The organism is Streptomyces sp. NPDC093586 (genome assembly GCF_044764905.1).
GTDB lineage: Bacteria > Actinomycetota > Actinomycetes > Streptomycetales > Streptomycetaceae > Streptomyces.
On the sequence record NZ_JBIWJA010000010.1, the window covers coordinates 54284 to 109254 of the forward strand.

The following is a 54971-nucleotide window of genomic DNA, read 5'->3' on the forward strand; positions in this document are numbered from 1 at the left end:
TCACCGGGAGCGGCGGCGTTCCAGGTGGGGCGGCGCCCCTTGCGGGCGTCGCCGTACAGGGTGAACTGGCTGATCACCAGGAGGGGGGCGTCGATGTCGCTGCACGACCTCTCCTCGTGCAGCATCCGCACCGACCACAGCTTGCGGGCCAGCTGCGCCGCCTTCTCCTTGGTGTCCCCGTGGGTCACGCCGACCAGGACGCACAGTCCCTCGCCGTCGATCGCGCCCACCGTCTCGCCGTCCACGACGACGCTCGCGCCGTCCACTCTCTGCACCACCGCACGCATGCCGCCATGATGCCGTGCCGCCCGAGGAGCCCGGCGGGCGGGCCGTACGGGGGCTTCTTTTCGCTCCGTAACCGCCCATCTGGGGCTGATCGGGGGCACTCGGTCACATAGTGGCCACTTGGGGTGGCACGATGCTCTCCAGACGCCGGTCGAGGGGACGGTTGAGGGATATGAGCACACCGAGTACGGGGCAGCCGCCCGGGACTGTCGCGGCGGCCCATCCGGGGAGCCTGGAGCCGCCCCGGCCGCCCGTGCAGCGCACGGACAGCCCGGAGCTGCCCACGGGTCCGCCGGAGCACGACCTGCCCGTGCTGAGCCTGCCCGAGCTGCGCACCCTGCGCCGGGACGCCCAGCGCGAGGAGGCCGACCTCAGCTACGTACGGCGGCTGCTGCAGGGGCGGATCGACATCCTGCGGGCCGAGCTGGCGCGGCGGGGGTCGGCGCCCGCGGTGGAACCGGACGTGGCGACCGCGGCGTCCGCGGCGTCCGTCGTGGAGCGGCTGTCGGAGATCCTGGCCGACGCGCCGGCCCGGCAGCGGTCCTCCGCGCGCCACGTGACACTGGGCACACCGCGCAGCGAGGAGGGCCGGAGGCTGGCCGCGGAGATGCTCGGCGAGGTGGAGCTGTCCGACCTGACGGCCCGCACCGACCCGGAGCTGAACGCGGCGATGGGCCGCCTCGTGTGCTACGAGCAGCAGGTCTCCCGGCGGCGGCAGCGGCTGCAGCGGACGGCCGACGACTGCAGCGCGGAGATCGCACGCCGGTACCGTGAGGGGGAAGCACAAGTCGACGACCTGCTCGTGTGACGCCAGGAGCGGCCTTCTCCAGCCGCTCCCCGCAGGGCCCGGTGACCCCGGGCCGTCACGGCGGCGGGTCACCCGTCCGGAAGGCCACCGCCGATGCCCGCGTCCCCGTCCGCGCCCACGTCCGCCCTCTCGCCCGCCGCACCGCCCGTCCTCGCCGAGGTCGTCCGGTCCGGCTTCGTCGAGGGGCGCCACCGGGGCAGCCTGGTCGTCCTGGCCGCCGACGGGGCGGTGGAGCTGGCGCTCGGCGACGTGACGGCGCCGGTCTTCCCGCGCTCCTCCAACAAGCCGATGCAGGCGGCGGGCGTGCTGCGGGCCGGCCTCGACCTCGCGGGGGAGCGGCTGGCGCTGGCCGCCGCGAGCCACTCCGGAGAGCCCTTCCACCGCGACCTGGTCCGCAAGATGCTCGACGAGCACGGCCTCGACCCGGCCCTGCTCCAGTGCCCTCCCGACCTGCCGCTGGACCCCGAGGAGCGGGACACCTACCTGGCGTCGGGCGCGGTGCCCGACCGGATCACCATGAACTGCTCCGGCAAGCACACCGCGATGCTCGCCGTCTGCGCCCAGCGGGGCTGGCCGCTGGAGACGTACCTCGACGCGGACCACCCGCTGCAGCGGATCGTCCACCGGGTGGTGGAGGACGCGGCGGGCGAGCCCGTCGCCGCCGTCGGCACGGACGGGTGCGGAGCGCCGCTGATGGCGATCAGCCTGGTCGGGCTCGCCCGCGCCTTCCGCACCTTCGTGGGCGCCGAGCCCGGCACCGCGGAGCGCCGGGTGGCCGACGCGATGCGCGCCCACCCCGAGTACGTCGCCGGCACCCGCCGCCCCGACACCTGGCTGATGCGCGAGGTGCCCGGCACGCTCTCCAAGATGGGCGCGGAGGCCGTCCAGGCGGTGGCCCTGCCCGACGGCCGCGCGCTGGCCTTCAAGGTGGAGGACGGGGCGAGCAGGGCGCTGGGTCCGGTGCTGGCCCGCGCGCTGACCCTGCTGGGCGTGGACGCGCCGGTCGTGGAGCGCATCGGCCGCGCCCCCCTGCTGGGCGGCGGCCACGAGGTGGGGGAGATCCGGGCGGCGTTCTGACGCCGGGGCCGCGTGAGGCGTCGGGCGTGCGGGCCGCGGGCTGCGGGCCGCGGCGGTGCACGGGGGACGCCGCGGCGCGTGGCGCGGTGACCTCGGGCGATCCGGTGCCGTCCCCCAACGGCCCGCAGACCGTGGCGGTGCCGGCCACGCCGTCGGGCACGCTCGCCTCCGCCCGGCGGCGCCCCGCCGGGGGCGGGGACGCCGGGGCGTGCGAGACGCGGTGGCGGGCCGGGGCGCGGTGCCGGCGGGCGGGCAAATCCGCGCGACGGCGGCGCGGTCACCGACCTACCGTGGGCGCATGACCCGCCGCACCGACATCGACGTACGTCCCGTCACCGAGGCCGAGTTCCCCGACTGGAGCCGCGCCCTGAACACCGGTTTCCTGCAGCCGCCCGCCGTCGCCGCGGAGCAACTGGAGGCCCGCCGCCACCAGTTCGTCCCCGGCCGGCTCCTCGGCGCCTTCGACGGCGACCGGTGCGTGGCGACCTTCCGTTCCTTCGACCAGGAGATCACCGCCGTCGGCGGGGCGCCCGTGCGGGCCGACGCCGTCTCCAACGTCACCGTCAGCCCGACCCACCGCCGCCGCGGCCTGCTCACCCGCATGATGGCGCGGGACCTGGCGGCGGCGAAGGAACGCGGGGACGTCGTCGCGACCCTGATCGCGGCGGAGTACCCGATCTACGGCCGTTACGGTTTCGGCCCCGCCACCACCATGACCGAGTGGACGGTCGACGTGCCCCGGGCCGGTCTCGACCCGCGCGGGCCGGTCCCGGAGGACGGCGGCCGGATCGACCTCGTGGACGGCGGGGACGTCCGCAAGCTGGGCCCCGAGCTGCACGAGCGGCTGCGCCGCGCGCAGCCCGGCGCGGTGAGCCGGACCGACCTGTGGTGGCAGTCGCGCACCGGGGTCCTGAACATGACCGGCGCCCCGTGGACCGAGCCCTTCTACGCCGTGTACCGCTCGGCGGACGGCGAGGTCGAGGGCATGGTCTCCTACCGGGCGGACGAGCGGTGGGGCGACGGCAAGCAGCCGCTGAACACGGCGACCGTCGACTGGCTGATCGGCGTGACCCCGGCCGCCGAGCGCGCGCTGTGGCGGTACCTGTGCTCGATCGACTGGATCGCCACCGTGAAGAGCGGCTGGCGGGCCCCCGACGACCTGCTCCCGCACCTGCTGCCGGACCCGCGCGCCGCCAGGATCGTCACGCAGGCGGACTGGCTGTGGGTGCGGATCCTGGACGTCGTACGGGCGCTGGAGGCGCGCACGTACGGTGCCGAGGGGACGCTGGTGCTGGAGGTCGTGGACGAGGCCGGGCCGGCCGGCGGGCGGTGGCGGCTGGAGGCCTCCGGGTCGGGGGCGTCCTGCACGCCGACCACCGAGAGTGCCGCGCTGGTGCTCGACGTGGCCGAACTGGCGACGCTGTGGCTGGGTGACGAGTCGGCCGTGCGGCTGGCGGCGCTCGGCCGGATCCGGGAAGAGCGAGCGGGCGCCGCCCGGCTGGCCGACGCCCTGCTGCGTACGTCCAGGCGTCCTTGGTGCCCGGACATGTTCTGAATCCGCTCCCTTCCGCCGGTGACGGGTGGACACGCGCCGTCCGTAGTCGGCGCTCTTCGGTTGTGGTGGTCGTGCGGTGGTGCGACCGGCCGTCCGGGCTCCGGCTCCCCTCCGGAGGAGAGCCCGGCCGGCGGTACGTCGACTCAGCCGGACTGGGCGAGCAGCATCACGAGGATCACCGCACCGACACCGCCGATCGCGGTGTTCTTCGCCTTGATGCCGATGGACAGGGCGACGAACGCGATGATTCCCATCGGCCCGTACCTCCACTGCACCAGCTGCTCGAACCCGATGGCCAGAGCGGCGATGACGATGGCGACGATCGGCATGGCGGTCCCCCTTCGGGCCGTCCCGGACGGGACGCGTCCCCTTCTGCTGTCACCGTGGTGGCCAACCCCGAGAGGCTTCGACCACGTTGCCCAAGTTGGCAGCCAACTTCTCTGTAGTTATCTCCGCTTGGGAGCGACTCATAACCACCTTTCTGTGAACTGCCCAAAGATGGCGGGAAGTTGTACTGTTCGGTCGTGGAGCGGGAACATGCCTCCGTCAACGGGCGGAAGAAGTCGCAGGAGCGTGCGAGGACCCACCGCGAGGTGGCCGACGAACTGCGCGCCCGGATCAGGTCCGGGACGTTGCGGTCGGGCCAGCGCATGCCCACGCAGGCCCAGTTGGCCGACGAGTTCGGCGTGGAGCGCGGCACGGTCCGCCAGGCCCTGCGCATCCTGCAGTCGGAGCGACTGCTCACCAACGTGTCCAAGGGGAGCCCGGCGACCGTCGCGCCCGACACCGACAAGGCCCTGACCGGGCCCGACGCGCCGCCGCAGCCGACCATGGTGGCCCTCGCCCCGCGGATCGCGGACGCCTTCGCCGCCCCGCACGTCAGGATCGACGCGCTGTGCCTGACCGCCGTCTCCCTCACGCTCGCCATCGGCGAACCGCTGCGCCAGATCCACACCGGGCGACGGAAACCGGCCAAGGTCGACGTCCGCGTCCTGCTGCCGGCCCGGGACATCGACCTGGCCTTCCCGGTGCCGGTGACGGACCGCGGCCGCGCCGGCCCGGTGCACGAGCGGTGGCTGGCCATGCGCAACGCCCAGGGGCAGGTGCTCCGGCACAACCTGCTGGCGCTGCGTGCCACGCACGGCATCGACGTGAGCGTCTCCTTCCGCGCGCTGCCCTTCACGCCGCCGGTGAAGCTGTACCTGCTCAACGGCGCGGAGGCGCTCTTCGCCTACTACACGCTCACCCGGCGCGAGGAGCAGGTCGGCGAGGAGCGGTTGGAGATGTACGACGCCGAGGGCACCCGCTCGACGCTGTTCGCCTTCGAGGACGGGACCGGCCCGCGCGACACGGCGTTCGTACGGCAGTCGCAGCTGTGGTTCGACGCACTGTGGGAGACGATCAGTTCGGAGCTGGTGCTCACGGACTGACCGCCTCCCGCGTCCGGTGCCCCCCGTTCGGATCGGGGGGCCGGCCCCTCACAGGGCGGGCCCCGCGACCAGCAGGGCCAGCACCACCGCGCCGGCGGAGCTGACGGACGGGCTCTTGGCCTTGACGCCGATGGTGAGCAGGAGCAGGCCGACGACTCCGGTGGCGCCGTACTTCCACTGGACGACCTGCTCGAAGGCGACGACGAAGACCGCGGAGAGGAGGGCGAGGACGGGCATGGTCTTTCCTCCTTCGGAGGCTGTGGGAAGTGAAACTTCCGCCAACCCTGAACAAGTCAGAGAAGTTGGCAACCAACTCTGCCTATGTTGTCCCCACTTGGCTACTAGTTATAAACAAGTTTCAAACAACTCCCTTCAGGTAGGTCGGAGTTGTAGCGTCTGGTTGTGACTCAGGAGAACGTGCCCGTGAACGACGGCAGAAGGCTCTCGTCCCAGGAGATCGCCGACATCCTGCGGGAACGGATCCGTGGGGGCGACCTCAAGGCGGGCGACCGCCTGCCCACCCAGGCCGAACTGGCCGACGAGTTCGGCGTGGAGCGCGGCACGGTCCGCCAGGCGCTGCGGGCCCTCCAGGAGGACGGCCTGCTTACCAACGTCAGCAAGGGCAGCCCGCCCCGCATCGCCGAGCCCGCCGCGGTCCGGGGCGAACCGCAGCCGACGATGGTGGCGCTCGGTCCCCGGCTGGCGGAGGCGTTCTCCGTGCCGCACGTGAAGGTGGACGTCGTCTGCCACACCTCGGAGACCCTGATGCTGGCGCTCGGCGAGCCGCTCCGGCTCATCCACGAGGGCCGGATCCGCCCGGAGTCGATCGACTTCCGCGTCCTGATGCCGTCGCGCCACATCGAGCTGGCCTTCCCCGTCCTGGTCGAGGACGAGGAGGACGACCCGGTCCACCAGCGCTGGCTGCAGATGCGCAACGCCCAGGCCCGCGTCCTCCAGCACAACCTGTACGCCATGCGGTCCACCCACCGCGTCGACGTGCGCATCGCCTTCCGCGCGCTGCCCTTCACCCCGCCGATGAAGCTGTACCTGCTCAACGGCGAGGAGGCGCTCCTCGGCTACTACATGCTCACCCGGCGCGAGGAGGAGTACGAGAGCCGGACGCTGGAGATGTACGACGCCCTCGGCTCCCAGTCGCTGCTGTTCTCCTTCCTGAAGCGCACGGGACAGCGGGACGAGGTGTTCGTGAAGGAATCCCAGAAGTGGTTCGACGCCCTCTGGGAAACCATCACCACGGACATGACACTCTCCTAGTGACTTCCGACACGGATCAGACGGAACCGGCGACCGAGCGGACCACCGGCCTCAGGGACCTGATCGCGGGCGCCCGGGTCGTCCTGTGGGACTTCGACGGTCCCATCTGCCGGCTTTTCGCGGGCTACCCGGCGGACCGGGTCGCCGGCCGACTGGTGGGCTGGCTCGAGGGGGTGGGCCTCAAGGAGCTGCTCACCGAGGAGGAACAGGTCCACCCCGACCCGCACGTCCTGCTGCGCGCGGTCGACCGCAGGCACCACCGCAGCGACCTGGTCGCCGAGTTCGAGGAGCGACTCACCCATGAGGAGCTGCGCGCCGTGCCCGGCGCGTACCCGACCGCGTACGCGGACCCCTTGATCCGCACGTGGGCCGCGCTGGGAGTGGGACTGGCCGTGACCACCAACAACTCGCCGCGCGTGGTCGGCGAGTACCTCACGACGCGCGGCCTGCTGGGCTGCTTCGCCCCGCACATCTACGGCCGCACCCGGGACCTGCGCCTGCTCAAACCCGACCCGTACTGCCTCAACCGCGCCCTCGGCGCGCTGGACGCCGTGCCCGCGCACGCCCTGATGGTCGGCGACACCGACTCCGACCTGGCGGCCGCCCGAGGGGCCGGCGTGCCGTTCCTCGGGTACGCCCGCAACGAGGAGAAGGAGGAGCTCCTGAAAGCGGCCGGCGCGGAAACGGTCGTGCGGTCACTGGAGCCGGTGCTGAGGCTGGTGCGGGAGAGCGGCGGGGACCGGGCTCACGCCTGAGTCATCAACAGCACGAAGAGCACCGCCGCCGGCGTCGCCAGCGGCAGGCTGCGCGCGCGTACCCCCAGGGCGACCAGGGCCAGGAGGGCGACGCAGGCCGCCCCGAGGGGCCTCAGGAGCATCTCCGACACCACCGTCTGCACCAGGACCGGCATCAGTTGTTTGAAGAGCATGTGCCCTCCTGAGGTGCGGGCCAATTGGCCTGGTTGGATACCTTCATTCGTCCCCTTGCTGGCTGATCGACTAACGGTTTCCGTCAAGTGACCAGCCCAACTGGCCGGTGTATGACTGCTCGTGGCGGAAAGTGGTTTGCCTGTCGGTCGCCGGCGGTACGGTCGCAGCATGAGCGGGGAACGTGTCGAGAGCGGTGGCGGCAAGGAGTTCGAGCGTGTCCTGCAGGCACTGCGTGAGCAGTTGGCCGACGGAACCTACGGACTGCACGCGGTCCTCCCCGCGCAGCGGGAACTGGCGGTGGAGTTCGGAGTGTCGCGCGACACCGTCCAGCGGGTGCTCAACGAACTCAAGTCGGAGGGCTGGATCGAGTCGCGCCAGGGCAGTGGGACGCGGGTGCTCAAGGTTCCCCTCCACGCCGCGACCCGCCCCCAAGCGGACCCGGCGCCGGTGCGGGCGGCCCTGGGCCCCTTCGTCGCCCGGGCCTTCGGGCAGCCGGACGTACGCCTCGACGTCTTCACCCTGACCTCGGAAAGCCTCGACGCGCACATCCGTCTGCAGGCCGAACGCATCCGGGTGGGAGAGATCGGGCCCACCGGCATCGAGATGCGGATACTGCTGCCCTCCGAAGAAGTCGACCTGCCCTATCCCCGGCCCCTGGCGCGCCCCCGCCCGCCCCGTGACGCTCCGGAAGGGGACGCGGTGGACGAGTCACTGCAGAAGCGCCTGCGCGGCATCACCCGTCGGCACACCAGCTCGCTGCTCGCGGCCCTGCGCGACCTGCGGACCGAAGGCATCGTCCCGTCCGTCCACGTCGAGGTCCGGCACGTGCCCCTGGTGCCGGCGTTCAAGCTGTACCTGCGCCCGGAGACCGAGGCGCTCTTCGGACCGTACGAGGTGGTCGAGCGGACCATCCTGCTGGACGACGGAACGGAGGTGGAGGCCCTGGACGTGCTGGGGCTGGGCTCCACGCTGACCCGGCACGTCAACGACGAGGGAGACCCGAGCTCGGCGGGTTCCGTCTTCGTGCAGAGCATGCAGAGCTGGTTCGACTCCTGCTGGGGGCTGCTGTCCGAGCCGGCGTGACCGGCGGGCACCGCCGAACGACGGGGCCCCGTTCGCCCGTTCGGGTCATCCGGGTTGCCGCCGAGCGGTCCGGATACTGGAGTACGTCCAACGGGCAACCAGGCACAGCTGTACTGTGTGCCCACTTTCTTCGTCACCGTACGAGGACCTGGCGCGTCGCACGTCCCTTCTGGAGCCTTCCGTGAGCCGTCCGTCCCCGCTTGGCAAACCGGCACCGGAGCGGGCGGCGGACGAGGCGTTCGACCGGTTCCTGGCCCATGCGACGGCGCTGGGGCCGTTCGGCCGCGGGCACCACAACCTGAACTACATGGTGCGTTCCCTCACCGAGGAGGAAGCGCGGCTGGTCGCCGCCGAGAACGGCGCGTCGGTCACCGTGCGCAAGCGCATTCCCTCCGCGCTGCCGGTGGTCGTCCGGACCTGGCAGGACGAGGCCGACCTCCTGAACCGGATCTGGGGGGTGCTGCACAACGTCCCCCGGTGCCTGGCCAAGCACCGTGACGTCGTGGTCCTCAGCTATGTGGAAGGCGTGCCCCTGGCGACCGTCTGCCCCAACGACACACCCGTCGACCACGACCTGATCATCGCGCTGGCCGGGCTGCTCGCCGACATGACGCAGGTGCGCCGGCACCACCTGCCCCCGCTGCCCGCTTCCTGGCCCCGCTCCAGCCGGGACGGCAGCGCATTCCTGCGGGCCCTGGCTTTCGCGGCCGAGGAGCAGATCAGACAGCGGAACTGGGCCGAGTTCGGCGGCCTGTTCGCCATGCTGGGCATTCCGGAGGACGCCCTGGTCCGTTTCGCCGAACGTGTTCCCACGCTCATCAGCCGCCCGTTCAGCCTCCTCCATACGGACCTGCACCGGGACAACGTCATCGTGTCCTACGGCGGGGACCCGCCGCTGATCTGCGTGGACTGGGAGCTGGCCGGTTACGGCGACCCCCTCCACGACCTCGCCACGCACCTGGTGCGCATGCGCTATCCCGACCACCAGTGGCCGGAGGTCGTCGAGGCGTGGCGCAAGGTGATGGGGCAGCGGCGCAGCAAGGCCGTCAACGGTCTGGACCGGGATCTGAAGCACTACGTCGCCTTCGAGCGGGCCCAGTCGGTCTACCCGGACGTGATGCGGGCCGCCAAGTCGCTCGGCGACTCCTTCGACCAGCGGGACCTGGACTCCGCGACCCGGGCGGTGCGCCGGGCGCTGGTGGCGGCGGAGGAACCGCTGCGCCTGAAGAGCGTGCCGGACGAGCGGGCCATCGAGCGCATCCTGTTCCGGTGGAACGAGTCCCACGGAGGCAGGCCGAACCGGGAGCGGACCCTGTTGCAGATCGTGTGGCAGCGGGACCCACGGGTCCGTCTCCCGCGCGAATTCCCCGCGTGGGCGGTCAGCCGTGCCCTGCTGGAGGAGGGCGCCGCTTCGGCGGACCGGGTGTTCAAGGGCACGACCCACCTGAACACGGCCGTGGAAGTCCCGGGCATCGGTTTCCCCGTCATGGTCCGCCGGAAGGCGGGTACCACCGACGTCCGGGAGCGCCGCTTCCTGAGCGAGCACGCCGTCCTGACGGCGATCGAACGGGCCGATGTACGCGTACGCGCCCCGCGGATACTGGCCCTGGGCACCAGTGGACTGGGCGAACAGTTCACGGTCCACTCCTACGAGGGACCGGGAGGCGGGTTCCGTCCCCCGGAGCACCCCACGCACGGACTGCGCCCCCACGAGGCGGACGACCTCGTGGACCAGTTGGCCGAGCTGGCCAAGGTCGAGTGCGTGGGGCTGGATCCGCTGGGTGGAGCCCCTTTCTCCCCCTGGCTGCGGGGTGACCTGGTCCGCCTGGTGAGCGAGCTGCCCAAGCCCACCATGACCCTCGCCCGGGAGCTGGGACTGCCGGACAGTGTCCGGCTGGCCGAGATCCTCACCCGGCACACCCTGACCCCGCGCCGCTCCGTCCTCCTGCACGGCGACCTGAACCCGTGGAACCTCGTGCGCCGGCGGGACGGCGGCCTGACACTGATCGACTGGGAGATGGCCATAGTCGGCGACCCGCTGTACGACCTCGTCCGCCACATGCACCTCACGCCGACGCGGCCGGAGATCCGCGATCGCATGTTCCGCCGCTGGGAACGCTCGCTGCCGCCCGACTGCACCAGGGACTGGCAGGAGGACTGGCGTGTGTACCGGTGGATCGAGACCGTCCGCTCCGCCTACATCGACCTCGACCGCCTGGTGACCGGCGCCGGCCTGGACGCCCCCAACGTCAAACGCGCCGTCCAGACCTACGCGATGACCCTGGCCGCGGCCACGGCCGCGCTGGGTCTGCCGGACAAGTCCATGGCCAACCCGTATCTTGCCCGTGCGCTGCCGCAGGGCGACCATGGGAGACCACGGGCGGCCCGTCTCCCGGCAGACGTCTGAGCCGCCGCGGGGGCGACTGCGGGGGGCTGCGTATGACGGGCGGGTCGGGCAGGACCGGGGCCGAGGGCATGGCGCAGCGTTTCCGCCGACTGCAGGCTCGTTACGAGCCAGTGCTGACCCGCACTCTGCTCCTCGGCCTCTTCGCCGTCGGGGTGAGTGCCCAACTGGTCGAACCGATCGGCGACGCCCTCCAGGACAAGGCCTTCCTCGGAGGCGCCCTGCTCAGTCTCGTGGGCTACGTGCTCTACGAGTCGGTGAAGGACCTGGCGTCGTCGCTGCGGCTCCCGGCACGGGCACAGGTGGAGTCCCGGGAACTCGGCACGTTCGTCAGTGAGGCCTTTCGCGCCCGCACGGTGGAGATCAGTTTCCTCGGCTACACCGGCGAGACCCTGTACAACGAGCTGTACCACCGTCTGGAAGGCCTGATCGACGACCCCGGGCCGATCCGGCACGTCGACGTGCGGTTCCTCATCCCCGACTTCGGCCGCCCCATGACCGTGCCCTCCCGGGTCGGCCCGGACGGCAGGCCCGAGGACGACCAGGACTTCCGCAGGCGGCTCGAGGAGAAGTGCCGGGAGTACGACCAGACGCTCTCCGGCCTCGCCGAGCGGCTGACCCGCCTCGGCAGGGTGACGGCCCGGTGCGAGTACCGCCTGTATCCCGGCATCCCCACGGACAAGGTCTGCGTCTTCAACCGCGAGCTCGTGCTGCACGGGCTCTACGACGTCACCGCCCGAACCGTCCTGCGCAGTTCGGACCCGGAGTTCTACGACCCCAAGGGCTACCGCACCGCCCTCACGGTGTGGTCGCGGGAAGGCGGCGACGACGCCAAGGCGGTGCTCGCCACCTGGAACAAGCACTTCGACAGCCTCTGGGACCTGGCGTCGGTTCCTCCCTGGCGCACGATGCCCGCGGCCTGAGGCACCGGCCCGCACCGCGCCGCGCACCTTCCCCCGCGGCGCATCAGGCGGACTGCATGCCGGCCCCCGGCCCGACTCCCTCTCCTCCATCGCCGAGGTGCTGCCCGTCCTCGGCGGGACCGGCGCCCGGCGGTCCACGCTCGTCCGGAAGCCACCGGCGCGACCCGGACGGGATTCGCTAACATGTCCGAACTTGCGATGAACGCCCGGCACCCGTTCGGGCTTCCTCAACCGCCTATTCCTCACAAATCGGCCAAAAATTGATACCTGCAGCATCGCGCCCGTTGTCGCGAACAAGTGTCAGAAGAACGTTCGCCGCGTGGCGCCGACCACGGGCGATGCTGTGGACCGCGGCGGGTGTGGTGGTCCTCGGGTTCCTCGTCGCGCTGGAGATCGCCGCGCGCCACTACGGATCGCCGGGACCGATCACCAACCAGGCGCGCGAGGTGGTCTTCGCCCCCGCTTCCGGGCCCCTGCTCTACGCCAGCCTGGCACTGATGATGGTGGTGCTCACCTGGCGGGAACGTCTCGTCGCGGCCGGTGCCGCGGTCGGTATCGACGTCGTCTTCGCCCTGGTGCGGTGGCTGGCGGGCGCCGAGACGGGCTTCGGCAACGGCGCGCTGTGGGTGCTCCTGGGCCACGCGGTCGTCGCCCTCACGCGCCGGAGGGGACCGGAACGCGTCCTGCTGCTGAAGGGCGTCGGACTGGGGCTGCTGCTGGTGGCCGGCCGCAAGACCGGCGACGCCTGGCTGCTCATCACGTCGAAGACCCGGCCGACGGTGCTCGACCAGTACCTGGCGAGCGCCGACCATGCGCTGGGCAACCCGTCGTGGGTGGCCGGCCGGCTCGTCGAGGCCACCGGCCCGGTCGGCCACCACGTCCTCGACTTCGTCTACACCATGCTCCCCGTGGCCGCGGTCGTCATCGCCGTCTGGCAACTGCGCGCGGTGGCGGCCGAGCGCCGCTTCCCGCGCCATCACCTGGTGCGCACCTTCCTGGCCGTCGGCCTGCTCGGACCGGCCGTCTACATGATCTTCCCGGTGGTCGGACCGATCTTCACCTACGGCGACGGCGCCTGGGGCACCGGCGGCGGGCAGTGGGCGGTGGCCCACCTGTGGCCGCACACGCTGCCGCCGGCCGGCGCCCCGCAGCACATGCCGTACGACGAGTTCACCCCGCGCAACTGCATGCCCAGCCTGCACACGGCATGGTCCGTCGTGATCTTCATCCACTCCCGCACCGGCCCGCGCGTCCTGCGGTGGGCGGGAACGGCCTGGCTGGTCGCCACGCTCACCGCGACGCTGGGATTCGGCTACCACTACGGCGTGGACCTGGTGGCCGGCGTGGTGTTCGCGTGCACGGTCGAGGCGGCGCTGCGCACGTTCGACCGCGGTCTGGACCGGCCGGGCATCCGGCTGGTCGCCTACGGCACGACGGTCTTCGCCGCGCTCCTGGTCGCGTACCGCTTCCTGCCCGTGCAGATGGCCGCGCACCCGTGGGTGGCCGGTCCGCTCCTCCTGCTGGCGATGGCCTCGGTCGTGTACGGGTACGTGCGGACCACCAGGCTCTGGGCCCCCGGGTCCGCCCCGGCACCCGCGTCCTCGGCGCGGCCCCGGCCGGAACTGGCGTGAGCCCGGCGGTGTGCCGGGGCGCGGCCAGCCCGGAACGGTGAGGCGGTAGCGGAGTTTCGCCCCGGACTCCGCGCCGAGACGGTCGTAGAAGCGGGCGGCTCCCTCGTTCCGGACGGGGGATCTGCCACTGGATCCCGGTGAGGCCGAGGCCGCGTGCCTCGGCCGTCACGGCGTCGACGAGCGGGGCACCGAGACCCGAGCCCCGGCTGCCGGCGCTCAGGAAGAGGCCGTCCATGGGGAGGAATTCGCGGCCCTCCCAGGCGGAGAGTCCGGGCGCGCAGGTGGCGTAGCCGACGACCTCCCCGCCGGGCAGCTCCGCCATCAGGCAGCGCGGCCGTGGTGCCGGGGTGGCGAAGAGCAGGGCTTCGAGTCGTCGCGCGAGGCCGGGGGCGGATGCGGGGTCTGTCCGTAGGCGGCGTGCTCGGCGGCCGGTTCGGCGATCCGCGGCAGGTCCCCGGGGCGGCGGGTTCCGGAACGACCGGGACCTGGCCCGGTGCGCCCGTCGGCACGGGGCGTACGAGCGGGATCTCGAAGCGATCGGGGTGGGCTTCCGCCCGGCGGCACCGGCCGCGCAGCACCGGACACGCCATGCCGGGCGGCGTCACCTCGAGGCGGTGAGGCCGGCGTCCGCGTCTTCTCCGTGCTCGGCGGCGAGGACCGTTCGGTTCTGGGCCGGTTCGACCATCCCTCTGACGCCTCCGCGCGCAGGGCGTGCGTCCCGGCACGCGGATGCTCGTCAGATCTTGGCGGTGATGCCGTTCAGGAGCAGCTCGAAGGCCCGCAGAAGCTCTTGTTCGAGCCTGCCGTTGGGTTCGGTGTCCGCTTCACGGAACCAGCGGTACAAGGCGCCCAGGTAGATGTCGCGCAGGACATTGCCCACCTGCCGCGGAAGAAGGTCCTCGCGGAATTCGCCGTTCTCCCGGCCGTCCTCGATGATCTCCGCGAACAGTTCGGCGACGTACGGTTCTTCCATGAGCGGCCGGCCGGCCTTCACCCAGGCGATGAGCATCGCGGCGGCGCGCTCGTGCTCTTCCTCGTTGATACGGCCCAGGATCGTGATGCAGCGGCGCAGGCGGTCCGCGGCGCCTATCCGCTCGGGGAAGGCGTCCGCCATGACGGCGACCAGCCGTTCCCTGCGCCGTTCACCCCAGGTGCTGATGAGGTCCTCTTTGCGCTGAAAATGGTTGAAGAAGGTTCCACGGGCCACATCGGCGCGTTCGGCGATCTCATCGACGGAGGTCTGCTCGTATCCCCGCTCGGCGAAGAGTTCCAGCGCCGCGGTGTACAGGCGCTCCTTCATCTTGGTCTTGTTCCGCTCGCGGCGTCCCAAGGGCTGGGTCTTTCCCTCGGGTGGGGACGTTTCCATCTCTTCCTCCTGTACGCGCGATATCAGTAACAGGACAGAGACGTGCGTCGCGGCCGAGTGCAGCAGATGGGCGCCTGCGTCTGCAGTCGTAAGTCGGGTGGACTCTTCTGGGTTCTCGCACTCACCGGTTGCCGACCGCTCGGGCCCCGGCCCTACGGATTTTTATACCACAGTTCATCGATGGTTTGCAGTCGCCCTTTCCGGGAGGGGCAGGGCGGCCGACAGGCCGCGCGGCGTGTCAGCCGCCCTGCCGACGGACCTACGCCGCGGCGAGGTCGGCCAGGAGGTCCGCGACCGGCACCTGCGCCAGGAGCCGCCCCACGGGGACGTCGATTCCGTGATCGGCGAGAAGCCGCTGCCGCAGTTGCGCGGCCATCAGGGAATCCAGCCCGAGAGCGGACAGCGGGCGGCGGACGTCCACCTGGGACGGGGGCATGCCGAGCAGGTCGGCGGCGCGTTCGACCAGTGCCTGCCGGGGACTCGGCGCGGTACGGCTCCGGGAGCGATCCGTGTTCCTTGGCCGCGGCGGCTCGGCAACGGTGCGGGGGGCGCGCGTCGGCGTGGTTCGTTCCTCGTTCCGTGTCGGGGCGTCGCCCTCCGCTGTCACGGCACCCACGAGCGTGGAGCCGATCCCTTGCAGGACCTGGGAGACGACGGGTGGCAGGAGCCGTTCGGCGAGCCAGCCCGCCACCGCCCCGACGGAGGGGACAGTGGGTGCCGGGGCCCGTTCCCCGGACAGCCGCCGCAGCCGGATGCCGGCGAAGACCGCCAGCACGCGCCCGTCCGGCGCGTACATCCGGACATCGGCGAGGGCGGAATCCGGACCGGTCGGCGCACACGTACCGACGCTCCAGAAGCTCTCGGACAACCCGTCGAGCACCATGACCTCGCTGAACTCCTCAGGGACGTAGAGGCTCTCGTCGGCGGCCCGGGTGCCCCCCGGAACGATCCGGTGCGCGGACGCGGAGCCGGACACCCCGGGCCATACGGAGAGCAGCGGCAGCAGCCCCGCCTCCCAGGCCGCTGGACCCGGCAGGGCGGGGCGTCGCACCCGCGCCACGAACTCGCCGTCGCCGCACCAGAGGTGTTCCGTCGATGCCAGGCCGGGTCCGATCGTGATGCCGTGCCGGTGGGCCAGCGCCTCGAAGCGGTGGCGCGGCAGATACGTGGTGCACCGGGACAGCGCCGCGTCCAGCAGGGCCCGCACGTCGGCCGGGTCGGCGCTCTCCCGGTCGTCGGCCACCGCGATCTCGCCCTCGGCGTGCGGGACGGCCGCGCCGGCGCGGCCGGAGGTGACGGACACCGGGCGGAGCCCGGCGCGGCCGGGCGCGCCGATCTCCACCGTGAGCGGGGTGGAGACGGCATCGCGCGCGTCCAGCACATGCGGGGAGAGGCGGACGTCACGCAGGACCGGAGCCGCGTGCCCGCAGACGTCCCGCGCCGCGTCGATCGCGGCCAGGAGATGGACGACGGCCGGAACCGGGGCGCTTCCCCGCACGGTCAGGGCGTCGTGCCAGTCGTCGGCGGCAGCCCAGTCGGCGAGCGGGACCGTGCGCGTGTGGACATCCGGTGTGTGGCGTTGCGGGGTCGGCACGGCGGGGAGGTAGTCGCGGGTGTCCCAGGTGTAGGTGGGCAGTCGTACGCCCGGGGTCGTCTCCCGGTCGAACCAGCGGGTCCAGTCCACCGTTCCGCCCGCGGCGTAGACCTGTCCGACGGTCCGGGCCAGCGCGTCCGGCTCGTCCTGGCCGCGGCGCAGGGTCGCCACGACGGCGCCGCTCGCACCGGAGGCGGAGAGCGTTTCCCTGATGCCGCCGGACAACAGCGGGTGTGGGCTGACTTCGACGAAGACGGTGTCGGCCGCCTTCGCCGCCGCCCTGACGGCGCGCGTGAAGTGCACGGGACCGCACAGGTTCTCCGCCCAGTACGCGGCGTCGAGGCCGGCGCCGACCCGGTCGTGTCCGCCCACGGTGGAGATCATGGCCAACTCGGCTTGTCGCGGGGTGAGGTCGGCGAGGGAGTCGAGCAGGTCCTGGCGGATTTCCTCCATGACCGGCGAGTGGGAGGGCACGTCGACGCGGACCGGATGGCAGACGACGCCCTGCCGTTCCAGCGCGCGGGTCAGTCGGCCCAGTTCGTCCCCGGGCCCCGCCAGCACGGTCGCTCGCGGCGCGTTCTCCGCCGCCACACTGATGCCGGGGTGTGCGTGGGCGATGATCTGCCGGGCCTCGTCCGCGGACAGGCCGACGAGCAGCATGCCCCCGCGTCCGGCGGCCCGGCTCATGAGCCGGCTGCGGCGGCAGATCACCGCTGCCGCGTCGCGCAGGGTGAGCGCGCCGCTGACCTGGGCCGCTGCCGCTTCTCCCATGCTGTGGCCGACGCACAGGTCGGGCCGCAGCCCCGCCTCCCGCAGCGCGGCGGCGAGGGCCACCTCCACGGCCCACAGCAAGGGCTGCACCGTCTGTACGTCGTCGGGGAGTTCGGCGTGGTCGCCGGTCAGCAACTCCAGGGGCGACCAGCCCAGTTCCGCGCGCACGGCGTCCGCGCATCGCGACAGCGTCGTACGGAAGGCGGGTGACGCGGCCATGAGGCCGCGCCCCATCCCCAACCACTGCGAACCCTGGCCGGGAAAGACCAGAGCGGTACGCCGGTCCGCGCCGAAGCCCGCTTCCCCGGTGCCGCCGTCGGTGATGTCGTCACCGCGTGCCAGAGCCAGCAACCGCTCCGCCATGTCGTCATGCGTCGCAGCCGTCACCCACAGGCGGAAGGGGTGGTGGTCCCGGCGCAGTGCGGCGGCCGCGCACAACTCGGCAAGAGGGGTGTCGCGCCCCGGGCCGCGCAGGTGGGAGGCGTAGGCACGGGCCAGGCCACGCAGGGACACGGGCGTACGGGCGGACAGGACGAGCAGCGGCCGTCGCTCCGCGCGGGACCCCGCCTCGGTGTCCTGTGACGCGCCCGCGCCCGCGCCCGCGCCGGCCCGGCCGGTGAACTCGCCCACGATCGCGTGGGCGTTGGTGCCGGACAGGCCGAGGGAGCTGACGCCGATGTAGGCGCGGTCGCCCTGCTTGGCCAGGGGCTCGTTCTCGGTGACCAGCCGGAGGGGAAGGGTTCCCGCGGCGAGCATGGGGTGGGGTTCGGCGCAGTGCAGGGACGCGGGGATGACACCGTGCTCGGCTATCAGCACCGCTTTGATCAGACCGGCGATCCCGGCCGCGGCCTCCGGGTGGCCGATGTTCGTCTTCACCGACCCCACCCGCAACGGGCGACCGGCGTCCCGGACGTCGCGGTTGACCGAGGCGAGAGCGGTCAGCTCGACACCGTCACCGACCGGCGTTCCCGTGCCGTGCGCCTCCACGTAGTCGACGTGCCCCGGTGAGATGCCCGCCGCCGCGCAGGCCCCCTCGATCGCGGCGACCTGGCCCGACTCGGCGGGTTTCAGCAGCAGTCCGCTGCCTCTGCCGTCGTTGCAGACCGCGGTGCCCAGCAGGAGGGCGCGCACCGGGTCGCCGTCACGCAGCGCGTCGGGGAGCCGCTTGAGCACCACCATGCCGACCCCCTCACCGCGGACGAAGCCGTCTCCCGAGGCGTCGGCGAACTTGCACCGCCCGTCCGCGGAGAGCATGCCGCTCTGCGAGTACACGATGGCGTCCTGCGGCGACAGGACGAGATTGACGCCGCCCGCGAGGGCCAGGTCGCTCTCGCCGGTGAGCAGGCTCTGCCGTGCGGCGTGGACGGCGACGAGGGACGACGAGCAGGCGGTGTCCAGGACGATGCTCGGGCCACGGAGGTCCATGGCGTAGGAGACGCGGCCGGCGGTGACGGCCCGCAGCCTGCGGCCCGCTGCTCCTCGTACGGTGGTCCGTCCGTCGAGGGGCCGGTGGACCTCGTCGTAGTCGGCCGTGGCCTGGCCCACGAAGACACCGGTGCGCGAGCCGGCGAGGGCCGACGGTCTCAGGCCCGCGTCCTCGAGCGACTCCCAGGCGACCTGGAGCAGGAGGCGCTGCTGGGGGTCCATCTCCGCCGCCTCCGCGGGCGAGATGCCGAAGAAGCCGGCGTCGAACGCGTAGGCGTCGGTGAGGAATCCGCCGTGCCGGGAGACGGTCTTGCCCGGCTCCTGCGGGTCGGAGGAGTAGTGCTCGGCGATGTCGAACCGGTCCTCCGGTACGACGGAGACGCTGTCGGTCCCGGACAGGAGCCGTTCCCAGAACTCCTGCGGGTTGCTCGCGCCCGGAAATGCGCATCCGATCCCCACCACGGCCACTGCGGTCCGTTCGGTGGCACGCGAAGCGCGCATGGCTGTCCCCCTTCTTGTCGGGCATGGAGGAGCCCAGCCCGCCTCCCCCGTTTCGGCGCAGCGGTCGGTGTGGGCCACACCCTGCAGTCCGATACAAACATACACTCGGGAGCAAGTTTGTTCTCCAGGTTAAAGAAAACCTTTACCCATGCCCCATTGACCGAGCATTCTTAAACCTGAGTACATGTATGGCGTCTGATCTAATATTGACTCAAGGTCCTCGTTTCGAGGTGGACGGGTCGGCGAAGCGCCCCCCGGGGGACCGACCGGAAGGAGACCGCAACGTGGACGTCCAGAGGCTGGAAACGTTCGTGGCCGTGGCCCGGAGCACCACACTGGCCGAGGCCGCGGACCGGCTCGGCTACGCGCGTTCGACCGTCACCAGCCACGTACAGACGCTCGAACGCACCCTGGGAGCACCGCTGTTGGAGCGAGGTGCGTCGATGAACCGCCTCACCGAGGCGGGAGCCCGATTCCTCGAATACGCCACCGACATCCTGGACAAGCTGGCACAGGCGCAGGCGGCGGTGGCGGCCGCCGCGCAGGACCGCCCGAGCGGCCTGAGCATCGGCGCGACGGCATCGCTGTGCACCTACCGCCTGCCGAGCTTCCTGCGGACACTGCGCCGGCTCATGCCGCACCTGGAGACCCAGGTCTTCGTCGGCTCGGTGGCCGAGCTGCGGGACCAGGTCGGCCGCGGCGAACTGTCCGCCGCGCTGGTCAACTCGGCGACCGTGCCGACGGCACACCGGCCGGCCGGCGAGGGGGACCGCCGGCACCTGTGGACCGACCAGGTCGTCCTGGTCGGCGCTCCCGAGCAGGTGGCCCGCCCCCAGCGGCTCCTGGTCACCGCGCCGGGCTGCGTATACCGCGACATCGCCGAGAAACAGGCGCTGCCCCTCCTCGGACGCGTCCAGATCCAGCAGGTGGGCAGCGTGGACGGGGTCAAGTCCTCCGTGCTGGGTGGCATGGGCGTGGGAGTGGTGCCGGCCATCGCGGTCGGACCGCAGCTGCGGTCGGGCCAGTTGGCGGAGCTGCCACTGCCGGCCCTGTCCCCGGTGATGACCGAACTCGTCTGGAACCCCGAGGCCACTCCCGCCCACGTGATCCCGCACCTGCGACGGCTGCGCCCGCCCCAGCCCCTTCCGCCCACCCGGCCGCGGGACGTCGCGCCCGCCCGGCCGCGTTCCTCGTACGTCACGACCGGTACCGCGAGTTGAGCCCGCGACCGGACCGGGCGGGCGGTGGTGCGACGCCGGGCCGCCACCCCGGGTGCCCCGAGCCCGCGGAATCGGTCCCTCAAGGTCCCCCACGCCCCCAAGAGCCCCACGAGCACCGCCGGGCCGGGACTTCCGGCTGCCTCATGGTCGTCACCGCCTGCGTGCTCTTCGGCCTGAGCGGCACCGCCTCGCGCGAACTCATCGACCGGGGGATCAGCGCGCTGACCGTCACCGAGTTCCGTATGCTCTTCGGCTTCCTGAGCCTGTTCGCCGGCCTGTGCGTCGCCCGCCGCGACCTGCTGCGCCTGCCGTGGCGGAGCCTGCCGCGGGTCACGGTCTTCGGCCTGGCCCTGGCCGCGGTCATCTACTGCTACTCGATGGCGATAGCCCGGCTGCCCCTGGCCGTCGCACTGGTACTGCAGTACAGCGCCGCCGCCTGGCTGACCGCCGCCGACGCCGTACGACAGCGCGGGCGCCCGGCCACGAGCATCCTGGTGGCCCTGCCCCTCACCCTCGGCGGTGTCGTCCTGATGGCCGGCACCGGGGGTGCGCGACTGGGCCACCTCGACCCCCTCGGTCTCGTCTTCGGTCTGGCCACCGCCGCCTCCTACCTCCTGTATCTCGTGTGCGGGCGCGGCATCGGCAGTGCCGTACCCGCCGCCACCTCCACCCTGTACGGCGCGCTCGTCGCCGCCCTCGCGTGGTGCTGTGTCCAGCCTCCGTGGCGCATCGAGAGCGGCGCCTGGGAGCCCCGTACGCTCGTGCCGCTCACGCTGATCGGCGTCCTCGGGATGGCCGCTCCCTTCGCTCTCGTGCTCAGCGCCGTACGTGTCCTCGGGCCGACGCGCGTCAGCATGCTGGGCACCTTCGAGATCGTCGCCACCAGCGTCGTCGCCTATCTGTGGCTCGGCCAGGCGCTGACGCTCCCGCAATGCCTCGGCGCCCTTCTGGTGATCACCGGTGTCACCGTCTGCGGACGCCACTCCCCCGACGGGGCGGCCCGCCGGCCCCGACGGGGCGCGATCCGAGCCTAGTTCGCCGACCGGCCGGACGGCCGAGTCGGTACGGCATCCGCGAACCGCGGTTCACGACTCCCGAATCGGTCTGGGCCGGGACATCGGAAACAGAGATCTTCGATGTGCCGCGGCAGACCGCGGCACATCGACAGGAGGTCTTCCCCGTGCGTCCCATCCGATCCAGAGCGAAACGCGTCCTGCTCTCGACGGTCTCCTCCGACTCCCACACCTGGAACCTGGTCTTCCTCCACCTGCTGCTCGAAGAGCGCGGCTACGAGGTGATCAATCTCGGGCCGTGCGTGCCCGACGCCGAACTCGTCGAGCAGGTACGCGTTCAGCGGCCCGACGCCGTCGTCATCTCCTCCGTGAACGGACACGGGCACATCGACGGCCGCCGGCTCATCAGGACGCTGCGCGCGGACAGCGACCCGGCCCTGGCCATGGTCCCCGTCATGATCGGCGGAAAGCTGGGCATCCGGGGAGCGGCCCAGCCCCACCTGGCCGACGAACTGGTCGCGGAGGGCTTCGACGCGGTCTTCACGGACGACGCGGATCCGGCCGAGTTCGGCGCCATGCTGCAGCGGATGACGGGGCACCGCCCCGGGATCGCGGGAGTCGCCGCATGAGCGGCATACGCCCCCAGGGCACACCCGAACGCCCCCAGGGCACACCCGAACGCCCCCAGGGCACACCCGAACGCCCCCAAGGCACCCCCGAACGTCCCCAGGGCGACTCCGGACACCCCGAGCACACCCCCGACATGCAGACCTACGTGGAACAGGCCGCGCACGACGGCCAGTTGGTCGTACAGCCCCGCATGGGCATGTCCGACCCGCGGAGCATGGCCGACGGCCTGGCGGCCGTCGCGGTCGCCCGCGCCAGGACGCTCACCACCCTCACCATCGACTCCTACACCCGGGTCGAGGACATCGCCGGCGCCCGGGCGGCCCTCGCGGCCGGCCGCGCGCTGAACGGATTCCCGCTCGTCAACCATGGGCCGCACCTCACCGCGGAGGTCGTCCGCGCCGCCGGCGGCGTCCCCGTCCAGGTCCGGCACGGCTCGGCACGGCCCGCCCACATCTTCGAGGCGATGGTCGCGGCGGGCCTGTCCGCCTCCGAGGGCGGTCCCGTCTCGTACTGCCTGCCCTACTCCCGGCTCCCGCTCGCCGAGGCGGTACCCGCCTGGACCGACGCGACCCAGCAGCTCGCCGAAGCGGCGGCCGAGCACGGCATGCGGGCCCACCTGGAGACCTTCGGCGGCTGCATGCTCGGCCAGATGTGCCCGCCGTCGCTGCTCGTGGCGATCAGCGTCCTGGAAGCGATGTTCTTCGCCCGCAACGGGATCACCTCCGTCTCCCTTTCCTACGCCCAGCAGACCAACGCGGTGCAGGACATCGAGGCGCTGGCCGCCCTGCACCACCTCGCCGAACTCTTCCTGCCGGCCCAGGTCGCGCGGCACGTGGTGCTCTACACCTACATGGGTGTCTACCCCGCCACCGAGGCCGGGGCGGAACTGCTCCTGGACTCCTCGGCCCAGCTCGCCGTACGCGGCGGCGCCCAGCGGCTGATCGTCAAGACGGTCGCCGAAGCGCACCGCATTCCCACCGTCGCCGAGAACGTCGCGGCCCTGGAACGGGCGGCCCGGGTGTCCCGCGAGGCGCTGCGGGACGACTGCCCCCTGCCGTGGGCCCGCCAGGTCGACTACGAGACGATCTACACCGAGGCACTGCGGCTCGTCACCGCCGTCCTGGAGCACGGCTCCGACATCGGCTCGGGCCTGCGCGCCGCCTTCGCGTCCGGCACGCTCGACGTGCCCTTCTGCCTGCACCGCGACAACGCCGGCGCGGCACGGGGAGCGATCGGTGACGACGGCCGGCTCGTCTGGGCCGACACCGGCGCCATGCCCCTGCCCGCACCCGGCGGCACTCACCACGCCGTCACCTCCAGCCGGCTGCTGAGCATGCTGCGCTACACCGCGGACACCCACGACCGGTCGGCAGCGCTCCTGACCCGCGCCCGCGCGCAGGTCACCGCCCCGCACCGCATCGCCGTCGTCGGCTCCGGCCCGCGCGGTCTCGCCGTCGTCGAACGGCTGGTGGCCCGTCTGCGTGACGAGACACCGGACAGGGCCGTGGAGATCGTCCTGATCGACAAGGACGAGGTCGGCGCCGGCCGTGTCTGGCGCACCGACCAGAACCCCGTCTTCCTGATGAACACCGCCTGCGGCGAGGTGACCATGTTCTCCGGCCCCGCCGACGACGGCCCCGCCCGGGCCGGAGCGGGCCCGACGCTGGCCCAGTGGTGGGCGGCCACCGAAGACCCCGGCTACCCGGGCCCCAACGCCTACGCTCCCCGCGTCCTGTACGGCGCGTACCTGCGGTTCTTCCTCCAGGCGGTGCAGGACTCCCTGCCGGCCCGTGCGACGCTCCGCCGGCACACCGGACACGTCACCGCCATGCGACGCAGCGGTGCCGCATGGCAGTTGCGCTGCGCCGACGGCCAACTGATCGACGCCGACCGGGTCGTCCTGGCCACCGGCCACCCCCTGACCGAACTCTCGGCGGACCAGGCCCGCCTCGCGGACTTCGCCACGCGTGACTCGCGGCTCCAGTACCTCCGCGGGGACAGCGCGGCCGACATGCCCTTGGAGCGCATCGCACCGAGGGCCCGCGTGGCGGTGCTCGGCATGGGCCTGACGTTCTATGACATCGTCGCCGCCCTGACCACCGGCCGCGGCGGCGAGTTCCGGGAGGGCCCGGACAAGACCCTGCGGTATGTGCCCTGCGGCCTCGAACCCGTCCTGGTGGCGGGCTCACGGTCCGGAGTGCCGCTGCCGGCGCGCGGTCTCAACCAGAAGGGCCCGCTGTGGCGTTACACGGCACGGCTGTTCACCCCGCAGCGGGTCGCCGCCCTGCGCGCCGCCGGCCGGCCGCTGGACTTCCGTACGCAGGTCTGGCCCTGGCTCCACGCGGAGATGCAACTCGTCTACTACGCGACCGAGGTGCGCGCCCGGCTCGGCGACCGCGCCGAACAGGAGTTCCTGGCGCGCGCCACCGACCTGGTCGAGAGCGCGGCGGCCGACGCGGCGGACGAGATCATCCGCACCGCGGCCGCACAGTCCGGCGTCGACGGTGTGCCGCCCCTGGACGTCGACGGCCTGGCACGCCCCTTCGCCGGCCGCGACTTCCGGAGTCCCGCCGCGTTCCACACCGCTCTGCGGCACCTGATCGACGACGACCTCGGACACGCCGCGCGGGGCAACTTCCACGGCCCCCGCAAGGCGGCCCTGGACGTCCTGCGCGACGTACGGGGCAGCATCAGACGCGCGGTCGACTTCGACGGCCTGACCGCCGCGTCGCACCGTGAGGACTTCCTGGGCTGGTTCGCGCCGCTCAGCTCCTTCCTGGCCGCGGGACCTCCCGCGCAGCGGCTGCGCCAGACGCGCGCCCTGCTCGACGCGGGCGTACTGCGGGTCGCCGGTCCCTCGGCCGAGTTCGCCGCCGACGAGACCGGCGGGTGCTTCACCGTCCGTTCCCCGCAGGTCGACGGTTCGCTGGAACACTGCGAGGCCCTCATCGACGCCCGCATTCCCGCACCGGACCTCGACCGCGACGCCGCGCCGCTCACCCGGCACCTGCGCGACACCGGCCTGTGGACACCCTGGACCAACCGCCAGGGCGACGGCGTCCCGGTCACCGGCGGTGTGGCCACGACGGCCAGCCCCTACCGGCCCGTGACCGCGGCGGGAACAGCCGCCGAGGGCGTGTACGTCCTGGGCATCCCCTCCGAAGGACAGCGCTGGTTCATGCAGGTCGGATCCGCGCGGCCCGGACCCTGGACCGACTTCACCGGCGACGCCGACGCCATCGCGCGGGACGCGCTCGCGGCGCTCCCCCGGCCGGCGGCCCACCGGACGCTGGAAGGAACCCGAGCATGACGACGACCCACTCCGCCCCTCGCACCCCTGACCACTGGACCCACCGCCGTACCCCTGCCCACGCCGCCTTCCGGCGCGGCCGAGACCTCCTCCTGGACCTGCGCGCCGACCACGAGGCCGCCCGCCGGGCCTTCTCCTGGCCCCGGATGACCCACTTCAACTGGGCCCTGGAGTGGTTCGACGTCATCGCCCGGGACAACCGCCGCACCGCCCTGGAACTGATCGGGCCAGGCGGCCGGGACCAGCGCATCTCCTACCAGGACCTCGCCACACGCTCCGACCAGCTCGCCAACTGGCTCACCCGCACCGGCGTACGGCGCGGTGACCGTGTGCTCATCGTCCTCGGCCCCCAGGTGGAGCTGTGGGAGACGCTCCTCGCCTGCCTGAAGACCGGAGCCGTGGCCATCCCCACGTACACCTCCCTGACCCGTCGGGAAGCCGCCGACCGGATCAGGCGGGGCCGGGTCCGCCATGTCATCTGCCGCAGCGAACTCGCACCCCTCTTCGCCTCCTGCGCCCCCGGCCCGCACACCCCGCTGACGCGCATCGCGGTCGGCGCGCACGTCGACGGCTGGCACCCTTACGACGGCTCCTACCAGGTCTCCACCTCCTACCTGCCGACCGGCCCGACCCCCGCCTCGGACACGGCCTTCGCCTACTTCACCTCCGGCACCACCTCGGCGCCGAAGCTCGTCGTCCACACCCACGCGTCGTACCCCGTGGGACACCTGTCCTCGATGTACTTCAACGGCCTGATCCCCGGCGACCGGCACGTGAACATCTCCGAGCCCGGCTGGGCCAAGCACTCCTGGTCCAGCTTCTTCGTCCCCTTCACCGCCGAGGCGACCCTCGTCGTCCCGCCCACCGCGTACGTCGACTCCGGGCACCTGCCGCGGCTCCTGCGGGAGCGGGGCATCACCAGTCTGTGCGCTCCCCCCGCCCAGTGGACCCGCCTCGCCGCACACGCCTCGACGGCCCAGCCCCGGCTGCGGGAAGCCACCACCGCCGGCGAACCACTCGCCCAGCACGTCACCGAGGTCATCGAAGCCGAATGGGGCGTGACCATCCGCGAGGGCTACGGCCAGACGGAGACGACCGCCCTCGTCGGCACCACTCCAGGACTTCCCCACAAGCCCGGCTGGCTCGGCAAGCCACTGCCCGGCTGGCGACTCAGCGTCCGCGAGGAGCAGTTGTACGTCGAACTCGCCGACGCGCCCGTGGGCGTGATGGCCGGTTACGACGGCGACCCCGAACGCACCCGGCAGGTCCTCACCACCGACCGGTACGCGACCGGCGACTCCGCCGTCCTGGCGTCCGACGGGTACGTACGGCTCCTGGGACGCAGCGACGACGTCTTCAAGTCGGGCGGCCACCGGGTCTCCCCGTACGAACTCGAAGCGATCCTGCGCACCCACCCCGCCGTCCGCGCCGCCGCCGTGGTGCCCGTGCCGCACCCCGCGCTGACGCTCGCCGCGCACGCCGTGGTCGAACCCGAGCCCGGCACCGACGTCACGGAAGCAGAACTCCTCGACCACGTCGACCTCCACGTCACCCGCGCCCTGCGCGTCCACGGCGTCTCCTTCACCGACGCGCTGCCCCGCACGACGTCGGGCAAGATCCGCCGCTCCGAAGTCGCCGCCCGACTGCGCGCCACCGCACCCGGCCTCCCCCGCACCGAGCCGAAAGGCAGTCCCATGACCATGACCGCCCCCGCGCCCCGACGCCGCGACGTCCTCGTCGTCCGCGACCTCCTGAACGGCACGGACCTCGACCGGCTCACCTGGCAGGCGTACGTCCAGCCCGGACGCCAGGCGGTCGACGTGCACTGGCTCTACACCGCCGAGGACACCGGCCCGGACGGCGCCGAGGCCTACCTCGCGCGGTTCGGCGCCGGCGCGCACGGAGACCTCCACCGCCACCTCGGCTACGAACTGATCGTGGTCGTCGACGGCGAACTGCGCAACGACAACGGTGACGTCTACGGCCCCGGCTGCCTCGTCCTGGAGAAGCCCGGCAGCGTGCACCGGGTCAGCAGCCTCAACGGCTGCACCCTGCTGGTGATCCGGGAGAAGCGCACCGAGGCCCTGCTCCCCGGCGAACTCCCGGACGACGGGCTCGCCCTGGACGGCGCACCGCTCACCGCCTCCTGACCGGCCTCCTCGACGGCCCCCCGCTTCCCCCTGAGCACCCTGAGCTTCCTTGAGTAGAAAGCGCTCCAAGACCATGTCCCAACAGATCACGACGGCACCCGTCGCCCCCACGGCGGTCCCGCTCCCCGTCGGCAGGTCGGGCAAGACCCACTCCCCCCGGTACAAGTGGGGAATCCTCGGCATCGGCATCATCGCGCAGGCGGCGTTCAGCGCGGCCTTCCAGGGCATCCCCATGGCCAGCGCGGTCCTCCAGTCCGACTACCACTACTCCACCGGGCAACTCGGCCTGGTCCTGGCCGCCTTGACCTGCGGAGCGGCCGTCACCGAAATCGTCTGGGGAGTGCTCACCGACCGGTTCGGCGAGCGGGCCGTACTCATCACCGGGCTGGCCGGCATGACCGTGTGCCTCGCCGCCGCCACCGCGTTCCTCGTCCCCACCGGGGGGTACACCCCGCCGTCCTGGCTGCTGTCCACCGTTCTGCTGCTCGCCGGTGCTCTCGGCGGCTGCGTCAACAGCGCCTCGGGCCGAGCGGTCCTGGGCTGGTTCCCGCCCGGCAACCACGGCTTCGCCATCAGCCTGCGCGTCGCGGCCGTCCCCCTCGGCGGCGCCATCGGTGCGCTCGCGCTGCCCGCCCTCGCCATGGGTGTCGGCTTCCGGGGCGTCTTCGGCTTCCTGACCGCCTTCGCCCTGGTCGCCACCGTCGCCATCGTCTGCTGGCTGGACGAGCCGCCGCTGCCCCCCGCGGGACACAAGGACACCAGCGTCAGCCCGCTGCGCCGCTGGAAGATCTGGCGGATCTCCCTGAGCGCCTTCCTGCTGGACTTCCCGCAGTTCACCGTCCTGTCGTTCGCCGCGATCTACCTGCACGCGGTGCACGGCATCGGCCTCACCGCCATTTCCGGTCTGCTCTTCGCCGTCCAGGCGCTGGGCGCGGTCTCCCGGGTCTGGAGCGGCCGCTGGACGGACAGCCGGGGCGGCCGGCACCGTCGTAGCATCGTCATCGTCTACAGCTGGATCATCGCCGCCTGCTTCGTCGGACTCGCGCTGTGCCAGTCCGGGCCGGCGTGGATCGCGGCCGCGCTGATGGTGGTGGCCGGCCTGCTCTCCTGCGGCTGGCACGGTGTGCACTACGCCGAGATCGCCATCATGGCGGGCAAGGAACGTTCCGGGACGGCCCTGGGTCTGGAGAACACGATGGTGTTCGCCGGTGCCTTCCTCACACCGCTCATCATCCCCGGTATCCTCTCGGCCACGTCCTGGCCCGTCGTCATGCTCCTCGTCGGAGCCGTGCCCGCCGTGCTGTCCGCGGTGGTCATGCCCCGCGAGGGAAGGTAGACGGCCCCCGGGCTCGCAAGGCTCGGCCCCGGCGCGACGACGCGGCTCCGGTCGATCACATCGGCTGGGGCCACGGCCGCGGCGGGGCCGCTCGCGCGCCCCGGTCGATCACCGGTGAGATCACTCGGCCGGTGCTCGGCAGCGAGGATCCCTTACGGCCTTCTCGCTCCCGGAGACAGGACAGCGGGGGACGGGCGGTGGGCCCGGCGGCGCGTCGGAGCGGGCGCACTCCTGCAAGCGGCTGCTTGCAATAGTTAGCACGCTGGTGCATGGTGGAGACATGGCTTCGCTCAACGTCGGCAGTCTCGGTGAGTACCTGCGCGAGCAGCGGCGCAACGCGCAGCTGTCGTTGCGGCAGCTCGCCGATGCCGCGGGGGTGTCGAACCCGTACCTGAGCCAGATCGAGCGCGGGCTGCGCAAGCCGAGCGCGGAGGTGCTCCAGCAGGTCGCCAAGGCGCTGCGGATCTCCGCCGAGACGCTGTACGTGCGTGCCGGGATCCTCGACGCGGAACGGGACGGGGAGGAGCGCCGGCGGGAGGACGCGACGCGCGCGGCCCTCCTCGCCGATCCCACGCTGAACGAGCGGCAGAAGCAGGTGCTGCTCCAGATCTACGAATCCTTCCGCAAGGAGAACGGGTTCGGGACGCACGACGTCCGGAGCGAAGCCGTCGACGACGCCGCCGGGAGCGGCCCCGGCGGTGGCGGTTCCATACCCGGCCGCCGCCCCCGTACGAGTGGCGGCGGCGACGCCGACCCGCGGCAGACGGCCGGATGAGCAGGAGCGAGCAGCCGGCCGGCCGGGCGCGGGACCGACAACCGACCCTCAGCCGAACGCATTCCGGGAGGACCAGCACCATGGCCATCACCGACGACCTGCGCAAGACCTTCAGCGACCCCACCCCGCTCTACTTCGCCGCCGGCACCGCCGACCTGGCCTTCCAGCAGGCCAAGAAGGTGCCGGTGCTGGTGGAGCAGCTGCGCACCGAGGCTCCGGCGCGCATCGAGGCCGTCCGCAACACCGACCCGAAGGCCGTCCAGGAGAAGGCGACGGCCCGCGTCAAGGAGACGCAGGGCACCCTGCAGAGCAAGGTCAACGAACTCCTCGGATCCCTCGACGCCGACTTCAAGAAGCTCGGCGAGACCGCCCAGGACCTCGCGCTGCGCGGTGTCGGCGTCGCCGCCGAGTACGCCGTCAAGGCCCGGGAGACCTACGAGAAGGTCGCCGAGCACGGCGAGCAGGCCGTGCGCACCTGGCGCGGCCAGGCCGCCGACGGCATCGAGGAGATCGCCGAGGGCGTGGAGGAGGTGGCCGTGGCCGTCGAGCCGAAGCCCGAGCCCGTCGCGGTCGCGGACGACAAGTCGGCCGCGGCGAAGAAGGCCCCGGCCGCCCGCAAGGCTCCGGTGAAGAAGAACGGCACCGCCGCCACCCCCGCCACCGCCAGGAAGACGACGCCGCCCGCCAAGTGAGGGGGAGCGGAAGCACACGCGGGCCGGGCACCCTCGGGGTGCCCGGCCCGTTCTCCGGGTACGGTGACCGCGTAATGACGACCCGAGTCTGGTGGTGGACGTTGTGCTGATGCAGGGGTTCATGAACTTCATGGGGCTTCTGAGCATCGCCCTGACCGTTTTCAACGGCTTCGCGCTGATCGACGCCGCCACCCGCCGGGAGGACGCCTACCGCGCGGCGGACAAGAAGACCAAGCCGTTCTGGCTGATCGTCCTCGCACTCGCCTTCGTGGTGAGCCTGATCTTCCCCCTGCTGTCGTTCCTGCCGATCATCGGTCTCGTCGCGACGATCGTGTACATGGTCGACGTACGGCCCGCGCTGCGCGGTCTGCCGGGCGGCGGCCGCAACAGCCGCCGCGGCTCCAGCAGCGACGGTCCGTACGGGCCGTACAACGGCGGACGCTGACCCCCGCGCCGCCCTCGGGGGCGGTCAGGGGATCCGGTCCAGCAGCAGGACCGCCACGTCGTCCGCCAGCTCGCCGCCGTTGAGTGCGCGGACCTCGTTCACCGCCGTCTCCAGCAGTTCCTCGCCGCGCAGGCCGTCGGCGAAGCGGCGGCGGATCATCTCCACCATGCCGTCCTGGCCGAGCCGCTCGCGGCCCTCGCCGATGTGGCCCTCGATGAGGCCGTCGGTGTAGAGCATCAGGCTCCACTCGGCGCCCAGCTCCACCTGCATGCGCGGCCAGCGGGCATGCGGCAGCAGCCCGAGCGCCGGGCCGTTGTTGTCGTACGGCAGCAGCCGGGCGGGTCTGCCGGGGCCGGCGATCAACGGCGCCGGGTGCCCGGCCAGGCACAGGCCGGCGCGGCGGCCGTCCGGCGTGATGTCCACGGTGCACAGGGTCGCGAAGATCTCGTCGTCCGGGCGCTCGTGCTCCAGCACCTGCTGGAGGGTGCCGAGCAGCTGGTCCCCGCACAGTCCCGCCAGCGTCAGCGCACGCCAGGCGATCCGCAGCTCCACGCCGAGCGCCGCCTCGTCCGGGCCGTGCCCGCAGACGTCACCGATCATGGCGTGCACGGTGCCGTCCGGGGTGCGGACCACGTCGTAGAAGTCGCCGCCGAGCAGGGCGCGCGAACGGCCCGGACGGTAGCGGGCGGCGAACCGCAGCGGGGAGCCGGCCAGCAGCGGGGTCGGCAGCAGGCCGCGCTCCAGGCGGCGGTTCTCCTGGGCGCGCAGCCTGCCCTCCGCCAGGCGCCGCTCGGCCGAGTCGGAGCGCTTGCGCTCGACGGCGTAGCGGATCGCGCGGCTCAGCAGCCGGCCGTCCAGCTCGTCGCGGAACAGGTAGTCCTGGGCGCCGACCGCCACCGCCTCGGCGCCGCGCTCGGCGTCGCTGGAGGAGGTGAGCGCGAGCACGGCGTGCCGGGGCGCGAGCTCCAGCACGTGCTTGAGCACCGCCAGCTCGTCGTCCTGCTCGCCCTCGCCCCTGCGGGCCGGTGCCGACGCCGGCAGGGCGAGGTCCAGCAGGATGCAGTGGACGTCGTCGGTCAGCAGCCGCTCGGCCTCGGTGAGGTTGCGGGCCGTGCGGACGCGGATCGGCTTGCCGGCCTGGTCGAGCAGGTCCGGCACGATCGGCGAGCCGCCCGGATCGTCCTCGATCAGCAGCAGCGTCAGGTTCGTGGGAGTGGTGCTCTCTCGCTGGTCCGTGGCCTTCTCGCGCTTCTCCGTCGGGTTCTCCCGCCGACCGGTGGGGTTCCCGGCCGGGTTCGTCCCGTGCGGGGCCTGTTCCCGGGAACGGCCGCTCGGCGGGGACGCGGCGGGCGCCTGACCGCACTCCGCGGCCGGGATCGCCCTCCGCAGCGGTACGGGTACGGGCATCGTCTGGGTTCCTTCCCTCCCCCCGAGGGCATGGCGGGGCGAGGGACCTCGACCCACCGACGGGGACCATAGCGGGTGACGGTGCCGCTGCGGAATGGTCCGCGACACGTCGCGCCGCCGACGGGCACTGTCATTTGCCGCGTTCCGTACCGCAGTTGGACACGTCGTCGCCGCTGCGGGGATGACGAACGTCACGCGGGGCGGGGGTGCGGCGTGGACCGGGTCACGTGGGCGGCGTCACGCCCCGGGCCGCGCGGCCCGCGTCACCGGGCGGGCGCGGTCGCCGTGTCCGGCCGCACCACGCCGAGGATCGGCATCGAGCCCGCCCCCGCGATCGTCACCGTGCGCCCGGGACGCGGGGCGTGGACGACCTTGCCGTCGCCGACGTACATCCCGACGTGGCTGGCGTCGTCGAAGTAGATGATCAGGTCGCCGGGGCGCATGTCCTTGACGTCGACGTGCCGCAGCTGCTGCCACTGCTGCTGCGAAGTGCGCGGGACCGCCCGCCCGGCCGCCACCCACGCCTGCGAGGTCAGGCCGGAGCAGTCGTACGCGTCCGGGCCCTCGGCGCCCCACTGGTACGGCTTGCCGATCTGGGCGGTGGCGTACGCCACGGCCTTCCTGCCCTGGTCGGTCGTGGCGGCGTCGAGGTCCTTGACGGCGTTGGAGCCGAGCCACGCGGTCTGGGCCTTCTCCTGGGCCTGTCGTTCCAGCCGGGCGAGGCGCTCCTTCTCCTCCTGCTCCAGCTCGGACTCGAGCTCCTTGGCCGCCGCGATCTGCTTCTCGATCTCCTTCTGGGCCTTGGCCTTGGCCTTGCGGTTGGCCTCCAGCTTCTTCCACTGGGCGGCGGCGTCCGCCTGATAGGTCTCCAGGTCCTCCTGGGCGCGGGTCATCTCGCCGAGCAGGCCCTTGGTGGCGCGCTGGCCCCGCATCACCCGGCCGGTGTTGTCGAGGAACTCCTCGGGGTCCTCGCTCAGCACCAGCTTGGCCTCGTCGGACAGCCCGCCGGTGCGGTACTGGGCGCGGGCCGCGGCCCCCGCGCGGTCCTTGAGGCGGTCCAGCTCCTGCCGGCCCTCGGTGATCTTCTTGGCCAGTGCGGCGATCTCGGCGGACTGCTGCCGCGCCTTCTCCTCGGCGGCGTTGTACTGGTCCGTGGCCGAGGCCGCCGCGTGGTAGAGCTTGTCGAGCTTCTCGCGTACGGCCTCCAGGTCCTTGCCCGGGGTCGCGGCGGGTGGTGCCGTCCGGGAGGCCGAGGCCGAGGCCGAGGGAGTGGGGCCGGGATCGGCGAACGCCGTGCCCGGGGCGGCCAGCACCGTGACCGCGCAGACCACGGTCACGGCGGCAGTCGTCAAGCCACGCTTCCCCGTACGCATACCTCGACCCCCATACCTGATTTACCGTCAGTAACTTAGATCGCCCGAGGGATCGTGCCACGCCGGCGCGCAAAGCGACAGAGGGGGTGTTTCCGGGGGACGCGGAGGGCTCGCCCCCGTTTGCGGCGGCCTCGCCGCCGCTTCACCCCCTGTCGTCTCCCGTCCCCTGCCTCTCCGGCTCCCCCTTCCTTCCCTCCGTCGTCTCCCGGTACGGCGCTTCCCGCGGTGTGTGACGAACGCCGCACGGAGATCGTTCCCGCAGTGCGGCGCGTCGCGGCGTGTCGCTCAGCCGCGCGGGGCCAGCGCCTCCCAGCGCACCGTCACTTCGCCCTGCCGCCACCGCGCCGGTCCGTCCGTCACCGGCCAGTCGGCGCTCAGGTCCCGCACCGCCCGCATCCAGCGCTGGCGGGCGCCGTAGGAGGCGTAGGGCGCGGCGGCGGCCCAGGCGCGGTCGAAGTCGCGCAGGAAGGCGTGCACCGGCTCGCCGGGGACGTTGCGGTGGATGAGCGCCTTGGGCAGCCGTTCGGCCAGGTCGGAGGGGCGCTCGAGGGAGCCGAGCCGGGTCGCGAAGGTGACCGTGCGCGGTCCTTCCGGGCCGAGCGCGACCCACACGTGCCGCCGCCCGATCTCGTCGCAGGTGCCCTCGACCAGGAGCCCGCCGCGGGAGTGCGGCGACGCCGGCGCGAGCCGCGCGCACAGCCGCCGCCAGACCGCGGCGACCTCGCCCTCGTCGTACTGGCGCAGCACGTTCGCCGCGCGGATCAGCAGCGGCGGCCGGGGGACCGGGACCTCGAAGCCGCCGTGCCGGAAGACGAGCCCCTCGCGCGCGTACGGCTCGGCCGCCGCCACCCGCGCCGGGTCGATCTCGACGCCCACCACGCGCGCGTGCGGCGCGACCGTGCGCAGGCGGTGCAGCAGCTCGACGGCGGTCCAGGGGGCCGCGCCGTACCCCAGGTCGACGGCCACGGGGTCGGCGGCGCGACGCAGTTCGGCGCCGTGCGCGGCCGCGATCCAGCGGTCCATGCGGCGCAGCCGGTTCGGGTTCGTCGTCCCGCGCGTGACCGTGCCCACAGGGCGGGTGGTGGCGCGGGGTGTCATGCCTACGAGGGTATGCGGCCGGTCGCCCGCGCTTGACGGCTAACGCCGTTAGCCTTACGGTGAGGCTAACGGCGTTAGCTCACGGCGTCGCCCCGCCCGGCAGGAGGGAAACCGCATCATGAGCACGGTCACCGTCACCCCCCGGCCTCTCCGCCCGCTCGCCCGCGTCCGGCGCGCCGCCTGGCTGCTGGGCGCGCTGTTCTGGTCCGCGTTCGCCGTCCTGGAGGCGGTGCACCACGGCCGGACGGCGGGACTCCTGGCGTTCGCCTTCCTCGTGGCCCCGGACCTCACCTTCCTCGTGGGCCTGTCCGACGCGCCCCGCATGGAGAAGGGGCGGCTGCCGCCCCGCGCGGTGCCGTACCACAACGCCGCCCACCGCGCCCCGGTCCCGCTCGCGCTCCTCGCGCTCTACGTCGCCGTGCCGCTGACCTGGGCACCGGCGTTCGCGGCGCTGTGCGGGTGGCTCGCCCACATCTCGTACGATCGCGCCTTCGGCTATGGACTGCGTACGAAGGAGGGCTTCCAGCGTGGCTGACCGCCTGTCCCCCCGGGCCCGTGAGATCGCCGCGGCGGCACGCGCCCTCCTGGAGGAATCCGGACCCGCCGCGCTCACCCTGCGGGCGCTCGCCGACCGCCTGGGCATCAAGGCCCCCTCCCTCTACAAGCACTTCCCGGACAAGAAGGCCGTCGAGGTCGAGCTGGTCGCCCAGTTCCTCACCGAGACGGCCGAGGCGCTGGAGGCCGCCGAAGCGCGCGAGCCCGGCTCGCCGGAGGCGCTGGCGCGGGCGTACCGGGCCTACGCGCTCGCCCACCCTCACCTGTACTGCCTGGCCAACGAGCGCCCCCTGCCCCGCGCCTTCCTCCCGGCCGGTCTGGAGGACCGGGCCGCCGCACCGCTGCTGCGGGCCTGCGCCGGGGACGGGGACCTGGCGCGCTCGGTCTGGGCGTTCGCGCACGGGATGGTGGTCCTCGAGATCCACGGCCGGTTTCCCTCCGGGGCGGACCTGACGGCGGCGTGGGAGAAGGGCGTGCGGGCGCTGCGGCCCTGACCCCGGGGTCCGCGTACGCCTCGCGCCCACCCGGTCCTCGAACGGTTGAGCGATCATCGGTAATGATTCGGCAAAGGCCGGGAAACCGGAAATGGAGTGCCGACGTCCGGTGTTTCCCTCCGTGGAGGGCGGTCCCTGTCCTCCGACCGGCATGCCCGCAGCGAGGAGGACGGCTCGTGAGCCAGTACGTCAGCAGGCTCGGGCGTCGCTCACCGGCGGCCTCCCCGCGGCTGCGGCTGCACCGCAGGCCCCGCCGCGTCGCCATGCTCTCCGTGCACACCTCACCGCTCCACCAGCCCGGCACCGGCGACGCCGGCGGCATGAACGTCTACATCGTGGAACTCGCCCAGCGCCTCGCCGCGATCAACATCGAGGTCGAGATCTTCACGCGCGCGACGACCGCCGCCCTCCCGCCCACCGTCGAACTGGCCCCCGGCGTCCTCGTCCGGCACGTCGACGCCGGCCCCTACGAGGGCCTCGCCAAGGAGGAGCTGCCCGCCCAGCTGTGCGCCTTCACCCACGGGGTGATGCAGGCATGGGCCGGACACCGCCCCGGCTACTACGACCTCGTGCACTCCCACTACTGGCTCTCCGGCCACGTCGGCTGGCTCGCCGCCCAGCGCTGGGGCGCCCCCCTGGTGCACGCCATGCACACCATGGCCAAGGTCAAGAACGCCAACCTGGCCGACGGCGACACCCCCGAACCGGCCGCCCGCGTCATCGGCGAGACCCAGATCGTCGCCGCCTCCGACCGGCTGATCGCCAACACCGACGAGGAGGCCGGCGAACTCGTCCGGCACTACGCCGCCGACCCCGCCAAGGTCGCCGTCGTCCACCCCGGCGTCAACCTCGACCGGTTCCGCCCCGCCGACGGCCGCGCCGCCGCCCGCGCCCGCCTCGGACTGCCCGAGGACGCGCTGATCCCGCTCTTCGCCGGCCGCATACAGCCCCTGAAGGCCCCCGACATCCTGCTGCGCGCCGTCGCCGTCCTCCTCGACGAACGCCCCGACCTGCGCTCCCGCATCGTCGTCCCCGTCGTCGGCGGCCCCAGCGGCAGCGGCCTCGCCAAGCCCGAGGGCCTGCAGAAGCTCGCCGCGCGGCTCGGCATCGCCGACGTCGTACGCTTCCGCCCGCCGGTCGGCCAGGAGCAGCTCGCCGACTGGTTCCGGGCCGCGTCCGTGCTGGTCATGCCGTCCTACAGCGAGTCCTTCGGACTGGTCGCCATCGAGGCCCAGGCGGCCGGTACGCCCGTGCTCGCCGCCGCGGTCGGCGGCCTCCCCGTCGCCGTGCGCGACGGGCACACCGGCCGCCTCGTCCAGGGGCACGACCCCGCCGCCTACGCGCGCGTACTGCGCGATTTCGCCGACCACCCGGAGCTGACGTCCCGCATGGGCGACGCCGCCGCCCGGCACGCCCGGTCCTTCGGCTGGGACAGCGCCGCCGCCGCGACGGCCGACGTCTACGCGGCCGCGGCCCAGTCCCACCGCCGTCGCGTACGCTCCCACCATGGCTGAGGCACAGAAGGCGGCGCAGACCCTCGAGAGCGCCCTGAAGGACGCCGGGCTGGAGTGGGAGAGCCCCGAACCCGGCGCCTACGTCGTGAAGCTCCCCGGCACCCGCAAACTGTCGACCACGGTCTCCCTCCTCCTCGGCCGGCACTCCCTCTCCCTCAACGCCTTCGTCATCCGCCACCCCGACGAGAACGAACCCGCCGTCCACCGCTGGCTGCTGGAACGCAACCTCAAGCTGTACGGGGTGAGTTACGCCGTCGACCGCCTCGGCGACGTCTACGTCACCGCCAAGCTCCCGCTGTCCGCCGTCACCGCCGACGAGATCGACCGCCTCCTCGGACAGGTCCTGGAGGCCGCCGACGGTGCCTTCAACACCCTGCTGGAACTGGGCTTCGCCTCCGCCATCCGCAAGGAGTACGCGTGGCGGACCTCGCGCGGGGAGTCGACGCGGAACCTGGAGGCGTTCCAGCACCTGATCGAGCGCCGCTCCGGGGAATGACGCCCCGTCAACTCCGCTGCGACCCGGCGCGGTAGCGCCCCGGCGTCACCCCCACCAGCCTCTTGAAGTGCCGGGTCAGGTGGGCCTGGTCGTAGAACCCGGTCGCGCCCGCCACGTCGGCCGGTGCCCGCCCCGCGAGCAGCAGCCGCCGGGCCAGGTCCACGCGACGGGACATCAGGTACTGGTGCGGGGCGATCCCGTACGCCGCGCTGAACGCCCGCACCAGGTGGGCGGGATGGGCGGACACGAGCCCGCCGGCCTTCTCCAGCCCGATGCCCTCGACGACCCGCTCGTCCAGCAACTCGCGCAGCCGCCGGGCGAGTACGGGGTCGGGGCGCGGCGCACGGGGCGCGTCCCGGGGCCGCAGATGAGCCCGCAGCCGCTCCCCGATCAGCGTCAGCCTGCTCTCCGCCTCCAGCTCGTCACCGGGCCGGGCCAGCGCGGCGTGCACCTGCCCGACCCGCCGCCGCAGCACCGGATCGCGCAGGTCGGGGGCGTCGACCGCGCGCCCGATCAGCTCCTCGCCGAGCCGGGAAATGTCCAGGTACAGGACGCGCTTGCGGAAGCCGTCCGGGCCGGCGGGGGAGCCGTTGTGCGGCACGTGCGGAGGCAGCAGCGTGACCGTGCCGTGCGGCGTGCCGTGCTCGTGCCGGTCCAGGTCGTAGCGCACCGCCCCGTCGTCCACGATGAGCAGCGTCCAGGCGTCGTGGACGTGCATCGGATAGCTGTACGCGGTGTAGTGCGCGTGGAAGACCTCGACGACCCCGGGGACACGGGGGCGCCAGGCGGAGACGTTCCGCTGGTCGGCCATGCAAAAAACGTACAAGACCGCGCCGTGCGCCGACCGGCAGTCTCACCGTATGAGCACGCACGACGACGCACAGACCCCCGTCCGCTTCGACACCAAGATCGCCGTCCTGCTGCGCGAGGACCTGGAGACCTGGCAGCGCCTCAACGTCACCGCCTTCCTGGTCAGCGGCCTGGGCACCCAGTTCCCCGAGGTGATCGGCGAGCCCTACGAGGACGCCGACGACGTCGCCTACCTGCCGATGTTCCGGCAGCCGGTGCTGGTCTTCGAGGGCACGAAGGAGACGCTGACCAACGCCCACGCGCGCGTGCTGTCCCGCGCCCTGCCCCGCGCGCTGTTCACCTCCGACCTCTTCACCACCGGCAACGACCGCGACAACCGGGCGGCGGTCCGGGCCGTGCCGACCGCGGAGCTGGACCTGGTCGGACTGGCGGTGTACGGGCCGAAGAACGCGGTGGACAAGGTGCTGAAGGGGGCGCGGATGCATCCGTGACCGACGCCGGACGGGACGCCGGGGGCGTCAGGCCGCGCCGACCTCGGTCTTCGCGGCCACAGGCCCCCCGGCGGGCGCCGTCGCCGTCTCCTCTTCCTCCTCCTCGGGCAGTCGCCGCATCAGCGCCCCGTACCCGGCGGCGGCCACCGTGCCGACGACCGCGCACATGCCCCACAGCCACTCGGCGCCCCAGTGGTCGATGACGAAGCCCGACAGCAGCGGGGCGACGAGCGAGGCGACGGCCCAGGACAGGGAGTACATGCCCTGGTAGCGCCCGCGCCCGTGCACGGGGGAGAGGCGCACGACCAGCCCCGTCTGCGTCGGCGCGTTGACGATCTCGGCCAGCGTCCACACGCACACGGTGAGCGCGAACACCCCGACCGACCCGGCGAAGGCGGTGAGCCCGAAGCCGTACCCGGCGAGCAGCGACGAGGCGACGAGCAGCCGCCGGGGGTCCCGGTGCTCGATGAACCGGGTGACGGGGATCTGCAGGACGACGATCAGCACGCCGTTGACGGCGATGGCCAGGCCGAAGTCCGCGGGCGTGAACCCGGCCTCGCCCATGGCGACCGGCAGGCCCAGATAGCCCTGCTGGAAGATGAGGGCGACGAGGAAGGACAGCCCGACCACGCTCATGTAGCGCCCGTCGCGCAGGACGGTCATCAGGGAGACCGGGGGCTCGCCCGCCGAGGCGGCGTCCGGCGACGTCTTCCCGGGCCGCGACTCGGGCAGCTTCACGAAGACGAGGACCGCGCAGACCAGGGTCATGCCCGCCTCGATCAGGAAGCCGGCGAGGTAGCTGAACTCGGCGATGAACCCGGCGGCCATGGAGGAGATCGCGAAGCCGAGGTTGATGGCCCAGTAGTTCAGCGAGAAGGCCCGGATGCGGTCCTCGGGCCGCACGATGTCCGCCATCATCGCCTGCACGGCCGGCCGCGAGGCGTTGCTCGCCATGCCGACCAGGAAGGCGACGGCCGCGATGGCGACCGGGTCCCGCATGAACCCGAGCAGTGCGACGGACACCGCGGTGGAGACCTGCGCGACGAGCAGCGTGGGCCGCCGCCCGAGCCGGTCCGTCATCACCCCGGCCACCAGCGAGGACACGACCCCGCCGAGCCCGTGCAGGGCGGCTACCAGACCGGCGTACGAGGCGGAGTAGCCGCGGTCGAGGGTCAGGTACAGCGCCATGAAGGTGGCGACGAAGGCACCGAGCCGGTTGACCAGGGTGCTGGTCCACAGCCACCAGAACTCGCGGGGAAGCCCGGAGACGGACTCGCGCGCGGCACGTCTCAGCCCGGCGACGGACATGGGGACCCCCGATGGCATGTAAGCGGCTCAAGTGATGAACACAACTTACGAGCGAGCGGTTGTCGCAGGCCAGTCAATTAACACTTCCCGTCAACCGTCCGGCCACCGGGCGCGGCGCGCGGCCGGTCAGCGGGTTCGATTACGCTCGGAACCATGGCCGACGCACCGTACAAGCTGATCCTCCTCCGCCACGGCGAGAGCGAGTGGAACGAGAAGAACCTGTTCACCGGCTGGGTGGACGTCAACCTCACCCCGAAGGGCGAGAAGGAGGCGACGCGCGGCGGCGAGCTGCTCAAGGACGCCGGCCTGCTGCCCGACGTGGTCCACACGTCCGTCCAGAAGCGCGCGATCCGCACGGCCCAGCTCGCCCTGGAGGCCGCGGACCGCCACTGGATCCCCGTCCACCGCCACTGGCGCCTCAACGAGCGCCACTACGGCGCCCTCCAGGGCAAGGACAAGGCCCAGACCCTCGCGGAGTTCGGCGAGGAGCAGTTCATGCTGTGGCGCCGCTCCTACGACACCCCGCCGCCGCCGCTGGACCGCGACGCCGAGTACTCCCAGTTCTCCGACCCGCGCTACGCGGTGCTCCCGCCGGAGCTGCGCCCGCAGACGGAGTGCCTCAAGGACGTCGTCGTCCGCATGCTGCCGTACTGGTTCGACAGCATCGTCCCCGACCTCCTCACCGGCCGCACGGTCCTGGTCGCGGCGCACGGCAACTCGCTCCGCGCCCTGGTCAAGCACCTCGACGGCATCTCGGACGCGGACATCGCGGGCCTGAACATCCCGACGGGCATCCCGCTCTCCTACGAGCTGGACGCCGACTTCAAGCCCCTCAACCCGGGCGGCACGTACCTCGACCCGGACGCGGCGGCGGCGGCCATCGAGGCCGTGAAGAACCAGGGCAAGAAGAAGTAGGCCCCGCTTTTCAAAGCCCTCTGCCCTGCGACTTTCTCGCAGGGCAGAGGCTTTTGAGTGGGCTCGGGCTGCCCTCCGGGCCGCCTCCTGCGTGATGAGGCCGCGCTCAGGAGGGCCAGGCGTCGGCCATCTCGAAGGAGACCATCGTTCCGCCGAAGCGACTGGGACCGGAGTGCCAGGAGTCGGCGAGGGACTCGACCAGGGGCAGCCCGCGCCCGTGCACGTCGTCGGCGTCGGGGCACTTCATCCGGACGTTCGCCGGAGGCCCGGCATTGTGCACCTCGACTCGGAGAGAGGTCCCCTCGCGGAACCACTCCAGTCGGACGACCCAGGGTTCGTCCGACGTGCCGTGGACGACGGCGTTGGTCACCAGCTCCGAGATCAGCAGGACGCAGTCGTCGACCGAGCAGGCCGGGTCGTACGGCTCGATGAACTTCCGGAACCAGCGTCGGGCCCGCGGCACGGACTCCGGGACGGGGTGCAAGGTCATCGCGCCGAGGCGCGGTGATTCCTCACAGGGGTGGCGGTCGATCGTGTAGGCCACCTGCACTCACTCCCTGCCGCTGTCGTGGCAGTAGCGGCAACACCGCTCCCGGCCGTGGAACGCGCTCCTGTCCGGGCTGACGAACTTCGGCATCGACGCTGTCACCACGGACGCGCCGGCAGCCGAAGGATCGACTCTGAACGACGCCATACAGCACCCCCTCACACCTCACCGTGGAGGCCGCCACCGCAACCTCTCTAGACATCACACACTGTGGACTACATCTCTAGAGAGGTCAAGAATGCCGCGCGGTGGAGCCGCTGCTGACCAGGCATCGCCGCTACGCCCAGCGAGCGAATGCCCGACCTGTGGCCTAAGGTGTCTAGAGAGGAGAGGGAGGAGATCCACAGGATGGCGAACACCGAAGACGACCGTCGGCCCAAGTACCAGCGGATCGCGGACGCCCTGCGCGAGGCGATCGAGTCGGGCGAGTACGGTCCTGGTGATCGGCTTCCGGGAGAGAACGACCTCATGGCCACGTACGGCGTGGCCCGCATGACGGCCCGCCAGGCCCTGAGCGTCCTCCGGGACGAAGGTGTAGCCGAAGCCCGCAAGGGCGCAGGGGTGTTCGTCCGGGCGTTCCGCCCGCTTCGGCGTCGGGGCATCCAGCGACTGGCCCAACAGCAGTGGGGCAGCGGCCGTTCCATCTGGGCGGCGGACATCGAGAACCGCACGCTCGAGGTGGACCAGGTCAGCGTGTCCGAGGAGGCTGCGCCCGACCACGTCAGCACGGTCCTGAACTTGGCCGGCGAGGAGACGGTGTGCGTGAGGCGCAGGCGCTTCGTCCTGGACGCCAAGCCCGTTCAGCTGTCGACGAGTTATCTGCCCATGACCCTGGTGGCCGGTTCCGCGATCACCGAGGAGGACACCGGAGAGGGCGGAACGTACGCCAGGCTCGCCGAACTCGGCCACAAGCCGGTGCACTTCCGCGAGGAGATTCACTCGCGTATGCCGTCGAAGGACGAGGCGCAGCAGTTGAACATGTCCGCGGGCACTCCGGTCTTCCTCATCTGCCGGACCGCGTTCACGGACGAAGGCCGCCCCGTCGAGTTCAACGAGATGACGCTGGACGCCGCTTCGTACATCCTGGAGTACGCCTTCGACGCCTGACCCTGGGCAGCGGTTCCCCGCCGGGAGGGGGCTTTCCCTTGCCCCTGGAGTGCGGCCCGGCCGGTACGGCCGTCTGCGGTCGGCCCGCGTACCGCTACGGACCGGAAGGCGCGTCCTCGGTGTCAACGACGCCGAGGACGAAGCCGACTTGGCAGCCGAGTCGGGCCGACAGACCACCCACGACGGCGAAGCGTGATCAGCTTGAACCGTGGAGTCCATCATCGCCAGCGCCATAGCCGTTCTCGGTACCCTGCTCGGGTCGGGGATCACTCTGGCGTTCCAGCAGCGCACCACCGACAGAAGCCATCAGCTCACCCGCCGCGAGAAGCTCCGGCAGGAGCGGCTCGACGCCTACTCCGCCTACGCCGGCGCACTGGTCAACTACCGTCGCTGCCTGGTCCATCTCTGGTTCTGCGAGCACGAGCAGCCACCACCGGAGGAGCCCGACACGGTGCGCATCCGGGCCTACGACCTGCGCTCCGGCGCCCAAGAAGCCCTCTTCCGGGTGCAGATGCTCACGGACGACGGGAGGCTGAGTCAGGCCGCGGAAGGCGTCCTCACGGACATCACGCAGCTGTCCAAGGTGGACAGCAGGGCTGAGCTCGACGAGCTGAGAGCGCGGACCCGTGACAGCATCAGCCGACTCGTCGGCTCGGCGAAGCAGCACCTCTGAGGCGCGTGCGCAGGTTCCTGGGATGCATCCGAACGCCGACCGGGCCGCACCGCTCACAGCGAGCGTCTTCTCTCCAGGACGCCTCGGCTCAGACCTTCTCCGCGCTCACGCGTGGGTGCTCGGCGGTGAGCAGCCCGATGTCTTCCACGTCGGAAGTCAGGATCGTCACCCGGCCGGGATGCTGCAGGGCGGTCGCGCACAGCATGGCGTCGATGGCGTACTTGTGACCGTGCAGCCCCGCCGTGCCCAGCAGTGCGGCAGCGGACTGCGCGACGGCCTGGGTCACCGGCTCGACTCTCAGACGGGAGAGGGTCCACTTCAGTGCGGCGTCGTCGATCTTCGGGTGGATCACCTCGACCAGCACGGCGGCCGAGGTGATGACGGGCAGGTCCGCGTCGCGGGCCGCCGTCAGCCACTCGTGGATTTCCCGATCACGATGGACGGCCTTCGCCAGGCCCTCGCTGTCCAGGGCCAGGGCTCCGCTCACGCGGCTGCCTCGGCATGTGAAGCGCCACCGGTCAGCCGGGCGCGTTTGGCCGCCACGGCCTCGGGGTCGGCCGGGCCGTGCTCCTTGTCGAAGTCCGCGATCAGCTCTTCCAGGTTGTCCCGCTCGATCTGCCGCTGGGCCGCCTTCTCCAGGTAGGCCGAGACACCCCGCTTGCCGACCCGCTCACGGATCGCCTGCAGAGTCCCGGCGGTCAGGGTGACGGAGATACCGCTGGTGGGGCCGTCGCCGGGCAGGAAGTCGAGGTCGTCATCACTCACACGTCGACTATGCCATGGAAAATGGCATAGCGTGTGGCGCATGCGCCGGAGGAGGTCGGCGCGGAGGCCGTCGGGCACGAGGTGCGTGTCCGCTTCCAGCGGAAGGCGTGACCGGGGCGCCCGGGGTTCTCGGCAAGAGCCCGGATGCGCTCGTCGCGTTCAGCGGAACGCCGTGAGACCGGTGCCGTCCATGGTGGTGGGCGCTCATAGCGTTGTACATTCGCTGTGTCCCGTGTGTGATCAGGAGTCGAGGAGGTGGGGTCGATGACCGCGCTCAGTGCCACCGTGCGCAGCGCCCGGGTCTCCCTCGCGTCCCGGGCCGTGGCCTGACCCTCAGGCATGTCCCCGCTGAGAGCGTGAGCTCACAGGGGAACCACACGAACCTCTCCTGAAACGGACCTCCCATCGCCATGGGCAACACCTGGATCACGCGAGCCGAGACCGGCTCCGACGTCCCCGCCGTCCGCGACATCCTCCTCGCCGCCTTCCCCACCGCTCTGGAGGCCGACCTCGTCGACGCGCTGCGCGCCGACCCGGACGCCTGGATCGAGGGTCTCTCCCTCGTCGCGGCGGACGAGGCCGGCCGACCGGTGGGCTACGCCCTCCTGACCCGCTGCCACATCGGCGCCGTACCGGCCCTGTGCCTGGGGCCGTGCGCCGTCCTCCCGGAACGGCAGCGGACCGGCGCGGGCACCGCGGCCGTCCGTGCGGCCCTGGCCGCGGCGAGGTCGCTGGGCGAACACCACGTGGTCGTCCTCGGACACCCGTCGTACTACCCCCGGTTCGGGTTCTCCCGCGCCTCGGAACACGGCATCGGCGTGACCATCGACGTCCCGGACGAGGCCCTGATGGCACTCGGCCTCGACGCCGGCCGCCCGCTCCCCGGCGGTACCGTCCGCTACGCCGCCCCGTTCGGTATCTGACCCGCCCCGTGCCGCGGGGGAACTCCGACTCTCCCGCGGCACGTTCCGGACTCGCGGCACAGGCGGGCAGGGCCCGGCAAGGTCGGAGGTGAACCGTTGCCGAGGTCGCGCCTTCCGGGCGGGACGCCGGTCTCCGTAGCGTCCTGTGCGTGTACTTCGACGACGACGAACCGGTGTTCAAGCGGAGCAGGTGGGGCACGAGCCGCTACACGTACAACCCCCGGAACCCCGTCGGCTTCGCCCTGATCGTCGTCTCCCTCCTCCTGGCCGGGGCCATGATGCTGCTCATGCACTTGCACGCGGGGCCGTTCGCGTCTCCCGAGGAATCCACTCCCACGCCGGTGAGCACGCCGGACCTGTCGCGCTACCTTCTGCCGCACGACGACGGCCTCCCCTCGGGGACGCCGTCGGACACGGGGCACGACGGCCCGTGAGCGGACCGGCGTTCAGAGGGCCCCGGGCCGGGGCCCTCCTATCGCCAGGTCCGCCCGTGCCGCCTTGTGGAGGTCGTTCAGCGCGCCGATGAGCGCGGAACCCCGTTCGCCCCGGCGGGCGGCGGGGGCACCGGCCGGGTCCCGGGCGTGGACCAACAGGTCCCAGAGGCGCTCGTTGACCTTCCACGCCGCCCGGGAGGCGGCGTCTTCCGCGAGCAGGACGAGTCCTTCGTAGAGGATGGAGCGCCGGTGCTCCGCCGTCTCCATCTCCGCGAGCGCCTCGGAGGGGTCGTCGCCCCGCTCACGGGCCTCAAGGGCTGATTGCGCGGCTCGTGCGGTTTCCTTCACGCAGGAGACGTACTCCACGTACGAGTCGAGTTTCCGCTCGTCCCACCGCGTGGCCAACGCCTGCCGGAACCTGGCCCGTTCGGCCAGGGTCGTGGCGAAGAACGACGTGATCGCGCCCAGCAGGACGCCGACGAGGGTGATGATCTGACCGGCCATGGGGCCAAATTAGCGATCAACGGCCGTACGTGAGCAGATCGTGCGGGGCGCGGGACACGGCCACCGCGTGCCGGAGGCCGCGGCACGCTCGCCCGGCGGCCTCACCCCGCCGTCGGCAGGTGGCGCCGGCGGCGGCCTCGCAGGGCCTCCAGCGTCGCGCCCAGGGCCAGGGACTGGACCAGCGCAGAGAGAACGATCCCGCCGACGAAGAACCACATCGACGCGTCCCCGCCCTGGACCGCCTTGCCGAGCCACGCCACGAAGCCGAAGGCCGGGAAGGTGAACAGGGCCGGCCAGACCCAGATGAGCGAGGCGTCCGGGTCCGGCGCGAACAGCGGCTGCGCCGCGGCGACGGCGACGGCCGTGCCCACCAGGGCCAGGTAGACCGCCGAGGCGGGGTTGGCGAAGGTCAGGCGGGTCAGCGTGCGGAACGGGCCGGTGTGCGTGCTGGCGTTCATCGGAATCTCCCCGTGGGTCGTCGGTCCTGCTGCCAGGATCGGACGGGGAACGCCTCCGTGACCTGAGCACGCGTACTCAGGTCGTCGCGACGGCCTACGGAGAGAGGAGGAGCCGCTATACCGACAGCGGGATCTCGTGGACCTCGTCCGCCTTGTGTCCCGCGCGTTCGTGGACGCGCTGGACCGCCTCGGCCGACGGGCCCTCGGAGAGGCAGTAGACCGTGCCGGAGTCCGGGTCCGCCCACGCGTGCTCGAAGTGGACGCCCTCCTCCTTCTCCAGATCCAGGTCCATCCGGTGCGCCTGGTGGAGCTGGTCCGCCGTGATTCCGTGCATCCCGTGGTGCACGTCCATGAAGTGAGCCATGGCCGTCGCACCCCCTTTCGGGTCTCCCCTCCAGGGTGCGCCCGTACGGCGGCCGGGGCGAGCCCGGCCGCCGTACGCGTCACCGCGTCATCGTCCCGTCAGCCGCACTGGCACGGGTTGCCCGACTGGCAGCCGCAGCCGCAGCCCGAACCGCAGCCGCAGGCGGCGATCAGGGGCAGGCTGCGGAGGTCGGTGGGCTGCTCGGTCCGGCGTTCCTGCGCGGGGTCGGGTGTCGTACTGGGGGAATCGGCCATGGGTTCCTCCTCGAGGCTGGTGCCTGAGCCCATTGGAAGCCCGGAACCCCGGTCGCATCAACGGCGCACTGAGGCGCTCCCGCGCGCCCCCGGGACGGCCGCCGAATGCGCCCCGGTGCCGGACCGCCCCGACGTCCGCGGCGCGGTGGCCCGCCGCCCGGCACCCCGTCCCCGTGGGCCCCGTGAGCCCCGTCAGCTCCTCTCCACCCCCGTCACCGGCTGGACGTCCGCCTGGAGTTCGTCCGCGTGCTCGCCCGTGACCAGGTAGACCACCCGCTTGGCGACCGCGACCGCGTGGTCGGCGTAGCGCTCGTAGTAGCGGCCGAGCAGGGTCACGTCCACGGCCGTCTCGATGCCGTGCTTCCACTTGTCGTCCAGCAGGTGCTGGAAGAGCGTGCGGTGCAGGAGGTCCATCTCGTCGTCGTCCTGCTCCAGCTGGAGCGCCAGGTCCACGTCCTTGGTGATGATCACCTCGGCCGCCTTCGCCATCAGGCGCTGCGCGAGCTGGCCCATCTCCAGGATCGTGGCGTGCAGGTCGTGCGGGACCGCCTGCGCCGGGTAGCGCAGGCGGGCCAGCTTGGCCACGTGCTGGGCCAGGTCGCCCGAGCGCTCCAGGTCGGCCGACATCCGCAGCGAGGTGACGACGATGCGCAGGTCCGTCGCCACCGGCTGCTGCCGGGCCAGCAGGTCTATCGCCTTCGCCTCCAGGTCGTGCTGGAGCTCGTCGACCTTCTGGTCGCCCTCGATCACGTGCTCGGCGAGCTTCAGGTCGGAGTCGAGGATGGCGGTCGTGGCGCGCCCGATCGCCGACCCGACCAGCCGGGCCATCTCCACCAGGCTGTCGCCGATCGAGTCCAGTTCCTCGTGGTACGCGTCCCGCATCAGGTTCCCTCTCGTACGTCCTTGGAGGGGGCTCGGGCCCCGTGCCGCACCCCCACGCCTACACGTTCCGGCCTGTACGCGTCCGTTTCCGGCACCCCGGGTGAACCGTCCCTGGCTCCAAGGTGAACTCTGGGCGACGAGTGTTCGAGGTCGCACCCCGATGGCTGATGCGGGGCCGTCGGCCATGCCTAACCTGGGGGCATGGACGTGAACGCGGCGCTCGCCGCATCGGCAGCGATCGCCGGAGTGCTCACCGGTGTCATCGCCATGCTGGCGTTCCGCTGGAGCGAGCGCGACCAGAAGCGCCCGACCCGTACCTCCCTGCACACCGACCCGGTGCTCCCGCCCGGCGTGGACACCGTCCTGTCGGTGCTGCGCTCCTCCGCCGTCGTCCTGGACGAGGCGGACGGTGTCGTCAAGGCCAGTTCGGCGGCGTACGCCCTCGGCCTGGTCCGGGGCGGCGAGCTCGCCGTCGAGCCGATGCTGCAGATGGCCCGGGACACGCGGCGGGACGGGGAGATACGGCAGGTCGAGCTCGACCTGCCGAGGCGGGGCACCGGGCGCGGTGAGGCGCTCGCCGTCTCCGCGCGCGTCGCGCCCCTCGGATCGCGGCTGGTGCTGCTGCTGGTCGAGGACCTCACCGAGGCCCGCCGCATCGAGGCGGTACGGCGCGACTTCGTCGCCAACGTGAGCCACGAGCTGAAGACCCCGGTCGGCGCGCTCTCCCTGCTCTCCGAGGCCGTCATGGACGCCTCCGACGACCCCGAGGCCGTGGAACGCTTCGCCGGGCGCATGCAGATCGAGGCGACCCGGCTCACCAACCTCGTGCAGGAGCTCATCGACCTGTCCCGGGTCCAGAACGACGATCCGCTGGACGACGCCGAGCCCGTCCGGGTGGACGAACTGGTCGCCGAGGCCATCGACCGCTGTCGGCAGGCGGCGGGTACGAAACAGATCACGATGGCCGCCGGCGGCACCGGGGACCTGTACGTCCGCGGCAACCGCGGCCAGCTCGCCGCCGCTCTCGGCAACCTCGTCGAGAACGCCGTCAACTACTCGCCCGCCCGCACCCGCGTCGGCATAGCGGCCCGGCGCGTCAGCGCTCCCGGCGGCGACCTGATCGAGATCGCCGTGACCGACCAGGGCATCGGCATCTCCGAGAAGGACAAGGAGCGCGTCTTCGAGCGCTTCTACCGCGTCGACCCGGCCCGCTCCCGGGCCACCGGGGGAACCGGACTGGGTCTCGCGATCGTCAAACACGTGGTCGCCTCGCACGGCGGGGAGGTCACGGTGTGGAGTGCCGAGGGCCAGGGCTCCACGTTCACCCTGCGACTGCCGGAGTCGGGCACCGCCCGCGACCGCGCAGCACGACGGACCACCCACGACACCCACGACACCCACGACACCGACCACGCCGACCACATGGACCAGGTGGAGCAGATGGACCTGGGACACGTGGAGCACGGCGAGATCGCCGGCGACGGACGGTCCGCCCCCGTCGGCCCCGCCGCCCCTTCTCCATCCCCGTACGAAACGTTTCCCTCCCCGGAGGTCCTTCCGTGACCCGTGTGCTCGTCGTCGAGGACGAGGAGTCCTTCTCCGACGCCCTGTCCTACATGCTCCGCAAGGAGGGCTTCGAGGTCGCCGTCGCGACCACCGGGCCCGACGGACTCGACGAGTTCGAGCGCAACGGCGCCGACCTCGTCCTCCTCGACCTGATGCTGCCCGGGTTGCCGGGCACCGAGGTGTGCCGTCAGCTGCGCGGCCGCTCGAACGTCCCCGTGATCATGGTGACCGCCAAGGACAGCGAGATCGACAAGGTCGTCGGGCTGGAGATAGGGGCCGACGACTACGTCACCAAGCCCTTCTCCTCCCGCGAGCTGGTCGCCCGCATCCGCGCCGTCCTGCGCCGCCGCGGCGAGCCCGAGGAGGTCGCCCCCGCCGCGCTGGAGGCCGGGCCCGTCCGCATGGACGTCGACCGGCACGTGGTGACCGTCGGCGGCACCAAGGTCGACCTGCCGCTGAAGGAGTTCGACCTGCTGGAGATGCTGCTGCGCAACGCCGGCCGCGTACTGACCCGCATGCAGCTGATCGACCGGGTGTGGGGCGCCGACTACGTCGGCGACACCAAGACCCTCGACGTCCACGTCAAGCGGCTGCGCGCCAAGATCGAGCCCGACCCGGGCGCGCCGCGGTACCTGGTGACGGTGCGCGGGCTCGGCTACAAGTTCGAGCCGTAGCCGGACCGGCCCCGGCCCCGTACGTACGACGAAGGGCGGGACCCCCTCAGGGGGTCCCGCCCTTCGTGCTGCGGTGTACGGGGCTCAGTGGCCGGCCGTCTCCTCCTGCGTGTCGGAGCCGGCCGCGTCGGCCGAGGCACCGCCGGTCGCGGTGGCCGACGCGCCGTCGGCCGGGGCGCCCGAGGACTCGCCGGCGGCCGGCTCCCCGGAGGCCCCCGTGGACGGCTTCGCCGACGCGCTCGGCGTCGCCGGGACGTCGGTCGGACCCCACGAGGAGAAGTAGCTCTCGGCCGGGACGACGAAGGCGCGCAGGTTCACGTCACCGGTCTTGCTGAAGGTGAAGGTGACCTTCTGCGCGTTGCCGTCCTGGACGGCCTCGCGGCCGCTGGGCAGCATCGCGGAGGCGTTGTCCTTGCCGCCCAGGATCAGGGAACCGCCGGCCGGGACGGTCAGGCCCTTGCCGCCCTTGGCGGGCTTCAGCTCGGCGGACTTGCCGGCCACGGTGACGGATTCCAGCGTCTGGTCGGTCGAGCCGCCGTTGAACAGGGTGGCGGAGACCACGGCCGGGCCGGTCGACTTCAGGTCGGGCTGCGTGATGACGAGCGCGTTCTGGACCTTGATGTCACCGACCGAGGCCGCCGCGTTGTCCGGCTTGACCTGCAGGGTCTGGGCGTTGTGACCGGCACCGCACGCGGCGAGCGAGGCGATCGAGAACGCGATGGCGGCGGCGGCGAGGGCACCGCGTCGAAGGCTGCTGCTCACGGCGGCGGCAACTCCTTGGACTCGAACGAGGTGGCGGCAACGGATAAAGCCGCCCTAAGTGACTGTCAGCGGCCTTAGGTTACCGAGCCGTTCCCGGGGCGTCGCACCCGACCCTCCTCGGAGGGGGATCGGCTTAGCCCGGCAGGCGGTAGGGCCGGGGCCGTCGGACCGCGTCAGGACGGGCATCGAGCGCAGGGGCACCAGCAGTCGCATTGGTGCACAGAGTCAACATGCGCCCATCCGCCATTCGGATAAGAAGTGCCGTCATACCGGTGCCCCGCCGCGCGCGAATTTTGCGTGAAGGAATGCGCGGACGGACGCGGAATTGATCACCGGCGGGGCCGGCCGGGGGCACCCGTGATCAATTCCGGATTCGGCCGGAAGCCCGCGCCGGACGTCGAACGGAGTAGCGAAAGTCGCACGCATGGAACCGGACATATGGGGCCTTTCGGGCACTCGAGGGCTCCTCCGGGCGTGTGTGACGTGCATGTTTCGCCCGGCCTGAAGAGCCGCTCCGACCTGCGAATACTTTCTTCCGCTCGTCCCGCGAAGCACGTTCCTGTTGCTGTTGTCAAGCCCCGAGATATGCCCTGACCTGCGAAAACGCCATTCAGAAGACGCCGTATCCGTGTTACCCTGGATAGCCACGGAAGGGGTACCTGTCACATGACGTTCAAGGTTGGCGACACCGTGGTCTATCCCCATCACGGGGCCGCGCTGATCGAGGCTATCGAAACTCGCCAGATCAAAGGCGTGGACAAGACCTACTTGGTGCTGAAGGTCGCCCAGGGTGACCTGACGGTACGTGTGCCAGCGGACAATGCGGAGTTCGTCGGCGTGCGTGATGTGGTCGGTCAGGACGGGCTGGACCGGGTCTTCGAGGTGCTGCGCGCGCCGTACGCCGAGGAGCCCACGAACTGGTCGCGTCGTTACAAGGCAAACCTGGAGAAGCTCGCCTCCGGCGACGTCATCAAGGTCGCGGAAGTCGTACGCGATCTGTGGCGCCGTGAGCGCGAGCGCGGACTCTCCGCAGGTGAGAAGCGCATGCTCGCCAAGGCCCGCCAGATCCTGGTGAGCGAGCTGGCCCTCGCGGAGAACACCAACGAGGACAAGGCGGAGGCCCTGCTCGACGAGGTGCTCGCCTCCTGAGGCGAGACCCGCACGGGATCTGACGCGAGACACGGTCCGCCGACCGCTCGGCTCAGGCCCCTCGGTTCAGCGCATCCATGCCGCGGTGCCCGATGACAACTTCGCTGTCGCCGGGCGCTGCGGCATCTTCGTACCCCGACGCCCTACGCCTTCGTACGCTCATCCCGGGAGGCTTCCCCCGGCTCCGGCGTGCCGGGCCCGGGCCGCGGGCTCGACCAGGGTCACGGAAGGGTCCGGTCAAGGCGTCGCGCCCGGCACGGTGAGGCCATACCCAACTAGGTCGAGCACACAAACCTGACAGGAACCGATGTCTGACGAATCGCGCCCCTCGCCCGCGCAGCCGCCCGCCGAGGCGCGTACGACCGCCCGGACCGCGGCCGTGATCCCGGCCGCCGGCCGCGGTGTACGCCTCGGCCCGGGCGCCCCGAAGGCCCTCCGTGCGCTGGGCGGCACGCCCATGCTCATCCACGCGGTGCGCGCGATGGCCGCCTCCCGCGCGGTCTCCCTGGTCGTCGTCGTGGCCCCGCCCGACGGCGCCGCCGAGGTCAAGAGCCTCCTCGACCTGCACGCCCTGCCGGAGCGGACGGACTTCCTGGTCGTCCCCGGCGGCGAGTCGCGGCAGGAGTCCGTACGGCTCGGCCTGGACGCGCTGCCACCGGAGTACGACACCGTCCTCGTGCACGACGCGGCCCGGCCGCTGGTGCCGGTGGACACGGTGGACGCCGTGATCGAGGCCGTGCGGGAGGGCGCGCCCGCCGTGGTGCCGGCGCTGCCGCTCGCCGACACCGTCAAGCAGGTCGAGCCCGCCGCGGTGCCGGGCGGGCCGGAGCCCGTGGTGGCGACGCCGGACCGGGCGAGGCTGCGGGCGGTGCAGACACCCCAGGGCTTCGACCGGGCCACGCTGGTGCGAGCCCACGAGACGGTGACCGGTGACGTCACCGACGACGCGAGCATGGTCGAGCGGCTGGGGCTGACGGTGGTGGCCGTGCCGGGGCACGAGGAGGCGTTCAAGGTGACGCGGCCCCTCGACCTGGTGCTCGCGGAGGCGGTGCTGGCGCGCAGGAGGCTGAACGATGGGTTCTGAGACGGACGTTCCGATGGTGTTGCCGCAGGTCGGGATCGGTACCGACATCCACGCCTTCGAGGACGGGCGCGAACTGTGGTGCGCCGGGCTGAAGTGGGAGGGCGAGGGGGCCGGGCTGGCCGGGCACTCCGACGCGGACGTCGTCGCGCACGCGGCGTGCAACGCGCTGTTCTCCGCGGCGGCCCTCGGCGACCTGGGGCAGCACTTCGGCACCGGGCGGCCCCAGTGGTCCGGGGCGTCGGGGGTGACGCTGCTGACGGAGGCCGCGCGGATCGTGCGGGCGGCCGGTTTCCGGATCGGGAACGTCGCGGTGCAGGTGGTGGGGGAGCGGCCGAAGGTCGGCAAGCGGCGGGCGGAGGCGGAGAAGGTGCTGTCCGAGGCGGTGGGGGCGCCGGTGTCGGTGTCCGGGGCCACGACGGACGGGCTCGGGTTCCCCGGGCGGGGCGAAGGGCTGATGGCGGTGGCCACGGCGCTGGTGGTCCGGGCGGGGTGACGGCCGACGCCCCGGGGAGCGCGGGGCGGTGTCCGTCCGGGTGAGGTGACGGGCGCCGCCCGTGCCCGGGAGGTGCGGGCTCCGTCCCGCGCCTCGCCAGAGGGCTCCGTCCCCTGGCCCCCCGGCCCGTGCCCACCCACCGGCCGACTCGGTCGGCTGGATGTCGGGCGCCGTCTGCCGACTCGTCCGGTCAAGCGGTGGCCGTCGTCTTCGGGCTCGGTCGGCCAGGTGCGCCCGTGGCACTGCCCGGGGGCCACTACCCTGGACTCGTGACTATTCGCCTGTACGACACCAGCGCCCGGCAGATCCGTGACTTCGCCCCCCTCACGCCCGGGTGTGTCTCGATCTACCTGTGTGGTGCCACCGTGCAGGCCGCCCCGCACATCGGGCACATCCGCTCCGGACTGAACTTCGACATCATGCGCCGCTGGTTCGCGTACCGCGGCTACGACGTCACGTTCATCCGCAACGTCACCGACATCGACGACAAGATCATCAGGAAGGCGGCGGAGCAGAACCGCCCCTGGTGGTCCATCGGGTACGAGAACGAGCGGGCGTTCAACGACGCCTACGACGCCCTCGGCTGCCTGCCGCCGACGTACGAGCCGCGCGCCACCGGCCACGTCACCGAGATGGTCGAGATGATGCGCGGCCTCATCGAGCGCGGCCACGCCTACGAGTCCGAGGGCAACGTCTACTTCGACGTACGGTCCCTGCCCGGGTACCTGTCCCTGTCCAACCAGGACCTGGACGACCTGCGCCAGCCCGAGGGCGAGGGCGAGACCGGCAAGCGGGACCCGCGGGACTTCGCCATGTGGAAGGCGGCCAAGCCCGGGGAGCCGAGCTGGGAGACGCCGTGGGGACGCGGGCGGCCGGGCTGGCACCTGGAGTGCTCCGCCATGGCGCACAAGTACCTGGGCACCGAGTTCGACATCCACGGCGGCGGGATCGACCTGATCTTCCCGCACCACGAGAACGAGATCGCGCAGGCCGAGGGATTCGGCGACGCCTTCGCCCGGTACTGGGTGCACAACGCCTGGGTCACCATGAGCGGCGAGAAGATGTCGAAGTCGCTCGGCAACAGCGTGCTCGTGAGCGAGATGGTCAGGCAGTGGCGTCCGGTCGTGCTCCGGTACTACCTGGGCACGCCGCACTACCGCTCCACCATCGAGTACAGCGAGGAGTCCCTGCGCGAGGCCGAGTCGGCGTACGCGCGGATCGAGGGCTTCGTGCAGCGCGTCACCGA

55 protein-coding genes and 1 pseudogene (2 of these 56 running past the window's edge) are annotated in these 54971 nt (G+C 72.1%); 35 read left to right on the forward strand and 21 right to left on the reverse strand.

Going from position 1 to position 54971, the window contains the following annotated elements:
* Nucleotides 1-287, reverse strand: the 5' portion of a protein-coding gene (gene dtd / locus ACIRFH_RS13420; protein WP_403519943.1) for a D-aminoacyl-tRNA deacylase. 139 nt of this gene lie to the left of the window's left edge; only the first 287 of its 426 coding nucleotides appear in the window; its start codon is at nucleotides 285-287; the stop codon falls past the left edge of the window.
* A gap of 170 nt (nucleotides 288-457) precedes the next feature.
* Here dtd and ACIRFH_RS13425 point away from each other — a divergent pair, with 170 nt between their 5' ends.
* The 3 genes from ACIRFH_RS13425 to ACIRFH_RS13435 all read left to right on the forward strand — a co-directional run bounded on the left by ACIRFH_RS13425 (nucleotide 458) and on the right by ACIRFH_RS13435 (nucleotide 3725).
* Nucleotides 458-1093 (forward strand): aerial mycelium formation protein, encoded by a 636-nt coding sequence (locus ACIRFH_RS13425; RefSeq protein WP_403519945.1) that lies wholly within the window; start codon nucleotides 458-460, stop codon nucleotides 1091-1093.
* Nucleotides 1094-1186: 93 nt separating this feature from the next.
* On the forward strand, nucleotides 1187-2170 hold the full coding sequence (locus tag ACIRFH_RS13430) for an asparaginase (RefSeq protein WP_403519947.1): 984 nt from the start codon (nucleotides 1187-1189) through the stop codon (nucleotides 2168-2170).
* A gap of 298 nt (nucleotides 2171-2468) precedes the next feature.
* Nucleotides 2469-3725: a GNAT family N-acetyltransferase gene (locus ACIRFH_RS13435; protein ID WP_403519949.1), complete on the forward strand. Its 1257-nt coding sequence runs from the start codon at nucleotides 2469-2471 to the stop codon at nucleotides 3723-3725.
* 143 nt (nucleotides 3726-3868) lie between these two features.
* Here the strand turns inward: ACIRFH_RS13435 and ACIRFH_RS13440 are convergent, their stop codons facing one another.
* Nucleotides 3869-4054, reverse strand: coding sequence for a hypothetical protein (locus ACIRFH_RS13440; protein ID WP_403519950.1), 186 nt, complete (start codon nucleotides 4052-4054; stop codon nucleotides 3869-3871).
* Between the two features lie 195 nt (nucleotides 4055-4249).
* On the opposite strand from ACIRFH_RS13440, the gene ACIRFH_RS13445 reads away from it, so the two are divergent.
* On the forward strand, nucleotides 4250-5155 hold the full coding sequence (locus ACIRFH_RS13445) for a winged helix-turn-helix domain-containing protein (RefSeq protein WP_403519952.1): 906 nt from the start codon (nucleotides 4250-4252) through the stop codon (nucleotides 5153-5155).
* 48 nt (nucleotides 5156-5203) lie between these two features.
* Here the strand turns inward: ACIRFH_RS13445 and ACIRFH_RS13450 are convergent, their stop codons facing one another.
* Nucleotides 5204-5392: a hypothetical protein gene (locus tag ACIRFH_RS13450; protein ID WP_403519954.1), complete on the reverse strand. Its 189-nt coding sequence runs from the start codon at nucleotides 5390-5392 to the stop codon at nucleotides 5204-5206.
* Between the two features lie 159 nt (nucleotides 5393-5551).
* Between ACIRFH_RS13450 and ACIRFH_RS13455 the strand changes: the two genes are divergently transcribed.
* Both ACIRFH_RS13455 and ACIRFH_RS13460 read left to right on the forward strand, forming a co-directional pair.
* The gene (locus tag ACIRFH_RS13455) at nucleotides 5552-6427 is read left to right on the forward strand and encodes a winged helix-turn-helix domain-containing protein (RefSeq protein ID WP_403520162.1); all 876 of its coding nucleotides are present in this window, start codon (nucleotides 5552-5554) and stop codon (nucleotides 6425-6427) included.
* On the forward strand, nucleotides 6427-7182 hold the full coding sequence (locus ACIRFH_RS13460; RefSeq protein WP_403519955.1) for an HAD family hydrolase: 756 nt from the start codon (nucleotides 6427-6429) through the stop codon (nucleotides 7180-7182). Before ACIRFH_RS13455 ends, ACIRFH_RS13460 begins: the two co-directional genes overlap by 1 nt.
* Here ACIRFH_RS13460 and ACIRFH_RS13465 read toward each other — a convergent pair.
* Complete coding sequence (locus ACIRFH_RS13465) at nucleotides 7173-7355, reverse strand: hypothetical protein (RefSeq protein WP_403519956.1); 183 nt, start codon at nucleotides 7353-7355, stop codon at nucleotides 7173-7175. The genes ACIRFH_RS13460 and ACIRFH_RS13465 overlap by 10 nt on opposite strands.
* Nucleotides 7356-7524: 169 nt before the next feature.
* On the opposite strand from ACIRFH_RS13465, the gene ACIRFH_RS13470 reads away from it, so the two are divergent.
* The 4 genes from ACIRFH_RS13470 to ACIRFH_RS13485 all read left to right on the forward strand — a co-directional run bounded on the left by ACIRFH_RS13470 (nucleotide 7525) and on the right by ACIRFH_RS13485 (nucleotide 13397).
* Complete coding sequence (locus ACIRFH_RS13470) at nucleotides 7525-8439, forward strand: GntR family transcriptional regulator (RefSeq protein WP_403519957.1); 915 nt, start codon at nucleotides 7525-7527, stop codon at nucleotides 8437-8439.
* A 307-nt stretch (nucleotides 8440-8746) separates the two neighbouring features.
* Nucleotides 8747-10846, forward strand: coding sequence for a phosphotransferase family protein (locus ACIRFH_RS13475; RefSeq protein WP_403520164.1), 2100 nt, complete (start codon nucleotides 8747-8749; stop codon nucleotides 10844-10846).
* 68 nt (nucleotides 10847-10914) lie between these two features.
* Nucleotides 10915-11766: a hypothetical protein gene (locus tag ACIRFH_RS13480; RefSeq protein ID WP_403519959.1), complete on the forward strand. Its 852-nt coding sequence runs from the start codon at nucleotides 10915-10917 to the stop codon at nucleotides 11764-11766.
* A 338-nt stretch (nucleotides 11767-12104) separates the two neighbouring features.
* Complete coding sequence (locus ACIRFH_RS13485; protein ID WP_403519961.1) at nucleotides 12105-13397, forward strand: phosphatase PAP2 family protein; 1293 nt, start codon at nucleotides 12105-12107, stop codon at nucleotides 13395-13397.
* Between the two features lie 148 nt (nucleotides 13398-13545).
* Here the strand turns inward: ACIRFH_RS13485 and ACIRFH_RS13490 are convergent.
* From ACIRFH_RS13490 to ACIRFH_RS13500, 3 genes and pseudogenes are all read right to left on the reverse strand, one after another.
* Nucleotides 13546-13719, reverse strand: a pseudogene (locus ACIRFH_RS13490) (GNAT family N-acetyltransferase); the annotation flags it as partial.
* Between the two features lie 414 nt (nucleotides 13720-14133).
* On the reverse strand, nucleotides 14134-14727 hold the full coding sequence (locus ACIRFH_RS13495; protein WP_403519963.1) for a TetR/AcrR family transcriptional regulator: 594 nt from the start codon (nucleotides 14725-14727) through the stop codon (nucleotides 14134-14136).
* A 295-nt stretch (nucleotides 14728-15022) separates the two neighbouring features.
* The gene (locus tag ACIRFH_RS13500) at nucleotides 15023-19054 is read right to left on the reverse strand and encodes a type I polyketide synthase (protein WP_403519965.1); all 4032 of its coding nucleotides are present in this window, start codon (nucleotides 19052-19054) and stop codon (nucleotides 15023-15025) included.
* A gap of 284 nt (nucleotides 19055-19338) precedes the next feature.
* Between ACIRFH_RS13500 and ACIRFH_RS13505 the strand changes: the two genes are divergently transcribed.
* From ACIRFH_RS13505 to ACIRFH_RS13545, 9 genes are all read left to right on the forward strand, one after another.
* The gene (locus tag ACIRFH_RS13505) at nucleotides 19339-20274 is read left to right on the forward strand and encodes a LysR family transcriptional regulator (RefSeq protein ID WP_403519966.1); all 936 of its coding nucleotides are present in this window, start codon (nucleotides 19339-19341) and stop codon (nucleotides 20272-20274) included.
* Between the two features lie 143 nt (nucleotides 20275-20417).
* Nucleotides 20418-21308, forward strand: coding sequence for an EamA family transporter (locus ACIRFH_RS13510; RefSeq protein WP_403519967.1), 891 nt, complete (start codon nucleotides 20418-20420; stop codon nucleotides 21306-21308).
* Nucleotides 21309-21454: 146 nt separating this feature from the next.
* The gene (locus tag ACIRFH_RS13515) at nucleotides 21455-21916 is read left to right on the forward strand and encodes a cobalamin B12-binding domain-containing protein (RefSeq protein ID WP_403519968.1); all 462 of its coding nucleotides are present in this window, start codon (nucleotides 21455-21457) and stop codon (nucleotides 21914-21916) included.
* Nucleotides 21913-25227 (forward strand): FAD/NAD(P)-binding protein, encoded by a 3315-nt coding sequence (locus ACIRFH_RS13520; RefSeq protein ID WP_403519969.1) that lies wholly within the window; start codon nucleotides 21913-21915, stop codon nucleotides 25225-25227. The genes ACIRFH_RS13515 and ACIRFH_RS13520 overlap by 4 nt, the downstream gene beginning before the upstream one ends.
* A complete protein-coding gene (locus ACIRFH_RS13525) occupies nucleotides 25224-27377 on the forward strand; it encodes an AMP-binding protein (protein WP_403519970.1) in 2154 nt (717 codons plus the stop codon). Before ACIRFH_RS13520 ends, ACIRFH_RS13525 begins: the two co-directional genes overlap by 4 nt.
* 73 nt (nucleotides 27378-27450) lie before the next feature.
* Complete coding sequence (locus ACIRFH_RS13530) at nucleotides 27451-28713, forward strand: MFS transporter (protein ID WP_403519972.1); 1263 nt, start codon at nucleotides 27451-27453, stop codon at nucleotides 28711-28713.
* A 280-nt stretch (nucleotides 28714-28993) separates the two neighbouring features.
* Entirely contained in the window at nucleotides 28994-29488 is a 495-nt protein-coding gene (locus ACIRFH_RS13535; RefSeq protein ID WP_403519973.1) for a helix-turn-helix domain-containing protein, read from the forward strand.
* An 80-nt stretch (nucleotides 29489-29568) separates the two neighbouring features.
* Entirely contained in the window at nucleotides 29569-30180 is a 612-nt protein-coding gene (locus ACIRFH_RS13540) for a hypothetical protein (RefSeq protein WP_403519974.1), read from the forward strand.
* A 109-nt stretch (nucleotides 30181-30289) separates the two neighbouring features.
* Nucleotides 30290-30625 (forward strand): DUF2516 family protein, encoded by a 336-nt coding sequence (locus ACIRFH_RS13545; RefSeq protein WP_403520166.1) that lies wholly within the window; start codon nucleotides 30290-30292, stop codon nucleotides 30623-30625.
* A 24-nt stretch (nucleotides 30626-30649) separates the two neighbouring features.
* Here ACIRFH_RS13545 and ACIRFH_RS13550 read toward each other — a convergent pair whose 3' ends face one another.
* The 3 genes from ACIRFH_RS13550 to ACIRFH_RS13560 form a co-directional block, all read right to left on the reverse strand.
* Nucleotides 30650-32032, reverse strand: coding sequence for a PP2C family protein-serine/threonine phosphatase (locus tag ACIRFH_RS13550; RefSeq protein ID WP_403519975.1), 1383 nt, complete (start codon nucleotides 32030-32032; stop codon nucleotides 30650-30652).
* A gap of 263 nt (nucleotides 32033-32295) precedes the next feature.
* A complete protein-coding gene (locus ACIRFH_RS13555) occupies nucleotides 32296-33405 on the reverse strand; it encodes an NlpC/P60 family protein (protein ID WP_403519976.1) in 1110 nt (369 codons plus the stop codon).
* A 285-nt stretch (nucleotides 33406-33690) separates the two neighbouring features.
* A complete protein-coding gene (locus tag ACIRFH_RS13560) occupies nucleotides 33691-34503 on the reverse strand; it encodes a class I SAM-dependent methyltransferase (RefSeq protein WP_403519978.1) in 813 nt (270 codons plus the stop codon).
* A gap of 118 nt (nucleotides 34504-34621) precedes the next feature.
* Here ACIRFH_RS13560 and ACIRFH_RS13565 point away from each other — a divergent pair, with 118 nt between their 5' ends.
* From ACIRFH_RS13565 to ACIRFH_RS13580, 4 genes are all read left to right on the forward strand, one after another.
* Entirely contained in the window at nucleotides 34622-35038 is a 417-nt protein-coding gene (locus ACIRFH_RS13565) for a DUF4260 family protein (RefSeq protein ID WP_403519979.1), read from the forward strand.
* On the forward strand, nucleotides 35001-35552 hold the full coding sequence (locus tag ACIRFH_RS13570) for a TetR/AcrR family transcriptional regulator (protein WP_403519980.1): 552 nt from the start codon (nucleotides 35001-35003) through the stop codon (nucleotides 35550-35552). The genes ACIRFH_RS13565 and ACIRFH_RS13570 overlap by 38 nt, the downstream gene beginning before the upstream one ends.
* 176 nt (nucleotides 35553-35728) lie before the next feature.
* Complete coding sequence (gene mshA / locus ACIRFH_RS13575) at nucleotides 35729-37066, forward strand: D-inositol-3-phosphate glycosyltransferase (protein ID WP_403519981.1); 1338 nt, start codon at nucleotides 35729-35731, stop codon at nucleotides 37064-37066.
* Complete coding sequence (locus tag ACIRFH_RS13580) at nucleotides 37059-37562, forward strand: YbjN domain-containing protein (RefSeq protein ID WP_403519982.1); 504 nt, start codon at nucleotides 37059-37061, stop codon at nucleotides 37560-37562. Before mshA ends, ACIRFH_RS13580 begins: the two co-directional genes overlap by 8 nt.
* Before the next feature lie 7 nt (nucleotides 37563-37569).
* Here the strand turns inward: ACIRFH_RS13580 and ACIRFH_RS13585 are convergent, their stop codons facing one another.
* Nucleotides 37570-38373 carry an AraC family transcriptional regulator gene (locus ACIRFH_RS13585; protein ID WP_403519984.1) on the reverse strand — a complete coding sequence of 268 codons (804 nt, stop codon included), beginning with the start codon at nucleotides 38371-38373 and terminating at the stop codon, nucleotides 37570-37572.
* Between the two features lie 49 nt (nucleotides 38374-38422).
* Here ACIRFH_RS13585 and ACIRFH_RS13590 point away from each other — a divergent pair, with 49 nt between their 5' ends.
* A complete protein-coding gene (locus ACIRFH_RS13590) occupies nucleotides 38423-38863 on the forward strand; it encodes a DUF2000 family protein (RefSeq protein WP_403519986.1) in 441 nt (146 codons plus the stop codon).
* A gap of 27 nt (nucleotides 38864-38890) precedes the next feature.
* Here the strand turns inward: ACIRFH_RS13590 and ACIRFH_RS13595 are convergent, their stop codons facing one another.
* Complete coding sequence (locus tag ACIRFH_RS13595) at nucleotides 38891-40171, reverse strand: MDR family MFS transporter (protein WP_403519988.1); 1281 nt, start codon at nucleotides 40169-40171, stop codon at nucleotides 38891-38893.
* Between the two features lie 153 nt (nucleotides 40172-40324).
* Here ACIRFH_RS13595 and ACIRFH_RS13600 point away from each other — a divergent pair, with 153 nt between their 5' ends.
* Nucleotides 40325-41086, forward strand: a complete 762-nt coding sequence (locus tag ACIRFH_RS13600; RefSeq protein ID WP_403519990.1) for a phosphoglyceromutase — start codon at nucleotides 40325-40327, stop codon at nucleotides 41084-41086.
* Between the two features lie 106 nt (nucleotides 41087-41192).
* On the opposite strand, the gene ACIRFH_RS13605 is transcribed toward ACIRFH_RS13600, so the two are convergent.
* Nucleotides 41193-41630: an ATP-binding protein gene (locus ACIRFH_RS13605; RefSeq protein ID WP_403519992.1), complete on the reverse strand. Its 438-nt coding sequence runs from the start codon at nucleotides 41628-41630 to the stop codon at nucleotides 41193-41195.
* A gap of 351 nt (nucleotides 41631-41981) precedes the next feature.
* On the opposite strand from ACIRFH_RS13605, the gene ACIRFH_RS13610 reads away from it, so the two are divergent.
* A complete protein-coding gene (locus ACIRFH_RS13610) occupies nucleotides 41982-42740 on the forward strand; it encodes a GntR family transcriptional regulator (RefSeq protein WP_403519993.1) in 759 nt (252 codons plus the stop codon).
* 208 nt (nucleotides 42741-42948) lie between these two features.
* On the forward strand, nucleotides 42949-43413 hold the full coding sequence (locus ACIRFH_RS13615; protein ID WP_403519995.1) for a hypothetical protein: 465 nt from the start codon (nucleotides 42949-42951) through the stop codon (nucleotides 43411-43413).
* Between the two features lie 88 nt (nucleotides 43414-43501).
* On the opposite strand, the gene ACIRFH_RS13620 is transcribed toward ACIRFH_RS13615, so the two are convergent.
* Both ACIRFH_RS13620 and ACIRFH_RS13625 read right to left on the reverse strand, forming a co-directional pair.
* Nucleotides 43502-43900 carry a type II toxin-antitoxin system VapC family toxin gene (locus tag ACIRFH_RS13620; protein WP_403519997.1) on the reverse strand — a complete coding sequence of 133 codons (399 nt, stop codon included), beginning with the start codon at nucleotides 43898-43900 and terminating at the stop codon, nucleotides 43502-43504.
* A complete protein-coding gene (locus ACIRFH_RS13625; protein ID WP_403519999.1) occupies nucleotides 43897-44178 on the reverse strand; it encodes a hypothetical protein in 282 nt (93 codons plus the stop codon). Before ACIRFH_RS13625 ends, ACIRFH_RS13620 begins: the two co-directional genes overlap by 4 nt.
* A gap of 410 nt (nucleotides 44179-44588) precedes the next feature.
* Here ACIRFH_RS13625 and ACIRFH_RS13630 point away from each other — a divergent pair, with 410 nt between their 5' ends.
* Together ACIRFH_RS13630 and ACIRFH_RS13635 are read left to right on the forward strand one after the other, a co-directional pair.
* Nucleotides 44589-45101 carry a GNAT family N-acetyltransferase gene (locus ACIRFH_RS13630; RefSeq protein WP_403520000.1) on the forward strand — a complete coding sequence of 171 codons (513 nt, stop codon included), beginning with the start codon at nucleotides 44589-44591 and terminating at the stop codon, nucleotides 45099-45101.
* Between the two features lie 149 nt (nucleotides 45102-45250).
* Entirely contained in the window at nucleotides 45251-45535 is a 285-nt protein-coding gene (locus ACIRFH_RS13635; RefSeq protein WP_403520002.1) for a hypothetical protein, read from the forward strand.
* 12 nt (nucleotides 45536-45547) lie between these two features.
* Here ACIRFH_RS13635 and ACIRFH_RS13640 read toward each other — a convergent pair whose 3' ends face one another.
* The 5 genes from ACIRFH_RS13640 to phoU form a co-directional block, all read right to left on the reverse strand.
* Nucleotides 45548-46039 (reverse strand): hypothetical protein, encoded by a 492-nt coding sequence (locus ACIRFH_RS13640; RefSeq protein WP_403520004.1) that lies wholly within the window; start codon nucleotides 46037-46039, stop codon nucleotides 45548-45550.
* Between the two features lie 101 nt (nucleotides 46040-46140).
* Nucleotides 46141-46497, reverse strand: coding sequence for an SCO4225 family membrane protein (locus ACIRFH_RS13645; protein ID WP_403520006.1), 357 nt, complete (start codon nucleotides 46495-46497; stop codon nucleotides 46141-46143).
* Nucleotides 46498-46612: 115 nt separating this feature from the next.
* Nucleotides 46613-46861, reverse strand: a complete 249-nt coding sequence (locus tag ACIRFH_RS13650; RefSeq protein ID WP_403520008.1) for an SCO4226 family nickel-binding protein — start codon at nucleotides 46859-46861, stop codon at nucleotides 46613-46615.
* A 98-nt stretch (nucleotides 46862-46959) separates the two neighbouring features.
* Nucleotides 46960-47115, reverse strand: a complete 156-nt coding sequence (locus tag ACIRFH_RS13655) for a hypothetical protein (protein ID WP_225635208.1) — start codon at nucleotides 47113-47115, stop codon at nucleotides 46960-46962.
* A 192-nt stretch (nucleotides 47116-47307) separates the two neighbouring features.
* Entirely contained in the window at nucleotides 47308-47997 is a 690-nt protein-coding gene (gene phoU, locus ACIRFH_RS13660) for a phosphate signaling complex protein PhoU (protein WP_403520010.1), read from the reverse strand.
* 201 nt (nucleotides 47998-48198) lie between these two features.
* Between phoU and ACIRFH_RS13665 the strand changes: the two genes are divergently transcribed.
* Complete coding sequence (locus ACIRFH_RS13665; RefSeq protein ID WP_403520012.1) at nucleotides 48199-49560, forward strand: sensor histidine kinase; 1362 nt, start codon at nucleotides 48199-48201, stop codon at nucleotides 49558-49560.
* Complete coding sequence (locus ACIRFH_RS13670; protein ID WP_030829297.1) at nucleotides 49557-50237, forward strand: response regulator transcription factor; 681 nt, start codon at nucleotides 49557-49559, stop codon at nucleotides 50235-50237. The genes ACIRFH_RS13665 and ACIRFH_RS13670 overlap by 4 nt, the downstream gene beginning before the upstream one ends.
* 84 nt (nucleotides 50238-50321) lie before the next feature.
* Here the strand turns inward: ACIRFH_RS13670 and ACIRFH_RS13675 are convergent, their stop codons facing one another.
* Nucleotides 50322-50999 (reverse strand): DUF461 domain-containing protein, encoded by a 678-nt coding sequence (locus ACIRFH_RS13675; RefSeq protein ID WP_403520014.1) that lies wholly within the window; start codon nucleotides 50997-50999, stop codon nucleotides 50322-50324.
* A 666-nt stretch (nucleotides 51000-51665) separates the two neighbouring features.
* On the opposite strand from ACIRFH_RS13675, the gene ACIRFH_RS13680 reads away from it, so the two are divergent.
* The 4 genes from ACIRFH_RS13680 to cysS all read left to right on the forward strand — a co-directional run.
* Nucleotides 51666-52148 (forward strand): CarD family transcriptional regulator, encoded by a 483-nt coding sequence (locus ACIRFH_RS13680; RefSeq protein WP_003953493.1) that lies wholly within the window; start codon nucleotides 51666-51668, stop codon nucleotides 52146-52148.
* A 307-nt stretch (nucleotides 52149-52455) separates the two neighbouring features.
* Nucleotides 52456-53232: a 2-C-methyl-D-erythritol 4-phosphate cytidylyltransferase gene (gene ispD / locus ACIRFH_RS13685; RefSeq protein ID WP_403520016.1), complete on the forward strand. Its 777-nt coding sequence runs from the start codon at nucleotides 52456-52458 to the stop codon at nucleotides 53230-53232.
* Nucleotides 53222-53725 (forward strand): 2-C-methyl-D-erythritol 2,4-cyclodiphosphate synthase, encoded by a 504-nt coding sequence (gene ispF / locus ACIRFH_RS13690; protein WP_403520018.1) that lies wholly within the window; start codon nucleotides 53222-53224, stop codon nucleotides 53723-53725. Before ispD ends, ispF begins: the two co-directional genes overlap by 11 nt.
* Before the next feature lie 269 nt (nucleotides 53726-53994).
* Nucleotides 53995-54971 carry the 5' portion of a cysteine--tRNA ligase gene (gene cysS / locus ACIRFH_RS13695; protein WP_403520020.1) on the forward strand. 424 nt of this gene lie beyond the right edge of the window, so 977 of the gene's 1401 nt are visible here — the first part of the coding sequence; its start codon is at nucleotides 53995-53997; the stop codon falls past the right edge of the window.

Excerpts from the sequence above, each read along its gene's own strand:
- ACIRFH_RS13425 (WP_403519945.1), top strand. The coding sequence starts at position 458 with ATGAGCACACCGAGTACGGGGCAGCCGCCCGGGACTGTCGCGGCGGCC.
- ACIRFH_RS13430 (WP_403519947.1), top strand. The coding sequence starts at position 1,187 with ATGCCCGCGTCCCCGTCCGCGCCCACGTCCGCCCTCTCGCCCGCCGCA.
- ACIRFH_RS13435 (WP_403519949.1), top strand. The coding sequence starts at position 2,469 with ATGACCCGCCGCACCGACATCGACGTACGTCCCGTCACCGAGGCCGAG.
- ACIRFH_RS13440 (WP_403519950.1), bottom strand. The coding sequence starts at position 4,054 with ATGCCGATCGTCGCCATCGTCATCGCCGCTCTGGCCATCGGGTTCGAG.
- ACIRFH_RS13450 (WP_403519954.1), bottom strand. The coding sequence starts at position 5,392 with ATGCCCGTCCTCGCCCTCCTCTCCGCGGTCTTCGTCGTCGCCTTCGAG.
- ACIRFH_RS13465 (WP_403519956.1), bottom strand. The coding sequence starts at position 7,355 with ATGCTCTTCAAACAACTGATGCCGGTCCTGGTGCAGACGGTGGTGTCG.
- ACIRFH_RS13470 (WP_403519957.1), top strand. The coding sequence starts at position 7,525 with ATGAGCGGGGAACGTGTCGAGAGCGGTGGCGGCAAGGAGTTCGAGCGT.
- ACIRFH_RS13475 (WP_403520164.1), top strand. The coding sequence starts at position 8,747 with ATGGTGCGTTCCCTCACCGAGGAGGAAGCGCGGCTGGTCGCCGCCGAG.
- ACIRFH_RS13480 (WP_403519959.1), top strand. The coding sequence starts at position 10,915 with ATGGCGCAGCGTTTCCGCCGACTGCAGGCTCGTTACGAGCCAGTGCTG.
- ACIRFH_RS13485 (WP_403519961.1), top strand. The coding sequence starts at position 12,105 with ATGCTGTGGACCGCGGCGGGTGTGGTGGTCCTCGGGTTCCTCGTCGCG.
- ACIRFH_RS13500 (WP_403519965.1), bottom strand. The coding sequence starts at position 19,054 with ATGCGCGCTTCGCGTGCCACCGAACGGACCGCAGTGGCCGTGGTGGGG.
- ACIRFH_RS13510 (WP_403519967.1), top strand. The coding sequence starts at position 20,418 with ATGGTCGTCACCGCCTGCGTGCTCTTCGGCCTGAGCGGCACCGCCTCG.
- ACIRFH_RS13520 (WP_403519969.1), top strand. The coding sequence starts at position 21,913 with ATGAGCGGCATACGCCCCCAGGGCACACCCGAACGCCCCCAGGGCACA.
- ACIRFH_RS13525 (WP_403519970.1), top strand. The coding sequence starts at position 25,224 with ATGACGACGACCCACTCCGCCCCTCGCACCCCTGACCACTGGACCCAC.
- ACIRFH_RS13530 (WP_403519972.1), top strand. The coding sequence starts at position 27,451 with ATGTCCCAACAGATCACGACGGCACCCGTCGCCCCCACGGCGGTCCCG.
- ACIRFH_RS13535 (WP_403519973.1), top strand. The coding sequence starts at position 28,994 with ATGGCTTCGCTCAACGTCGGCAGTCTCGGTGAGTACCTGCGCGAGCAG.
- ACIRFH_RS13540 (WP_403519974.1), top strand. The coding sequence starts at position 29,569 with ATGGCCATCACCGACGACCTGCGCAAGACCTTCAGCGACCCCACCCCG.
- ACIRFH_RS13545 (WP_403520166.1), top strand. The coding sequence starts at position 30,290 with ATGCAGGGGTTCATGAACTTCATGGGGCTTCTGAGCATCGCCCTGACC.
- ACIRFH_RS13550 (WP_403519975.1), bottom strand. The coding sequence starts at position 32,032 with ATGCCCGTACCCGTACCGCTGCGGAGGGCGATCCCGGCCGCGGAGTGC.
- ACIRFH_RS13555 (WP_403519976.1), bottom strand. The coding sequence starts at position 33,405 with ATGCGTACGGGGAAGCGTGGCTTGACGACTGCCGCCGTGACCGTGGTC.
- ACIRFH_RS13560 (WP_403519978.1), bottom strand. The coding sequence starts at position 34,503 with ATGACACCCCGCGCCACCACCCGCCCTGTGGGCACGGTCACGCGCGGG.
- ACIRFH_RS13565 (WP_403519979.1), top strand. The coding sequence starts at position 34,622 with ATGAGCACGGTCACCGTCACCCCCCGGCCTCTCCGCCCGCTCGCCCGC.
- ACIRFH_RS13570 (WP_403519980.1), top strand. The coding sequence starts at position 35,001 with ATGGACTGCGTACGAAGGAGGGCTTCCAGCGTGGCTGACCGCCTGTCC.
- ACIRFH_RS13580 (WP_403519982.1), top strand. The coding sequence starts at position 37,059 with ATGGCTGAGGCACAGAAGGCGGCGCAGACCCTCGAGAGCGCCCTGAAG.
- ACIRFH_RS13585 (WP_403519984.1), bottom strand. The coding sequence starts at position 38,373 with ATGGCCGACCAGCGGAACGTCTCCGCCTGGCGCCCCCGTGTCCCCGGG.
- ACIRFH_RS13590 (WP_403519986.1), top strand. The coding sequence starts at position 38,423 with ATGAGCACGCACGACGACGCACAGACCCCCGTCCGCTTCGACACCAAG.
- ACIRFH_RS13595 (WP_403519988.1), bottom strand. The coding sequence starts at position 40,171 with ATGTCCGTCGCCGGGCTGAGACGTGCCGCGCGCGAGTCCGTCTCCGGG.
- ACIRFH_RS13600 (WP_403519990.1), top strand. The coding sequence starts at position 40,325 with ATGGCCGACGCACCGTACAAGCTGATCCTCCTCCGCCACGGCGAGAGC.
- ACIRFH_RS13610 (WP_403519993.1), top strand. The coding sequence starts at position 41,982 with ATGGCGAACACCGAAGACGACCGTCGGCCCAAGTACCAGCGGATCGCG.
- ACIRFH_RS13630 (WP_403520000.1), top strand. The coding sequence starts at position 44,589 with ATGGGCAACACCTGGATCACGCGAGCCGAGACCGGCTCCGACGTCCCC.
- ACIRFH_RS13640 (WP_403520004.1), bottom strand. The coding sequence starts at position 46,039 with ATGGCCGGTCAGATCATCACCCTCGTCGGCGTCCTGCTGGGCGCGATC.
- ACIRFH_RS13645 (WP_403520006.1), bottom strand. The coding sequence starts at position 46,497 with ATGAACGCCAGCACGCACACCGGCCCGTTCCGCACGCTGACCCGCCTG.
- ACIRFH_RS13650 (WP_403520008.1), bottom strand. The coding sequence starts at position 46,861 with ATGGCTCACTTCATGGACGTGCACCACGGGATGCACGGAATCACGGCG.
- ACIRFH_RS13655 (WP_225635208.1), bottom strand. The coding sequence starts at position 47,115 with ATGGCCGATTCCCCCAGTACGACACCCGACCCCGCGCAGGAACGCCGG.
- phoU (WP_403520010.1), bottom strand. The coding sequence starts at position 47,997 with ATGCGGGACGCGTACCACGAGGAACTGGACTCGATCGGCGACAGCCTG.
- ACIRFH_RS13665 (WP_403520012.1), top strand. The coding sequence starts at position 48,199 with ATGGACGTGAACGCGGCGCTCGCCGCATCGGCAGCGATCGCCGGAGTG.
- ACIRFH_RS13680 (WP_003953493.1), top strand. The coding sequence starts at position 51,666 with ATGACGTTCAAGGTTGGCGACACCGTGGTCTATCCCCATCACGGGGCC.
- ispD (WP_403520016.1), top strand. The coding sequence starts at position 52,456 with ATGTCTGACGAATCGCGCCCCTCGCCCGCGCAGCCGCCCGCCGAGGCG.
- ispF (WP_403520018.1), top strand. The coding sequence starts at position 53,222 with ATGGGTTCTGAGACGGACGTTCCGATGGTGTTGCCGCAGGTCGGGATC.